We start from the raw sequence: 56,709 nt of genomic DNA, 5'->3' as shown, positions 1-56,709 counted from the left end.
ATCGCCTCGGTCACCGTGCTCTACATATGGCTCGGCCGCGTCAAACTCGGGGGTGGAGAACACTGATGCTGCTCACAGCCACCAAGAATACGCTTTTCTATCTGCTGGTCGCCGTCATCGTCGTCATCGCGGTCTTCCCGTTCTACTATGCGATCCTGACGAGCTTCAAAGCCGGCACCGCCCTCTTCGAAGTCACCTACTGGCCGACCTCGATCTCGCTGGAGAATTATACCGGCGTGCTGACGACAGGCAGTTTCATCCGCAGCCTCGGCAATTCGCTGCTCATTGCCTGCCTCGTGGTCGCCGCCTCTCTGCTGCTTGCCGTGACCGCATCCTACGCGCTTGCCCGTGTGCATTTCCGGGGTCGGGCACTCCTAATGCTGACCATCCTGTCGGTGTCGATGTTTCCGCAGATCGCCGTACTGGCGGGGCTTTTCGAACTCATACGCTGGATCGGCATCTTCAATACGCCGTTCGCGCTGATCTTCTCCTATATGATCTTCACCCTGCCCTTCACGGTCTGGGTGCTGACGACTTTCATGCGCGATCTGCCGATCGAGATCGAGGAGGCGGCTATCGTCGATGGCGCCTCCCCCTGGGTCATCATCACGCAGGTGTTCATGCCGCTGATGTGGCCGGCCCTCGTCACCACCGGTCTGCTCGCCTTCATCACGGCCTGGAATGAATTTCTGTTCGCCCTGACGTTCACCTCGTCGGACGCGCAACGAACGGTGCCGGTGGCGATCGCTCTGCTTTCCGGCGGCAGCCAGTTCGAAATCCCCTGGGGCAATATCATGGCGGCATCGGTCATCGTTACCGTGCCCGTCGTCATCCTTGTTCTTATTTTTCAACGCCGGATCATTTCCGGGCTGACGGCCGGCGGCGTCAAAGGCTGAGGAAAGCGCGACATGGCACAGATTAGACTCGATAATATCCGCAAGAGCTTCGGCGCATTCGAAGTCATCAAGGGCGTCAGCATGGACATCCGCAAGGGGGAGTTCATGGTCTTCGTCGGCCCGTCCGGTTGCGGCAAATCCACCTTGCTTCGACTGATCTCGGGGCTGGAGGACATCACGTCAGGCACGCTTTCCTTCGATGGTCAGCCGGTCAATCGTCTTTCCCCATCGAAGCGCGGCATCGCGATGGTCTTCCAGTCCTACGCGCTCTATCCGCATATGACGGTCTACGAAAACATGGCCTTCGGCATGAAACTTTCCGGCCGGACCAGGGAAGAATGCAAGGCGCGCGTCGAACAGGCGGCCGGCATGCTGCAGCTCTCGCCCTATCTGGAGCGCCTGCCGCGCCAGCTTTCGGGCGGCCAGCGCCAGCGCGTCGCCATCGGCCGCGCCATCGTTCGTGACCCGAAGGTCTTCCTGTTCGATGAGCCATTGTCGAACCTCGATGCTGCATTGCGCGTCGCCACAAGGCTGGAGATCGCCAAGCTTCATCGCGGGATGCATGACACGACGATGATCTATGTCACCCATGATCAGGTCGAGGCCATGACATTGGCCGACCGCATTTGCGTTCTTCGCGACGGCGTCGTCGAACAGGTCGGAACTCCGATCGAACTCTACGAGACCCCAAACTCGGTTTTCGTCGCCGGCTTCATCGGCTCGCCGAAGATGAACTTCCTCTCCGGACCGTTCGCGGCTCCCTACAATGCCCACACGATCGGCGTCAGAGCCGAACATATCGAGTTTCGAGATCAGGATCCTGCCTGGACAGGTACGGTCATCCACTCGGAAATCCTTGGCTCGGACAGCTTCGTCTATCTCGACATCGGCTCGGGCGAACCGCTTACCGTTCGAGAAACCGGCGTATCGAGCCACCAGCCCGGCCAGCAACTGGGCGTGTCGCCGCTCGGCGATCGCATTCACCGTTTCGACCAATCCGGACGCGCGCTCGAAAGGGTTCCTTTCAAGGGCGCAGCCTGAACAACCCATCAAACAAACAGGATCTGGCCGCCTCCCATCGGTTCCGGTCCGCTACTTGCTGTGAAGGAGCAGAAACTTGTCTATTCGCACCATCGTCTGGGGTGAGAACATCCACGAGACAACCAATGAGATCGTCCGGGGCATCTATCCCGAGGGCATGCACACGACGATCGCCAAGGCGCTGAACACCGATCCGGCGATTTCGGCGACGACCGCCACGCTGCAGGAGCCCGAGCATGGTTTGAGCGAGGCCCGGCTTGCCGAGACCGATGTCCTGACTTGGTGGGGCCATAAGGATCATGGCGCCGTCTCCGACGAAGTTGTCGAGCGTGTCGCCAAGCGGGTGTGGGAAGGCATGGGCCTGCTGGTGCTGCATTCCGGCCATTTCTCGAAGATCTTCAAGCGTCTGATGGGCACGCCCTGTGCGCTGAAATGGCGCGAGGCGGGTGAGCGCGAGCGCCTGTGGACGATCAATCAGCGCCATCCGATTGCTGCCGGAATTGGCGAGCATTTCGAGCTTGAAAACGAGGAAATGTACGGCGAGCAGTTCTCTGTGCCGGAGCCACTGGAAACGGTGTTCATCTCCTGGTTCCAGGGCGGCGAAGTCTTCCGTTCGGGCCTGACCTGGCGGCGTGGTGCCGGCAACATCTTCTATTTCCGCCCCGGCCACGAAACCTACCCGACCTATCACGATGCAAACGTGCAGAAGGTGCTGATCAATGGCGTGAAGTGGGCCTATAACCCCGAGGGTGCATTGAAGACTATCACCGATGCTCCGAATGTGCCGGTGGAAAAAGCACTGGAGCCGATCGTCGAACGCGGCCCAAGACTGCACCAGGCCGGCGAAGCCGGTTACCGCTGAGGAGCATAGAAATGCGTCTACTCGTTCTTGGTACGGGCATGATGGCCAAGAGCCAAGTTGCCGGCTTCCTCGCGATCGATGGTGTCGAAGTGGTCGGCGCCGTCGATACGGACCGGACTCGGCTTGATGAATTCGCCGATCATTTCAACATCGAAAAACGCTTCAGCACGCTCGACGAGGCGATCGCCTGGGGCGAATTCGATGCCGCAACAAACGTCACGCCCGACCGTATCCACCACGCAACCAGCCTGGCTCTCATCGCTGCCGGCAAGCATGTCTTCTGCGAAAAGCCGCTGGCGGAGAACTATGCGCACGCGCTGGAGATGACGGAAGCGGCTGAAACCGCCGGCGTCATCAATATGGTGAACCTCACCTATCGCAATGTCGCGCCGCTGCAGCGCGCACGCGAGATGGTGCTCTCGGGTGAGCTAGGGACGATCAAGCATGTGGAAGCCTCTTACCTGCAGAGCTGGCTGGTGTCGCGCGCCTGGGGCGACTGGCGCACGGAGTCGCGCTGGCTATGGCGCTTGTCCACCGGTCATGGCTCGAACGGCGTGCTCGGGGACGTTGGTATCCATATCCTCGATTTTGCCGCCTATGGCGCGGCGACCGACATCGATCACGTCTTTGCGCGGCTCAAAACCTTCAACAAGGCGCCGGGAGGCCAGATCGGCGAATATATGCTAGATGCCAACGACAGTTTCACCATGTCGGTCGATTTCGCCAATGGTGCGCTCGGCGTCATCCATGCGACACGCTGGGCGACCGGTCATCTGAACGAGCTGAAGCTGCGCATCTATGGCGAGAAAGGCAGCCTCGAGGTCATCCATCGACCGGACGGTTCGGATCTTCGCGGCTGCTTCGGCGACGACATTGAAAGCGCCACCTGGCGTGATATCGAAGTGCCGCCGGTGCTGACCAATTATCAGCGCTTTGCCGAAGCGGTTAGAACCGGCAAACAGGATGATCCTACCTTCCGCCATGCTGCAAACCTGCAGAAGGTCATCGACCTCGCGATCGTGTCGGAGAAAGAACGTAGGGAGTTCAATCTGCTGGCCGCTGACACCCCGGAGAGCACGGTCGGCCAAGAGCCGGAGAGCAAGGGCGACGACCAGGGACCGGCATTGGCACTCGTCGTCTGACGGCTTGGAAAAATATCGAAGGCCCGAATAATCGGGCCTTCTTTGAACCGACAGAGCGCGCTCCGCCTACTGCACAACCGGCAGCTAGGCAGCCTTACCGGGCGCACTGACGCCCCGATAGGCGATGAGATCCTCGATGGTGATCAGATGGAGGCCGTGTCGTTCGGCAAATTGCTCAAGCTCGGGCAGGCGCGCCATCGTACCATCATCATTGGCCACTTCGCAGATGACGCCCGATGGCGACAGGCCGGCAAGCCTTGCGAGATCGACAGCAGCCTCGGTGTGGCCGGGGCGAGAAAGCACGCCATTCGGATGCGCACGCAACGGGAAGATATGGCCGGGCCGCGCAAAATCCTCGGGGCGGGAATTCTCCCCGATGAGCGCGCGAACCGTCGCGGCGCGGTCAGCCGCCGAAATTCCGGTCGTCGTTTCAGGGATATAGTCAACCGAGACGGTGAACGCCGTCTTCAGGAGTTCGGTATTGTTGGGGACCATCTGCGGGATCTGCAGTTCGTCCAGCCGCTCGCCTTCCATGGCCACACAGATGAGGCCGCGGGCATAATTCATCATGAAGGCGATCGCCTGCGGAGTGATCGCTTCGGATGCAATGACGAGATCACCCTCGTTTTCCCGATCGCGATCGTCGACGACAACCACAATCTCGCCCCGCGCAATCGCGGCGATCGCATCTTCGATTTTGGAAATTGCCATTTCTCTGCCTTTCAAGGGTTAGCCGCGTGAGCGGCATTCATGGCCGATCAAAGCCACCATTTTCCCTTGGGCGAACAAGCATATGAAACGCCGCGTGCCGAGCGGCGTCCTTTGCGTTGCTCTCTTCCATCCGGACTATGACCGTCGGCTCCGGCATCTCACCGGATCTGCTGACCCTTCGCTTTCACGAAGGCGCTCGCGGGCTCCGAGTTGCCTCGATACCGCCGGTGGGGAATTGCACCCCGCCCTGAGAACATTGCTTATGTAAATGACGAATGGTTGGTTCTGCAAGAGGTTGAATAAAGATCATCTCGCGAGAATTGCCTCCCGGTGATGAAAGCACCGTTTCCTATTGTCGAACGGCGCTACGACATGATCAGGCCGCCATCGACGTTGATGGTCTGGCCGGTGATATAGGCCGCGTCGTCACTTGCAAGAAAGGTGACAAGACCAGCGATGTCTTCGCCCGATCCGGCGCGCTTCATCGGGATGCCTTCGACCCATTCTCTCATGAGTTCGCCAGGGCCGTAATTGCCAAGCAGCTTGCCCCATGCCTGGTCGTTATAGGCCCACATGTCGGTTTCGATGATGCCCGGGCAGAAAGCGTTGACGGTGATGCCGTCAGTTGCGACTTCCTTGGCAAGGCTCTGGGTGATGCCGACGACGCCCATCTTCGAGGCGGCATAATGCGGCGTATAGATGAAGCCGTCGCGTGCCTGTCCGGACGCCGTGTTGATGATGCGTCCGCCGCGGCCATGCTTGCGCATACGGGCGATCGCTTCCTGGGCGCAGAGGAACACGCCCTTGGTGTTGACCGCCATGACCTTGTCCCACTCGCCCTCGGTCATATCCTCGATACGAGCGATGGTGATGACGCCGGCATTCTGGATGGAAACATCGACTGCGCCGAAGGCCTCTTCGGCTGCGTCATAGAGCGCCTTGACGCTTGCCTTGTCAGTGACGTCGCCAACAAAGGAGATCGCCTTTCCGCCATCGGCCTTGATCTGCTCGGCAACAGCATGCACGCTTTCCTCATTGGCGGAGACCACGAGATTAGCGCCCTCGCGTGCAAAGCGCTTGGCAATCGCCGCGCCGATGCCGCGGCTTGCTCCAGTAATGACCACCGTCTTGTTTTCGAAGCGTTGCATTCTCTTTTCCTTTCAGGGATGAGGACGTCAGCGCGCCGATCTGCAAACCGACGACACTTGCCTCGTCACCCAGATTTCAAACGGCTGCGGAAATAATCCCGGCAAATTCCGAGGCCTTCAGCGAAGCGCCGCCGACCAGCGCTCCGTCCACGTTGCGAAGCCCGAATATAGCCGCGGCATTGGATGCCTTGACCGAGCCGCCATAGAGGATCCTGACCGAGCTACCGTCTCTCCCAAGGCGCCCTTCGAGCATCTGGCGGATCGCGGCATGGACCTCCTCAATCTGTTCATTGGTCGGCACCAGACCGGTTCCTATCGCCCATACCGGCTCATAGGCGATGACCAGATTTGCACTCGTCGCTCCCTCGGGAACGGATTCTCTCAGCTGCCCGCCAACCACTTCGATCGCCCGTCCTTCGTCGCGCTCATGTCGCGTTTCGCCGACACAGACGATCGCGATCAAGCCCGCCCGATGAGCAGCAACCGCCTTTGCGAGGACGATTTCATCATCTTCGCCATGAGACACGCGGCGCTCGGAATGTCCGAGGATCACATAACGCGCGCCTATATCGGCAAGCATTTCGGCAGAGACCTCGCCGGTATGGGCGCCTGACTGCTGCGCATGACAATCCTGCGCGCCGATGACCAGGTTCGAAGCCTTGACCCGCTCCACGGCGCGATCAATCAGCGTGAAGGGCGGGCAGACGACGATATCGCACGTCGCACTGCCCGTTAGTCCCTTCAGCGCCTCGATCTCAGCTTGGGAGGAGATGAGACCGTTCATTTTCCAATTGCCTGCGATCAGCTTGCGCATGACATCACCAGCAGCAGAAGCCGCCGTCGACGAGCAGATCGACGCCCGTCACGAAGCTTGCAGCATTCGACAGCAGGAAGACGGCCGGACCGACCATCTCGTCGACACCAGCCATGCGCTGCATCGGAGTCTGCTCTTCGAAGAGCTTGGTCTGATGCACCATCTCCGGGCGGGTGTTCATCGGCGTTGCGGTATAGCCCGGCGAAATCGTGTTGACGCGGATGCCGCGCCCAACCCACTCCATGGCAAACGACTTTGACATATGGATCACGCCAGCCTTGGAGGCATTGTAATGCGCCTGGCTGAGACCGCGGTTGACGATGACGCCCGACATGGAGGCGATATTGACGATGGAGCCGCGGCCGTTCTTCAGCATGGCGCGCGCTTCGGCCTGGCAGGACAGGAAGACGCCCTTCAGGTTGATGTCCATCAGCGTCTGGTACTGATCCTCTTCCATCTCCTCGGCGGGATTGGCATTGGCAATGCCTGCGGCATTGACGGCAAGCGAGAGAGCCCCGAGATCGGCTTCAGTGCGGGCGACGGCGTCGGCCAAAGACGTCTTGCTGGTGACGTCGGCAGCGATTTCGATCGAACGGCGGCCGGCAGCCCGGATATGGCTGGCAGTTGTGGCAAGACCGTCATCGCTGCGGCGATCCAGAAGCGCCACGTCGGCGCCGCACTGGGCAAGACCGATCGCGATCCTCTGCCCGATGCCGCTGCCGGCGCCCGTCACGAGGGCAACCTGGCCGCTGAGATCAAATAGTTTCGGTGCGTTGAGAGAGATGTCGGACACCGCTCTTCCTTTCTGTCTTTGCCTATATTGTCGCCAGTTCCATGACCGAGACGTCGTTCGCCTCGTCACGCTTCAGAATGCCTGCCTGCTTGCCCTGCGCCAGAACCAGAATGCGGTTCGACACGCCGAGAACCTCCTCAAGATCGGAGCTCACGACGATCACCGCGACACCCTGCTTGGCCAGGTTGACGATGATATCGTAGATGCCGGCGCGGGCGCCGACATCGATGCCCCGCGTGGGCTCGTCCAGCACGACGACCTTGGGATCGCGCATCAGCCATTTGGCGATGACGACCTTCTGCTGGTTGCCGCCTGAGAGATCGGAGGCGAATTGCTCCGCACGCCCCTTGACGCCGAATTTCGCCACTGCCTTTTCGGCGAAGACGCGCTTCATGCCGGCAGTGATCCAGCGCCCGCCGAGCTTGTCGAGATTGGCGTAGATGATGTTCTCGCTGATCCTGTGTGCAACGACGAGGCCCTGGTCCTTGCGATCTTCCGGAACCATCACGATGCCTTTGGCAATCGCATCCGCCGGGCTGCGCAGCTTCAGCGGCTGGCCCTCCAGCCTGATCGAGCCGGCGCTGATCGGATCGGCGCCAGAGATCGCCCGCACGAGTTCAGTGCGGCCGGCGCCGACGAGGCCCGCAATGCCGAGGATCTCGCCGGCATGAACATCGAAGCTCACATCGCGGAAGGAATCGTCCGGTGACGTCAGGCCGGACACTTCAAGTACGGGTCGGCTGGTCGGCTCGGGAAGGGTCGGAAACAGGCGATCGAGCGAGCGGCCGACCATGCTTTCGACGATCGTGCGCACCGGCGTCGAGCTGTCGGCAAATTCATGGACGCGCTCTCCATCGCGGAGCACGACGATCCGGTCGGTGATCTTCTTGATCTCCTCCATGCGGTGGGAGATGTAGATGATGCCGACGCCCTCCGCGCGGAGCTTGCGCACCTGCTCAAACAGGGCTTCCGTCTCCGCCCCGCCAAGGGCTGCGGTCGGCTCGTCGAGGATCAGGAGTTTTGCGTTCAGCGCCAGCGCCTTGGCGATCTCGATGAGCTGCTGGTTGGCAGTCGAGAGGCCAGCGACCTTTCGGGTCGCGGGAATGTGGAGATTCAGCCGTGCGAGTTGTTCCTGGGCGCGACGAACCATCTGGGCGCGATCGACCACGCCATTCTTCATCGGCCACCGGCCGATGAAGACATTTTCAGCGATGGAAAGATGCGGCAAAAGCTGTAGTTCCTGATGGATCAGCACCACGCCCTTGTCGATCGCCTCGCGTGGAGCGGCCGGGGCATACGGCTGCCCCAGCCATGTCATCGTGCCCTCGGATGGTGTGCGCGATCCGGCAATGATGCCCGACAGCGTCGACTTGCCTGCGCCGTTTTCACCGAGAAGCGCCACCACTTCGCCGGGGTAGACGTCCAGGTCAACATTCTTCAGGACCTGGAGCGGTCCGTAGCGCTTGGATATGCCCCTCAGGGATAAAACCGGCTCGGTCACAGCACACCTCCTCGAGATTTCGGCTGATTAGGGATGGTTGGCGATGAAGCCTGCCACGTTTTCCTTTGTCGTCAGCGTGGCATCCATAAGCTGGACCGGCGGCACCTTTTCCTTGGCAGCGAGCTTGACCGCGTTCTCCACCGCATCGCGGCCCATCTTCTGCGTCTGTTGTGTCGCGGTCACATCGAACACACCCTTGCTGAGGGCCTCGAGTGCAGCTGTGTCGCCATCAAAACCACCGACCACGATCTTCTGCGATGGATTGGCGACCTTGATCGCCTGGGCCGCACCGAGCGCCAGTCCATCTGCCTGGGCAAAGACGATCGAGACATCCGAATTCGACTGGAGCATGTTCTGCATGATCTGGAAGCCCTCGTCCTGGCTCCACATGTTGGAATATTGCTCGGCGACGACGCTCACGTCCGGATAGGCCTTCAGGGATTCCTGGCACCCTTTGGTGCGGTCCAGTTCAGGCGTGGTGCCCTTCTGGCCATGGATGATGACCATCTTGCCCTTGCCGCCGGCTTCCTTGAGGATGTAGTCGCAAACCGCCTTGGCGGAGGCGACGGAATCGGTCGCCAGGAACGTATCGCCCGGAGCGCCTTCAGCATTGCGGTCGACGTTGACGACTGGAATGCCAGCCTGTTTTGCGAGCTTGACCGGTACACTGGCTGCAGCAGCGCCTGCCGGGATGTAGATCAGGGCGTCGATATCCTGGGTCAGCAGGTCCTGGATCTGGTTGACCTGGGTCGGGCCATCGCCCTTGGCGTCGACGGTGACGACCTCGATGCCACGTTTCTTGGCTTCAGCTTCGACGGACTGCTTGATCTGGTTGAAGAAGTTTGCCTGCAGATTGGCGACGGCAAGGCCGAGCTTCTTGACTTCGGCCGCCTGGACGGATCCGAGGCTGAGGCCAAGCAGGGCGGCAGACGCGAGCAGAGTGCGCGCAAATTTCATGTCAGTTCCTCCGTTGTTAGTGAACCCTCGGGTATCCTCCCCCTCGGGCGATAGCTCCGCTCCAAACCTTTCGGAGAGGAATTTCTGGCGGCCCGCACCATCTGCGAGCCGAATGATCAGGCAGCCCGCCGCTTGCGGATCGTTTCCGCACCGACCGCGAGAACGATGACGACGCCGATGATGACCTGCTGCAGGAAGGGCGAGACGTTGAGCAGGTTGAGGCCGTTGCGCAGAACGCCGATGATCAGCACGCCGATAAGCGTTCCACCGATGCCGCCTGCGCCTCCCGACAGAGACGTTCCGCCGATGACGACGGCCGCGATCGTGTCCAGTTCGTAGCCAAAACCGCTGGACGGCTGAACCGAGTCCAGACGGGCAGCAAGAACGATACCGGCAAGACCTGCAAGGACAGCACTCGCCACGTAAACAAGAATGGTCACAAGCTGGACGTTGATGCCGGCAAGACGGGCAACTTCGGGATTGCCGCCGACTGCATAGAGCATGCGGCCTTCTGCGCGGAAGTGCAGGAAAATCCATGCAGCGGCGACGACAGTCAGCATCAGGAAGACGGTTGCGGTCAGGATACCGAAATGGCGGTCGATCGCCAGCATCATGAACCAGTCGGGGAAGCCGACGATCTGTTGGCCGTCGGTGATCATGTTGGCCACGCCGCGCGCAGCCGACATCATCGCAAGCGTCGCGATGAAGGCAGGCACCCTGAACCAGGTAACCATGATGCCGACGATCAGGCCGCTGATCATCGAGGCAATGAGCGCCAACACGATCCCGACGCCGAGCGGCAGGCCGGCGATATTCGCCGTCCAGCCCATCACCATCATCGCGAGAGCGAGAACCGAACCGACCGAAAGGTCGATACCGCCGATCAGGATCACGAAGGTCATGCCAACAGCCATGATCCCAAGCACGGTGATCTGGTCGAGAATGTTCAGACCATTGCGGACGGAGAGAAAGGCGTCAGTACTGAAGCTCAGGAAAAGGCAGAGCAGAAGCAGTCCGATCAGCGGGCCGGTTGCTCCCGTGAGCTTGCTGACGAACGTGCCGGACGGACGGCTCTGCTCATTCACGTCGATCGCCACCATCATTCCTCCCTGAAGATTAAGGCCGGCGGCCAGTATTTCATCAAGCTAGAATAAATATTCATGCCTGCTGGAAAATTCATTAACAACTTGCCTAAGTGCTGTCAACCAGCTTTTGGGGTGATGACTAGCGCAGAATGATTAACAGGGGGCTTGACTAAGTCGGCGCCTGTGCAAAAATATAAATGCATGAATATTTATTCACAAGAGGAAACGATGCAGCCTTCCGAACTTGAACGTGTTGCTCGCCAGATCCGTCTGCGCGACCTCCAGGCCGTATACGAGGCGGGCGCCGGCCATATCGGTGGCGAGATGTCGGTGATCGATCTCCTCACCGCGCTCTACTTCCGCGTGCTGCGCGTCTGGCCCGACCAGCCAAAGCATCCCGATCGCGACAGGTTCGTGCTTTCGAAGGGCCATACTGCCTGCGCGCTCTATGTCGCGCTCGCCAAGCGCGGCTTCATTCCGGAAGAGGAAATCTCGACCTTCCTGAAACCGCATTCCCGCCTGAACGGCCATCCGAACTGTAACAAGGTGCCGGGCGTCGAGACGAATACCGGCCCGCTTGGACACGGGCTGCCGGTTGCTGTCGGCATGGCGAAAGCGGCAAAACTCTCGGGCGCGAAATACCATACCTATGTCATCACCGGTGACGGCGAGATGCAGGAAGGGTCCAACTGGGAGGCCATCATGGCAGCATATCAGTTCCGCCTCGACAATCTGACGCTGATCATCGACCACAACAGATTCCAGCAGGGTGCATCCCTCGCGGACACCAACGATCTCGCCCCGCTTCGCCCGAAGCTCGAGGCCTTCGGCTGGGAGGTCAGCGAAATCAATGGCAATGACATGCACGCGATCGTGCCCGCTCTCGAGCATCGCAGCGACCGCCCCCATTGCATCGTCGCGCATACGAATAAGGGCCATGGCATTTCGTTCATGCAGGACCGGGTCGACTGGCACCACAAGGTTCCGAGCAAGGAACAGTATGAAACCGCATTGGCAGAACTGTCGGAGGCACTCTAATGAACGCGCCCGTAATTCCAACGAAGCTCTATGACTGCCGCGATGCCTTTGCCGCGACGCTTGAGCGCCTGGCGGCCGAAAACGAAACGATCGTCGCCGTCTGCAACGACTCCGTCGGCTCGTCGAAACTTGGTGGTTTCAAGTCGAAATTTCCTGATCGCCTCGTCAATGTCGGCATTGCCGAGCAGAACATGGTCGGCGTTGGTGCCGGCCTCGCCAATGGCGGACGCCTGCCCTATGTCTGCGCCGCCTCGCCGTTTCTGACCGGCCGGTCGCTCGAGCAGATCAAGGCCGACATTTCCTACTCCAATGCCAACGTCAAGCTCGTCGGCATTTCCTCGGGCATGGCTTACGGCGAACTCGGCCCGACCCATCATTCGATCGAGGATTTCGCCTGGACGCGCGTTCTGCCGAACCTGCCCGTCATTGCCCCCTGCGACCGGATCGAGACTGCCGCCGCCGTCGAATGGGCCGCAAGCTACAATGGTCCGTGCTTCCTGCGCCTGTCGCGCGTCGGCGTGCCCGACCTTCTGCCTGAAGGGCATAGGTTCGAGCTCGGCAAGGCGAACCTTCTCCGCGAAGGCTCCGACGTGACGCTGATTGCCAACGGCACGTTGACCCATCGCATGATCAAGGCCGCTGATATTCTGGTCGAGCGGGGTATTTCGGCGCGCGTTCTGAATATGGCAACCGTTCGCCCGATCGACGAGACGGCCATTATCGCCGCTGCCAGCGAGACCGGTGCGATCGTGACGGCGGAAGAGCATTCGATCTTCGGTGGACTGGGATCGGCCATCGCCGAAGTGGTCGTCGACAATGCCCCCGTGCCGATGAAACGTCTCGGCGTGCCCGGCGTTTACGCTCCGACGGGCTCTGCCGAATTCCTGCTCGACGAATTCGGCATGGCACCTGCAGCGATCGCCGATGCCGCCGCCGCGCTCATCAAGCGTAAATAATCTGATAGCAGGTCTTTTGAGCCGGGGCGGGCATCCGCCCCGGCCATTCGTTTGAGGAGAAGATGATGCGGGCAATTCTGGCGATCGACCAGGGCACCACCAATTCGAAGGCCGTTCTGGTTTCCGAGACGGGCGACGTCGTCGCGAGAGGATCGGCCGCCGTCGGCATCTCCTATCCGCAGCCGGGCTGGGTCGAGCAGGATCCCCGCCGCATCTTTGCCTCCGTCTGCGAAGCGATCGAGGCTTGCCTGAAAAACGCTTCCGGCGTCACCGTGGAGGCAATAGCGGTGTCCAACCAGCGCGAGTCCGTCACCGTCTGGGATGCCGAAACCGGCGAAGCGCTCGGACCAGTGCTCAGCTGGCAGTGCCGCCGCACCGCGCCGGACTGCGAGCGCCTCATCGCCGAAGGGCATCTGGACCGTGTGGAGGCGTTGACCGGCCTTCCCCTCGACCCGATGTTTCCCGGATCGAAATTCCGCTGGTTGCTCGATCGCGTTCCGGCAGGTCGCCGCGTGCGTCTCGGCACGATCGACAGCTGGCTCATTCATTGCCTGACGGGCGGCAGCCGCCACGTCTGCGATGCCTCTAATGCCGCCCGCAGCCAATTGTTCGACCTGCAAAGCCAGGTGTGGAGCGAGGAACTCGGCCAGATCTTTGGCGTCGATACCACACTGTTGCCCGAAGTGCTCGACAGCTCTGCCGAGTTCGGCACGACGCGTGGCCTTCCCGGCATCCCGGACGGCACGCCGATCCGCTCCGCCATCGGCGACAGCCATGCGGCGCTTTTCGGTCATGGCGCCTTCAAGCCGGGCGATGGCAAGGTCACATTCGGCACCGGGTCGTCCGTCATGACGACGCTGCCGCGCTTCATTGCGCCGCAAAACGGCATAACCACGACGATTGCATGGCGCATCGCCGGCGTGCCGACCTTCGCCTTCGAGGGTAACATCCTCGTTTCAGCCGCAAGCCTTCCCTGGATGGCAGACATTCTCGGCCTTGCCGATGTGGCGGCCCTCGTCGATCTCGCGGCGACCGCCGAGCCGGGCGGACCAGGCTTCGTGCCGGCTTTCGTTGGTCTGGGCGCACCCTACTGGAGCTCCGACGCCCGCGCCCTCTTCTCCCAGATCAACTTTTCCACGACGCGCGCGCAGATGGCCCGGTCGGTAACGGATTCAATCGCCTTCCAGGTCCATGACGTGATCGCCGCCATGCGCGCGCAGAGCGGCGGCCAACTCGGCGCCCTCTACGTCGATGGCGGCCCGAGCCAGAACCGCTTCCTCATGCAATGTGTGTCGAACCTGATCGAGCATGCCGTGATCCAGTGCGAGGCTCCCGAAGCCTCCGCCCTCGGAGCCGCCTATCTTGCCGGGCTTTCGCTTGGTCTGTGGAAAGATCTCGAAGCGATCGAGGCGTTACCGAGAAGCACGCACGTCCTCCGGCCCGAAGAGATCGATCGGACCGGTCTCCTGAATACGTGGAATGATGCGCTGGCCCGCTCGACGTCGCGACCGACACCGGCTAAATGTGAATAAAAATTCAAGCCGGTATCGCTCATGTCGCGTCTCAATGAACTCCGCCTGATCTCAAGAGTGGCCCAGATGTATCACATCGAAGGGCGACGGCAGGCGGAGATCGCCGAGCATCTGCGCCTTTCCCAGGCGACGGTATCGCGAATGTTGAAACGGGCCGAGGCGGAAGATATCGTCCGCACGAGCGTGATCCCCCCTGTCGGAACCTATAGCGAACTTGAAGGCGGGCTCCGCGACAAATTCAAGTTGCCGGAAGCAATCGTCGTCGAATGTACCGAGGACCGGGACGGCGCCATCATGGCCCGTATCGGCGAAGCGGCTGCCCACCTGCTCGAGGTCACGCTTTCACCCGGCGAGATCATCGGCGTGTCAAGCTGGAGTCAGACGATCTTCAAGATGGTCGAAAACATCCATCCCCAGAAAAGCGCCCAGGCGAAATATGTCGTCCAGACCCTCGGCGGCATGGGCGACCCCTCCGTGCAGACACATGCCACACAGCTCACCACCCGCCTGGCGCGGTTGACGGGGGCCGAACCGAAATTGCTTCCCGTACAAGGCGTAACGACATCGAGGGAAGCCAAGTTGCTGATGCAGGCAGATCCCTTCGTTCGTGAGACTATGGATCTGTTCGGGAGCATCACGCTCGCCATCGTCGGCATCGGCGCGGTGGAGCCGTCCGAACTGCTTGCCCGCTCCGGCAACATCTTTTCGTCGCGCGAACTCGCCGATCTCGCAGAGGCCGGCGCCGTCGGAGACATTTCTCTGCGTTTCTTCGACAAGGACGGCAAACCGGTGAAGACGCCTCTCGACGACCGCGTCATCGGCCTGCCCCTTGAAAACCTTACCCGGGTGGACCGCGTGATAGCGCTCGCCGGCGGCGCAAAGAAAACAGCCGCAATCGCCGGCGCCTTGCGTGTCGGTGTCATCGGCACGCTGATAACCGATAAGTTTACCGCTCAACGATTGATCGACGCATAGATACCGGACCCGCTCCGGACCAGGATGATTGAGAATCATCAGGCGGATCGACCGGATATCAACCGGGGCATGATGATCACTGCGCTTCATTATTCCTACGGCGAAAACGAGCGGCCGGCGGATGGCCGGCCACTTTTGTCCCGCTCTCAACGCGCATTGTATTTTGCATCAAGCTCATCGATCGCAAAGACATTGCCGGCCGAACGGCCGTTCTGGTCGAATGTCTGAGCGAGAAATGCGTCGGCGATCGACTTCGCGAGCTCAGGTCCAATGACGCGCGCGCCCATCGTGATGATCTGCGCGTTGTTGGAAAGAGCGGCACGCTCGGCCGAATAGGTGTCGTGCGTCAGGGCCGCGCGGATGCCAGGCACTTTGTTGGCCGAGATGCAGACGCCGATGCCGGTGCCGCAGACCAGGATTGCCTTGTCATAGGTGCCATCGACCACGCCCGAGGCGACACGATCCGATAGGTTGGCATAGAACGGGTCGAGCCCATCGTCGATGCGCGACACCTCATGAACGTCGAAACGGTCCTTGAGGTGTTCGGCGAGCACCTTGGCGAGACCTTCGCCGGCGCTATCTCCCGCAATTGCAAGCTTCATCGTTTTTCTCCTTGGAGTTTGGCGGCGCATTTCGCGAGAATGTCGAGATAACCCTCGACGTTCCAGGCAGAACGGCCGATGAAGAGCCCGTCGATATGCGGGCTCGAAATCAGTTCCTCGCAATTTTGCGGATTGACAGACCCGCCGTAGAGGCAGGGGACTTTCCGCCCGAGCGCCGCTTCGGCGACCGCGATGATCTCGGCCTGGCGCGCATCGGCATAGTCCGCCGTCGCCGGAATGCCTTTTTCGCCGATCGCCCAGACGGGCTCATAGGCAAGCAGGATTTCGGCTGATTTCTGCTCGTCGGAGAGCTTCGACAGCGCCCCGCGCACCTGCGCCGCCAGGATCTCTGCAGCTTTTCCACTTTCCCGGTCAGCAAGGGTCTCACCGATGCAGATGAGCGGAATCAGGCCATGTCGAACGGCAGCTTCCGTCTTCAGCCCGACTGTCTCATCCGTCTCTCCGAAAAACTCGCGGCGTTCGGAATGTCCGAGTTCGACGATGTCGAGATCGCAATCCTTCAGCATCAGTGGAGAAATCTCCCCCGTCCACGCTCCCTGGTCGACCCAATGCATGTTTTGCGCGCCGACCTTGACGGAGGTCTTCGCAAGCATGCGCTTGACCTCCCGCACGGACGTAAAGGGCGGGATCACGAAACGCTGGATGAGCGGATCGTGCGCGGCATCAGCCGCCCCGAGGCCGCGCGCGAAATGCTCGGCCTCCGCAAGCGTCTTGTTCATCTTCCAGCTGGTGCCAATCCAGAATTTCGGTTTATCGGTCATGCCTGATCCTGTGCCGGAGCGATCGTGAGCTTGATGCCCGCCCGGTCGAATTCTTCGAGGACAGCGGCCGCTGGCGCGCTGTCGGTGATGACAGTGTCGAAATCGGCCAGATCCGCCATGACGTGCAGCGCCGTGTGGCCGATGCGCTGGTGGTTCACCAGAAGGCAGCTTTTTGTCGAGGAAGAGATCATCGCCCGCTTGGCGCGAACGACATTGTCGTCCATGTGATAGGCAAGCCTGCCGCTGACCGCCGGCGTCGAGATGAAAGCGATGTCGGCCCTCAGGCGCGACAGCGCCTCTTCGGTCACGACGCCGAAATAGGCGTTGAATTTTGCAGAATAAATGCCCCCGAGTGCAATCAGGGTTATGCCGTTTTCGCCCTTCAACCGCTCCATGATTGCCGCGTTGTTGGTAATCACCGTCAGCGGTCGCTTACGCAACAACATCTCGCCGAGAACCGCGGCCATCGAACCGTCATTGACCATGATCGTCATGCCAGGTTCGATGATTGCCAGCGCTTCTTGCGCCATGGCAACCTTGGCCTCGCCATCCTGACGCTCGCGAATGCGAAAATCACTCTCGAACTGTGTGCCGGCATCGATCGTCGCGCCACCGCGCACCTTACGCAGGACACCGGCCTGTTCCAGGTCGTCGAGATCGCGGTGGATCGTCATCTTGGAGACGGAAAAGCGCTCGGCGAGATCGTCCACGTCGACGGTCTTGTCCTCGACGAGCAGATTGACGATCAGTTGCTGGCGTTCTTCCCGTTTCATCGGTCTCCAATCCTAATAAGCAACAATATAACATCAAAAATGTGAAAATCAACAAAATGAAATGTGATTATGCGGTCGACTGGCTAACAACAGATCGTCAGGCCAGAAGAGCTTGCGCGGTCCGTTCGTCGGTGATGAGCCCGTGAAGGCGGCGGCTTCGCAGGATGGCCCGTATGGCGGCCACCTTCGCCTGTCCGCCTGCCAGTGCCACGAGGCGCTCCTTCTTCGTTGTCGGAAAGGACGCAGAAAGCGTGCGCGCAGTCAGAGCGGTATCGAGGATCTGGCCATCCGCATTGAAAAAATGACCAAGAATTTCGCCAATGCCGCCCGCGGCCGCGATGTCTTCGATCTCGCCTGGCTCGACTAGGCCGGAGAGCACCAGCTGGGCCTCGGCGTCCACCGTCCCCAGGCCGACGAGCTTCAGGTCGGCGCCATTGGCGAGATCGAACACTTCCTTGACACCGCGTTGTGCCCTGAGAACCTCCCGGTCCTCTGCAGTGTTGGCGAAAAAGGGGACCGGCATGACATAAGCGTGCGTGCCGGTCTTTTCCGCGATGCGGTGCATGACATCATAGGGATTGGCGCCGTAGTTTCGCGTGAGGCCCCCAAGCAGGGAAACGAAACGCATATGCTTGGCGTTCGTCCGCGGCATATATTGAACGGCGGCCGAAAGCGTGCGGCCATGGCCAAGACCAATGACCGAGTGATCGCCATGTTCGATCTCGCGCTTCAGATAGCCAGCCCCCGCATGACCAAGCGCGCGCAGCGGCAGACCCTCTTCGCCAAGATCGGGCGCGACCTCGCAATATTGCAATCCGAAGCGCTCGGCGAGCCGCGTCTCCAGTTCGACGCATTCGACGATATCACCGTCGATCGTGACCTTGACGACACCATCGGCCACGGCACGTGCGATCAGCCGATGCGCCTTGACCGAGGGGATGCCCAGGCGCCGGGCGACGTCGGACTGCGTCAGTCCGCCCGCGTAATGAAGCCAGGCGGCCCGCACGGCAAGCGTATCATCGGCATCCGTCATCAACGCATCCTTCCCATTTCTCCGACGGCGATCTCGCCCGATAACAACCAGCCTTTGTAGATGGCCGGATCATATCTTCAAGTCTGCGGCGCCGGTGTCGATATGCGGCGCCCAGAAGGCGACGCTTTCGGCGATCTGCGCGATGACCTCGCGATCGTTCGGTTCGCGTTCCTTGAAGGAAAATTCGAGGCAGATCTCGTTGTCACTGGCGCCACCTGCCGCAAAAGCGTCCAATAGTGGCGCAGGTTGAATCCGCCCCTTGGCATTGAATTCCGCCGTGAACGGCCGGTGGCCGCCCTTATCCATGAGGCTCTGCTTGATGTGGATGATCGGCGACAGCTTCGGCACGGCCCGCGCCCAGGCATAGGGATCGTAGTCGTCGGGATTGGCGGAGGTGACGTCGCCATGGTCGATATCGGCCATCATCCACATCGGCACCGCCATGTCGGCAGCAGTCAATCGTGCCTGCAGCGAAAGGCAGGATTCGATCGTCTCGCCGAACTCCCGGCCGATGCTCATCGGCTCCCAGAAGATGTAGGAAAGCCCGGCAGCCCTGGCGTGCTCCGCGACTTCGCACCAGCAGTCGATAGCGATCTTTATCAGCTCCTCGCGCCGGCTTGCGTCATCGAAGTCCTTGTAGGTGAAGATCGCAAACTGCGTGCCGACGGAATGTCCGCCGAGATCAGCGGTGATGTCGACGAAGGTCTTGAACCAATCCACATAATAGCGGCGCACCTCGGTATCCGGGTGCCCGAAATGGTTCAACCGTCCATAAGGTCCGGTCATGCCCGAGGTGACGCGAACACCGGTACGCTCCAACGCTGCCTTCATCTGGCGGGTCAGGCGGCGGATGACCGCGGCCTGCCAGCTCGGATTGATGAATTCATGCGTCAGTTGGAGATCGCGGATGCGCAGATCTCGCGCCACCGTTTCGATTAGGTTGTCCGGGTCGGCAAAACGGTTCACCAGCGGATTGGTATTCAGCGAAAGCGAAAGCGGCATCAAGGCCTCCTCAGGCGGCGGCAAGATGGGATGAAGCAAACCAGTCGGCAAAGGCTGTCCGCTCTGCCTCGCTCAAATGCAGGTAATGCTTGGTTCGACGATAGAGGATGTCCTCGGCTGTCTCCGCCCATTCGCTGGCAGCGAGATAACGGGCTTCCGCCTCATAAAGCTGCCCGCCGAAGTGGCGGCCGAGACCTTGCAGATCCGTTGCCCCGGCAACCAGGTTCCTCGTGCGTGTGCCATAGAGGCGGCCGTAGTGATGGACGAGCTTGCGCGGCATCCAGGGATAGGTGTCACGCAGGCTGTTGGCGAAAGTCTCATAGTCGGCATTGGGCATTTCGCCGCCCGGCAGCGGCGCCTTTTCCGTCCAGTCGCCGCCCATGTTGGGAAAGACATGTCTGAGGCGCTGCATGCCACGTTCGGCAAGCTCTCTGAATGTCGTGATCTTGCCGCCGAAGACATTGAGAAGCGGCGCTCCCCCCGTCTCGTCGAGATCGAACACGTAGTCGCGGGTCACCGCCGACGGATTGCCCTTGCCATCGTCAAACAGCGGACGCACGCCGGAGAAGCTGTGCAGCACATCCTGCCGGCGCAGCTTCTCCTTGAAATAGCGGTTCACCGCCTTCAGCAGATAGTCGATTTCCGCCTCGTCGGCCGCCACGTCCTCGGCCCGGCCCTCATAGGCGATGTCGGTCGTTCCGATCAGCGCCTTGTCGCCCTCGTAGGGATTGATGAAGATGACACGCTTGTCATGGTTCTGGACCAGATAGGCGTTGGAGCCGGACCAGAACTTCGGCACGATGATGTGGCTGCCCTTGACGAGACGCACATTGCGGCTGGAATTGGAGCCGGCGACGCGGTTGATGATGTCGGTGACCCACGGGCCGGCGCAATTGACGAGACATTTGGCACGGAAGGTCCGCGTTTCCCCGCTCGTGCTGCTTTTCGTGCTGATCGTCCATTGGCCGTTTTCCCGGCGCGCCGACACTGCCGGCGACCGTGTGAGCACCAGGGCGCCCTTCTCAGCCGCGCTCACCGCATTCAGGGTGACGAGGCGGGCATCGTCCACCCAGCAATCCGAATATTCGAAGCCGCGGGTATATTGATCGAGAATGGGCGTGCCTTCGGGATCGCGCAGCAGATTGAGAGTGCGGGTGCCTGGCAATTTCTTGCGGCCGCCGAGATGATCGTAGAGGAAGAGGCCGAGCCGGACGAGCCAGGCGGGCCGATCCTCGGGACTGTGCGGCAGCACGAAACGCATCGGCCAGATGATGTGCGGTGCGGCATTGAGCAGCACCTCGCGTTCGATCAACGCCTCCCGTACGAGGCGGAACTCGTAATATTCCAGATAGCGGAGCCCCCCATGCACGAGCTTGCCCGAGCGGGACGATGTCCCCTGTGCCAAATCGTCCTTCTCGCACAAGGCGACTTTCAAGCCACGCCCCGCCGCATCGCGGGCAATTCCCACACCGTTGATGCCGCCGCCGATGACGAAAAGATCCAGGATTTCAGGTTCGGTCATGTCATGCTCCCTCGGATGCCTGTTGCATCAACGATCTATTTGATGGACGGCATCGCCGCGGCTCTGGCCAGTGTTTCCCAGGCGGCGGGCATGGCCTTTCGAATATCGCCATAGGCGGAAAACAAGAGATCGAAGCGCCGGGCTTCCTCCGCAACCGGCTCTTCGGCTTCGCCGAGAAGCGGCGTCACCCAGTCGGCGATGCAGTCATCCATTGTCTTGTAGCCACCGATCGCGACAGCTGCCATCATCGCTGCACCGGCCGCCCCTGTCTCCTCGCGACGAGACAGGCGGATCGGCGCGTTGATGGACGCGCTGAGCGAACGGCGAAGCGCACTTGAGCGCACGGCACCGCCAGTAATGCGCAATTCCTCGGGCATGTCGCCCATGGCGGCGTAGCAATCGCGCGTCGCCAACGCCAAACCTTCGACCACCGCACGAACAAGATCCGGAAATCCGTGGCGAACCGACAAGCCGGAAAATCCCGCGCGGGCCTGCGCATTGACGAAGGGGCCGCGCTCTCCGGCCTCGGAAATATAGGGATGATAGACGACCGAACCTGGCCGGCTTTCGGAAAACCAGCGGTCGATCCGTCCGACGAGTTCGGCATGGGTGGCGGGCTTTCCGGCCTCCGCCATCAGATAGGTGGCCATGTCCAGCAGCCAATCGATATTGATCGTCGATCCCATATTGGTCTGCACCTGCGTGACGGTGCCTGGGATCGGCAAGGCAATGACATAGCCGGTGCCTTCCTGATTGAGATGAACATCGGCCACCGGCTTTGCCCGCAGATGCACGCCAGTGGACCCGATCGTCGAGCAGGCCGCATTGCGTCCGCCGCTGCGAACGCCGGCACCGAGCGCGGTCATCACCATGTCGACATAGCCGAGACTGACCGGTGTGCCGGCGAGAAGCCCGCAGGCACGTGCAGCGTCCTCCGTCAGCGGATGGACAATTTCCGTCCCGTCAAGGATATCGGGCAAGAGCGCGCGGCGATGCGTCAGTCCGAGCGCCTCGATGGCAACAGGCGAATAACGCCGTATCCTGAAATCACCGAAGGTAAAGCTTGCCTCTGAGGGGTCGGTCGCCCGCACGCCGGTAAAATTGAGATAGAGCCAATCCTTGCAATGCAGCGCGGTCTCTGCCTGATCCAGGAGTTCCGGCATTACCCGGTCCATGTGAGCAAGCTGCGCACCCTGCTGGCACGTGTTCAGCCCGGTGCCTGTCTGTTCAAAACGAGCCCGGTTCGACACTTCGCCCGCAAGCGAAATCACTGTCGGTGCAGCGCGAGCATCGAGCCATAGCCAAGCATCGGCGACCGGTCGGTTTCCCGAACCGACCAGCCATGTTCCGTCACCCTGCCCCGTCACCGCGATGGCGGCCGCGCGCGAAGCAAGATCCTCGACCTTCTCGCCAAGGCCCCGGACGGCTGCCACGCAATCCTGCCAGGTCTGGGCAAGCGGCTGCGTGGCCGAACCGTCGCTACCGCTCGCATATTTGTTGCGAACAGATGCGGTCGCGATCTGGCGGCCGGAAAGGCCGAAGGCGACGGCCTTGATGACCGACGTACCGGCATCGATACCGATGATGAGCTCGCGGCTGGTGGTCATCTGAAGTTATTCGCCTGCCAGGTCGAACATCGCGAGGGGCAAAGCGCGCATCGATGTCATGTCTCATATCCTCCTGGTCGCCACAGGCTGCAATAGCGTACACGACCACACTTCGAATCTCGGAGCAAAGCCGGCAGTGCACCTTTGGCGGCTTGCAGACTTGACGCTCTTCGAAACCTCCCAAGGCCTCATCAAAAATATAACACAAAGATATCATTGTTCCAGTAAGATTTTTCTGACTGTGAAATTTTTTTCATGTAAAATACTATTCATGATAGGGCCGAGGTACGGCCACACTCTCGAACCATTCCGCCGGTAATCGAATTTGCGGAGTGCTGGATTAGGCTTATTTTATATTTTGTAATCAAATAGATAAATCCACGTTACGCAAAGGCGCCGGCTGCCTTGGCGACGGCGAAGTGGGCGGAAGAGCTTCTTTAGTCGCTGCGCGCAGAAGCTGCGCATCTCACGCCATAGGATCCGGAGAGCCAAAAGACCTGTTGACAGGCGCAAAATTTGATAACATGATTTTTGACATAAATACCACTTACCTATCATGCGGCCATCGCCGCTGGTGGAAAATCACGGTCCTGGCGGTTGGAGGAGACAAGCGCCGGTTCTGCATGGAGGAGGTTCGGATGCACATTGTTTCCGCTGATCATCGCGCCTTTCAGCTCGGCAGGGTTCTGTGCGCCGATGCGGATTTCGACACGCGCCGTCTTCGATGAAGTAGCCGCGAGGCTTCACCCGTTTCCTCCTCTTTCGACATAGATCCGACCAGCCGCAAAGATCGCCAGCAATGAATACTCAGCCCGCTCACGCAACATCCGCGCCAGGCAAAGGCAACTTCAAGCTCATCGTCAGTGCCGTTGTGGCAATCGCAGTCGTCGGCGCAATTGCGCTCGATACAACCGTCATCAAGATCGGCTCGGAGAGCGATGTGCGGCAGCAGGCCTTTTCTCCGGAATCCTTCGGCGCCGAGCAGTTTCCGAAGATCCAGGCGGATGTCGAGAAGAGAGCCGTTGCTGCGCCCGACCTCGCAGCGGCGATCGCTGCAGACAAGAAGGCGGCCGGTGAGAAATACGGGGTTGCCACGAGTACCGGCCCGGTCATCCCGGTGACGCTGAGCGGCACTTTCGGCGCGCGCAAATCCAATACAAACGAGATGAAGATCGACGGCCTCCCCCCCGAGACGGTGGTCCGTGTCCAGACCGGCCCTGCGGTCAATGGCACGGACCTCCGCGATGCCACGGGGGCGATCGAGTTCGGCCAATTCACCAACCAGATCCAGTATCAGGATGCCGGTTCGGCGATCAATAACGAGATGAAGAAGGCCGTATTTGCCGGCCTCGATCCGGACCAGCTCGATGGCAAGAGGGCGACCGTCGTCGGCGTGTTCAAACTGATCAACCCCAAGAACTGGCTCGTCACTCCGGTCAAGGTCACAGTCAAATGAGCGAGCCGATGCCCATATCCGAGACCCTTGGCGAGGTCGTCTTGGCTGCCCGCAACATAGCCAAATCTTATGGCAATGTGCATGCTCTCAAAGGCGTCAATTTCGATATTCGTCGTGGACAGGTGACGACCCTCTTCGGCGAGAACGGCGCAGGCAAGTCGACCCTGATGAAGATCCTTTCAGGCGTCGTCCAGCCGACGTCAGGCGAGATCATTCTCGACGGCACGCCGATCAGCTTCAACTCTTCCACTCATGCACGCGAATGCGGCATCTCGATTATTCACCAGGAACTCAGCCTCGCGCCCAACCTCAGCGTTCGCGACAACATCTTCATGGGCCGCGAGATCATCAAGGGCGGCGTGGTCGACTTCGCGGAGGAAGAGCGCCAGACGCGCATTTTGATGGAAGAACTGGAAGAGGAGATCGATCCGCTGACCAAGGTGGAAGATCTGCGTCTCGGCCAGCAGCAGATCGTCGAAATCGCCCGGGCGCTGTCGGTCAATTCGCGTATCCTGATCATGGATGAGCCGACCTCAGCACTCAGCGCCACCGAAGTCGAGATGCTTTTCAAAGTCATCCACGACCTGACCGATCGCGGTGTATCGATCGTCTATATCTCGCATCATCTTGAGGAAGCGCTGCAGATCACCAACCATGCGGTCGTGCTGCGCGATGGCACCATGACTGCCTATGCGCAACGCAGGGACATCGATCTCGAATGGATCGTGCGAAACATGGTGGGCGACAACTTCGATCTCGGCAACCCGCCTGAAGGTTATGCGTTCGGTAAGCCTGCGCTTTCGATCGACAATCTCACCGTTCCCGGCCCCTCTGGATCAGCTTTCAACTCCGTCGATCGCCTGTCGCTGGACGTGCGGGCCGGAGAGGTGGTCTGCATCTACGGCCTGATGGGCGCCGGTCGCACCGAGCTTCTGGAATGCGTGGCCGGGCGGTTGCGCGCCAGTGGCGGCACCATTCGTCTTGAAGGCCAGGACGTCGGGCAGTTGAGCATCGCCGGACGTATCGCAAGCGGCCTCGTGCTGGTGCCAGAGGATCGCCAGCGCGACGGCCTCGTCCAGACGATGACGGTCGGCTCCAACCTGTCGCTCGCCAGCATCGGTGCCTTTACCAAGGGGTTGTTCACATCCGTCCGTCGCGAGCGTGAGCTCGTCGATGCCTCCATTCGCAAAGTCCACGTCAAGACCGATGGAGGAGAGGCGGCCATCGGCTCGCTGTCGGGCGGCAATCAGCAGAAGGTGGTTATCGGCAAGATGCTGGCGACCGACCCGAAGGTCATTCTTCTCGACGAGCCGAGCCGCGGCATCGACATCGGCGCCAAGGCGGAAGTCTTCAAGCTGCTTGCCGAACGCGCCCGCCAGGGTCTCGCCGTCATCTACTCGACGTCCGAGGTCAACGAGTGCCTGAGCATCGCGCACCGCATCATCGTCATGCATCGCGGCCGGATCTCAGCGGAATTCGGTGCTGACGTCACCAAGGAAAAGATCATGGCCGCGTCAGGCGAAGCCGTGGTCGCGCACTAGCCCGGAATTATGGAGCACTGATTATGTCAGTCACGAACATTGCCGAACAGAAATCAGTATCGCATGGGCATAAGCGCAATACCAACCTCGTGCGCCTGATCCTGGAAGGCCGCGCCTTCTTCGCGCTGATCGTCATCATCGCGGTCTTCTCCTTCCTGTCGCCCTATTACTTCACCCTCGGTAACTTCCTGACCATGGCCTCGCATGTCGCGATCTTCGGCATTCTGGCGATCGGCATGCTTCTGGTTATCTTGAATGGCGGCATCGACCTGTCGGTCGGCTCGACGCTCGGGCTTGCGGGTTGCATTGCCGGCTTCCTCATGCAGGGCGTCACGCTTAGCGCTTTCGGCGTCATTCTCTATCCGCCCGTTTGGGCAGTTGTGGTCATTACCTGCGCTCTTGGCGCTGTCGTCGGCGCAGTCAATGGCGTGCTGGTTGCCTATCTGAAGGTTCCGGCCTTCGTCGCCTCGCTCGGCGTGCTCTATGTCGCCCGCGGCATTGCGCTGCTTATGACCAACGGCCTGACCTACAACAATCTCGGCGGTCGTCCGGAACTCGGCAATACCGGTTTCGACTGGCTCGGCTTCAACCGCCTCGCCGGCATTCCGATCGGCGTCATCGTGCTCGCCGTACTTGCGATCATCTGCGGCATCGTCTTGAGCCGCACGGCTTTCGGCCGCTGGCTTTACGCCTCTGGCGGCAACGAGCGCGCGGCCGATCTCTCGGGCGTGCCGGTCAAGCGCGTCAAGGTCATCGTTTACGTGCTTTCGGGCGTCTGCGCGGCAATTGCCGGCCTGGTCCTGTCATCGCAGCTGACCTCTGCCGGTCCGACGGCGGGCACGACCTACGAATTGACGGCGATTGCGGCTGTCGTCATCGGTGGCGCGGCGCTGACCGGCGGGCGCGGCACAGTGCGCGGCACGATGCTCGGCGCGTTCGTGATCGGCTTCCTGTCGGACGGTCTCGTCATCATCGGTGTGTCGGCCTACTGGCAGACCGTCTTTACCGGCGCGGTCATCGTCCTCGCGGTCCTCATGAACAGTATCCAATACGGACGCCGGACAAAATCGTCCTGACGTCAGCAGCAGAACTTATCCACGACGGTACCTGGATTTCCAAAAGGCCGATCGCGGAAAGCACCGCCGGTTTCCGGCAGCACCTGAACTCACAAAGGGAGAGAGACTATGTTTAAGAAAGGCATGCGCATTCTTCTGGCAGCCGCAGCTGTTGCCCCGATCCTCGTCAGCTCCGCCTGGGCGGCGGGCCAGATGACGATCATCGTCAATGATCCATCCAATCCCTATTGGCTGACAGAAGGCAATGTCGCCAAGGCGACAGCCGAGAAGCTCGGCTACACCGCCTCGGTCAGCGCGCATAAGGGCGACACCAACACCGAAAGCAACCTGATCGACACGGCTATCACCAACAAGTCGGTCGCCATCATCCTCGATCCGGCAAACGCCGACGGTTCGATCGGCGCGGTCAAGAAGGCAGTGGCCGCCGGTATCCCGGTCATTCTCGTCAATGCCGAGATCAACCAGGAAGGCCTCGCCAAGGCGCAGCTCGTTTCGAACAACGCCCAGGGGGCGGCGATCGGCGCGCAGCAGTGGGTCGAAGCGGTCGGCGACAAGGGCAAGTATGCCGAACTCTTGGGCGCACCATCTGACAACAACGCCGCCACGCGCTCCAACGGCTACGAGACCGTCCTGACACAGTATCCCGACCTTCAGAAGGTCGCCCAGGAAGTCGCTAACTGGGACCGCACCCAGGGTCACAACAAGATGCAGTCCATGCTGCAGGCCAATCCCGACATCATCGGCGTGATCTCCGGCAATGACGAAATGGCACTCGGCGCGATCTCAGCGCTGAAAGAAGCCGGCAAGCTCGCCAACGTCAAGGTCGGCGGCTTCGATGGCTCACCGGATGCGGTCGCCGCGATCAAGGCAGGCGAGCTGCAATACACCGTCCTACAGCCCGTTGCCGTCTTCTCCGAAGAGGCCGTCAAGCAAGCTGATAACGTCATCAAGACGGGCAGCACCGGCGCCAAGAGCGAAAAGCAGCTGTTCGATTGCCTGCTGATCACCAAGGACAATATCGACAAGTATACCGGCCCGTTCGTTCTGGCCCAATAATGCGATGGAGGGCGCCCGACCGGGCGCCCTCCTTGACCTTTCAACCACGTCAAGCCGCTTTCGCCTTCTTTGCCTTGGCACGGCAATCACTATACGAAGCTGGGGTATGGAATTCAGCGACAAGGGTGACCCGTGACACAGAAGACCAATCAGGGCGATGAGCTGTTGGACCAACTGACCAGCGACAGCCGCCAGACGCGCCAGGTCGCCCGCCGGCGGATGATCGCGGAGGCCGTCATGAGTGAGGGTTCGATGCGCATCGAAGATCTGACCGACCGCTTCGGCATCAGCCTGATGACGGCGCATCGCGATGTGGATGAACTCGTCAGCCGCGGGATCTTCAGGAAAACGCGCGGGATCGTCACTGCGGCGGCCACCAATCTGATCGAGTCCAGCGATGTCTACCGCTCAAGCCGACAGTCGGCGGAAAAGAAAGTGATTGCAGAGGCGGCGATGCAATTCGTGGAGCCCGGACAGGCGATCTTCTTCGACGACTCGACGACCGTATTGCAGATGGCATCGCACCTTTCCGCAAAAGTGCCGATCACCGCCATCACCAATTCGCTGACGCTGATGAATGCGCTGACCGGCATGCACGATGTCACCCTGCTGGCGCTCGGCGGCCAGTATTACAACTGGTGCAATGCTTTCATGGGGCGCATGACGATCAGCGAGATCAGGGGTCTGCGGGCGGATATCGCCTTCATCTCGATGTCCGCCATCAGCGACGGGATCGTGCTGCATCAATCGCCCGAAACCGTCGATACGAAGCGTGCCATGTTCGACTGTTCCGTCAAACGCATCCTGCTTGCCGACCATACAAAATTCGAGCGGCGCGCGCTTCACAGCTTCGCGGCGCTCGATGAATTCGACGTCGTCATCGTCGACGACAAGACGCTGCCCGTTCACATCGATCGGATGCGGTCCAGGGATATCAATGTCGTCGTTGCCAGGACCAGTGGCGGGCGCATGTGACCGGGCTGCCCGGTCGCAATAGAAAGGTGAATACGCATGCCGAGCCTTCTCGGGATCGATAGCGGCCTGACTGTCACGAAGGCCGTCATTTTCGATATAGACGGCACACCCATCGCCGTCGCGCGGCGGCGCGTGACCCAGCTCATCCCGAGGCCGCGGTTCGTGGAACGGGACATGCACGAATTGTGGACCGCAACGGCCGAAGCGATCCGCGAGGCCATTGCTCTCAGCGGCCGCCCGGCAAACGATATCCAGGCCGTCGCGGCAACGGCGCATGGCGACGGAATCTATGTGCTGGATCAGTCGCAGACGCCGCTTGGCAACGGCATCGTATCGCTGGACAGCCGCGCAGGTGATATCGTCGATCAGTGGATGAAAAATAAGGTCGCCGAAGAGGCGATCGAGCTGACAGGTCAAGTCCCGCATGTCTCGGCGCCGTCGGCGCTACTGGCCTGGATGCGCGACCATGAGCCGGAACGGTTCAAGCGTATCGGCCACATCATGAGCTGCAAGGACTGGCTGCGCTTTTGCCTGACCGGCACTGTCGGCACAGATCGGACCGAAGCCAGCACCTCATTCACCAATGTAAGGACACAAGACTATAGCGAGGACGCCCTGCGTCTGTTCGGCTTGCAGGCGCTTGTTGGCACTCTGCCGCCTGCCGCACGCTCGGACGAGATCGTTGGACGGATCACAGCCGATGCGGCGCGTCTGACCGGCCTTGTCGATGGCACGCCTGTGGCTGCCGGCTTGCATGATGTCACCGCATCCGCCCTTGGCGCGGGTGGTTATGCCGATGGCGTCGTTGCCGTCATTGCTGGAACCTATTCGATCAATGAGACGCTGTCTTCTGAACCGCGCGTCGATCGACGCTGGTTCTGCCGCAACGGAATTGCACCGGGCGTCTGGAACAGCATGTCGATTTCGCCTGCATCGAGCGCGAATTACGAATGGTTCATCGAAAAACTATGCGCCGGCGATCGGGCACGTTGCGACGCCGACGGCACATCCATCCACGCTCTGCTCGCATCCGAAATCGACGCGGCTTTCGAGCGCCCCTCTCCCGTACTTTTCCATCCCTATCTCTACGGGTCGCCTTATGGCGCTTCGGCAAGCGCGGCTTTCTTCGGACTCGGCGGCTGGCATGACCGCGGTGACATGCTGCGCGCCGTGCTGGAGGGGATCGCATTCAACCACCGCATCCATGTCGATGCGCTGCGCGACGGCTTTGCCTTCACGGAGGCGCGGCTTGCCGGCGGCGTATCGCGCAACCCCGCCGTCGTACAGATGTTTGCCGACATTCTTGCAATGCCCGTGACGGTGACTGGCACCGACGAGGCCGCCGCCTGGGGAGCCGCACTTTGCGCCGGCGCAGGCGCCGGTATCTACGCAGATCCGCAAAGCGCGTCGACGACAAAAAAACAGGGCGAAAACTGCATGCCAAATCCCATCCGCAGCGCCGACTATGACAAGCGCTACCGGCTGTTCCTGGAGATCGCCGAAACAATGAAGCCGCTCTGGCCAAAGATCGCTGGCCTTGCGCAGGAAAGCGCGGCAGACGCCGCAGTTTAGGACGACAGTGCCATGACCCTCACCCCTCTCGAGCGCAGCCCGGATACAAGCGAGAACGACATTGACGTCGTCATCCTCGGAGCAGGCATCAATGGCGCCGGCCTGTTTCGCGACCTGGCGCTGCAGGGCGTCAGCTGCATGATCGTCGATAAGTCGGACTTCGGTTCCGGAACGAGTGCAGCACCCTCCCGCCTCATACATGGTGGATTGAAATACCTGGAAACCGGGGAATTCGGCCTGGTCGCCCAATCCACTCTGGAGCGCAATCTGCTCTTGAAGAACGCGCCGCATTGCGTCGAGGCGCTGCCGACATTCATTCCGGTCTTCTCCTGGACACGCGGCATCTGGGCGGCACTGAGGACATTGGCCGGTTCCAAGACCGCGCCGCGCAGCCGCGGAGCCGTGCTCATCAAGATCGGTCTTTCCCTTTATGACTTTTTCGGTTCGCGCGATCGTGTGATGCCGCGCCACCGTCTGATCCTGAAAAGGAAGGCCAGGCAGGAAATGCCGCATGTCACGCCGGACATCGTTGCCGGCGGGATTTATTACGACGCAAAGATCAGCCGGCCGGAGCGCCTCGTCTACGAACTCGTCAAGGACGGGCTTGAGGCGAACCCACATTGTGCCGCGGCAAATTTTGCCACCCTGACGGCCAGATCCGAAGGCCGCCTGTCTTTCCGAAAAGAGGATGGAACTGAATTCTCGGTCCGGCCGAGACTCGTCGTGAACGCGGCCGGGCCATGGATCGATCATGTCAACGAAGCACTCGGCGCGCCCTCGCGCCTGATCGGCGGCACGAAGGGCTCCCATATCCTGATCGATCATCCAGAACTGGTGCGCAGCCTGAACGGCCATATGATCTATTTCGAGGCCGATGATGGCCGCATCTGCCTGGTCTACGGCTATCTCGGACTGGCGCTCGTCGGCTCGACGGATATTCCAAGCCGGGATCCCGACACTGTGCGCTGCGAGGATCCAGAAATCGATTATTTCCTGCAGAGCTTGCAATCGCTGCTTCCGACATTGCGCTTCGATCGCGACCAGATCGTCTACACCTATAGCGGCATCCGGCCGCTTCCGGCCTCCGACGGAACTGCCCCTGGCCTGATCAGCCGCGACCATTCAGCCCCGGTCATCGAACCGGACGACCAGAGGCCATTTGCCATCATGTCGCTCGTCGGCGGCAAATGGACGACGTTTCGCGGTTTTGCCGAGGAGGTTGCCGACACCGTTCTTTCCCGGCTGGAGCGTTCGCGCAAGCAGTCGACCCGTTACCTTCCGATTGGCGGCGGAAAGGCATTTCCGGCCGACGCGCAGGCGAGGCGGGTCTTCGTCGACAGGATCGCGAAGGCTGCAGGCATCACCGCCGCACGCGCGGAACAACTTCTGAACCGCTACGGGACGACGGCCGAGGCGATGGTGATCTCCCCCTCCGATCATTCCGACGAGCGGCGCGTATCGGCTGCCGAACACTATAGTTTCCGGGAGATCGACTGGATCGCACGCAATGAGCTTGTGGTTCACCTCTCCGATATCGTGCTCCGGCGCACGACGATCGCAATCGAGGGCCAGCTGAGCTACGAAGGGTTGACGGATATTGCCGGCATCGCCGCAAAAGCACTCGGCTGGGATGCTCCGCGTGTTGAGCGTGAGATCGATGATGTCGTCTCCCTGCTCAAGGCGTTTCACGGCCAGACGCTGTCAGCCGGGACACCGGATATCGAACCGGGAAAAAGCGTCCGGCCCGTCAGTCGATGAGATCTAGGAAAACACCGGATCGAGCGCGCCGGATGCATAGCGCTTTCCCATCGCCGAAACCGGAAGAGGCGTAATCCGATCCGCCATGCCGGCGGTGCCGAACTGTTCGAAGCGCTCCTTGCAAAGCTTGGTAAGTGCGGCCATTGCCGGTTTCAGATATTTGCGGGGATCGAATTCGCTCGGATCTTCCTGAAGGACCCGGCGGATCTGCCCGGTCATGGCCATACGGCCATCGGTGTCGATGTTGACCTTGCGCACGCCGTTCTTGATGCCGCGCTGGATCTCTTCGACCGGTACGCCCCAGGTGGGTTTCATCTGACCGCCGTATTTGTTGATGATCTCCTGCAGCTCGGCCGGCACCGACGACGACCCGTGCATGACGAGGTGCGTGTTCGGCAGCTTGCGGTGGATCTCTTCGATGACATTCATCGCCAGCACCGAACCATCAGGCTTGCGCGTGAATTTGTAGGCGCCGTGCGAGGTCCCCATGGCGATTGCCAGTGCATCGACCCGTGTTTCACGCACGAACTTCACCGCCTCGTCCGGGTTGGTCAGCAGCTGGTCGTGAGACAGTTTGCCTTCCGCACCGTGTCCATCCTCGGCCTCTCCCATCCCGGTCTCCAGAGAGCCAAGCACGCCGAGCTCGCCTTCAACGGAAATGCCGCCGAGATGGGCCATCTCGGTCACCCGCTTTGTCACCCCGACATTATAGTCCCAGTCGGCGGGTGTCTTCGCATCCGCCTTCAGCGAGCCATCCATCATCACAGAGGTAAAGCCCGCCTGAATGGCTGTCATGCAGCTGGCCGGGTCGTTACCGTGGTCGAGATGCACACAAACCGGGATATGCGGGTAGATTTCGACGACCGCGTCCATCATGTGCTTGAGCATGATGTCATGCGCATAGGCGCGCGCGCCGCGTGATGCCTGCATGATGACGGGGGCGCGGGCCGCATCTGCGGCCTCCATGATGGCGAGCGCCTGTTCCATGTTGTTGATGTTGAAGGCGGGAACGCCGTAGCCCTCCTCCGCCGCGTGATCCAGCAACTGCCTGAGCGTAATGCGCGCCATTGAACACCCTCTCACGTGAAGCACGTCGAAATCGTTGGCTTCAGTCTAGAAGGATCGCACACTCACAAAAGTGGAACAAGTATAAATCACAATATCACAAATTTTCTGATGATTTTCTCCTTGTCTGAGCATTCAGTGTCGAAAAGAGGCCATGCCGGTCTCAGGAGATCAGCACTGTTGTTGCCGGGTTCCATCCTGCAGGCAGCGGTTCTGGCCGGCGGATCGTTATGTCTTCCAACTCGAGCCCTGTCACATTTTGCGCAAAAACGCCCGGCAGTCCCCCTGGATAGTCGAAAAGCCCGACGATTTGCCCGTCCTGTCCTCGCACCCAGGCGTTGCCGCGCCCCTGCGCGCCCTTCGGCGGCGCCAGATCGGCATTTGTCGGTCGCAAGTCGTACCGCTTTGCGGTGCCAAGCGGCCCTTCGTCCATTTTGATATCGATCCCGCGCAGAACGATCCCATCGATACCGCCCGGCTCCTCCGCAAAGAGATTGACGGCACCGTGACTTCGCCCCGAAACGTTTTCGACCAACACCATCCGGACTGCTCCTGCCGGGCGCTCCGGGCGGCGTGTGAGCTTGGTTATCGTGAACGGTTCTCCGGAGCCCCAGAACCCATCAGGCGTCTCGCTGCAATCGAGCTCTATATCGCGGAAGACGACGTCTTCAATCTTGCCGCCATCGCGCGAAAAGATGCCAAGACCACGGTTCGAATTCTCGATCCGGCAGCGCAGGAATCGGACCTGAGATACATCGCCGAAGCTCTCCGTGCCGATTTTGAGAGCACAACTCTTGCTCTCAATCACACTATCGCAGATCTCGATCCGCTCGCAGCGTCCAATTCCTTTGTCGCTCAAGCTCGTCTTCAGGCACACACCGTCATCGGCGGTACGAATGACGGCTTCAGAAATCGTGACGTCGCTGCAACTGTCGATAACGATCCCGTCCGTATTGGGGAGCTGGCGGTTATTGGAGACGCGAAGCCCACGAGCGACGATATCCCGGCAGCGCACGAGATGGATCGTCCACATAGGCGAATCCGTAATGTGGACGTCTTCCAAACGAATGTTGGTGCAATCCTCAAAAACGATCACGCGTGGGCGTTCGGCTACCGGAGTGAAGGTGCCCACCCCCTCGTCGAAGCCAGTGTGGAAGGCATCGCCGCGTCCATCGATCGAGCCTTTGCCGACGATGGCAATATTCATTGCGTCCTGCGCGACGATATAGGCGCGGTTTGAGGACTCAGCGTACACGCTGACGGCATTTTCGGAATAAAGCTCATAATCGGCCACGAATGCGAGGACAGCGCCTTCCTCGATATGCAAGGTAACATCACTCCTCAATCGAAGCGCGCCTGTGGAGTGACGGCCCGGCCGAAGGAAGACCGTTCCGCCTCCCGCTGCCGCGACCGTATCGAGCGCCATCTGAATACCGCCGTCCACCGCTTCGACGAATATCTCCATCACATACCTCCGCCTATTCTGGCCTCCGCCTATTCTGGGCTTTTCATAGCATGCGGCATTTATTCGTCAACAGGACGAACTAAATCGCGTTGAACCGAATGTGTTGTGTTGACAGTCCGGAAAACTCGTATTTAATTCGTCATGGTTACGAACAAAGGCCTGAGGGAGTTCAGTTGCAGGCCGTTCATTTCGGATGTCAGAATGACAAGCCAGAGAGGGAGAACTATGAAAACGCTAAAGACAATTCTAATGACCGCCAGCGCCCTGGCGATGACAATGTCCTTCGCCGCGGCCTCTGAGCTCAAGCTCGTATGGTATGTCGAAAACGATCAAGAGGAAGCGGATACGCGCGCGCTCCTCGATCAGTACACGAAGCTGCATCCCGAAACGACCTTCGACCTTGAAATTACACCCTATGACGGGATGATTCAGAAATTCCAGCAATATGCTGCATCGGGGATCATGCCGGATCTGTCGCTGACATCCTCCATGGAGCCGGTCATCAGGCCCTTCCTGGCAGACCTCAGCAAGGAGATCGGACCGGAATGGATCAACGACTTCGTCAAGGGTTGGGCCGATGGAGCCAAACTTGGCGACGAGGTGATTGCCGCACCCCTGCGCGTCACTTCGACTGGCATCTTCTTGAACGCTGACGCCTTCAAAAAGGCAGGCGTTGCCATCCCGGACCAGGCGACCGGTTGGACATGGGAAGAGTTCATTCCGAAGATCAAGGAGGTCGCAGAGAAATCCGGCACTCGCTATCCGCTGGTCTGGGATGTTTCGGCGAGCCGTTGGATCGTTCACGAATATCAATATGGCAACCACATCTACACCGAGAAGGAACCCGTCAAGGTCGTGATGGACGAGGCGGCCTGGACGAGCACGCTCGATAAATTCATCGACATCACCAAGGCTGCCATGCCGCCCGGCCTGTGGAGCGGCGCGAGCTCGGACAATCCAAAGGAACTTTTCACGGCAGGTCAGGCGGCAGCCTATATGTCCGGCAGCTGGCAGATCGCCGGCCTGGCTACCAATGCGCAATTCGCCTGGCAGGCCGGACCGACGCCGCGTGGAACGGTTGCTTCATCGATCTATGGAGGTGACTACATCGTCGCCTTCAACACCAGCCAACACCTCCCGGAAGCCATCGAATTCATAAAGTGGGTCACCTCGCCCGAGATCCAGGCGCAATACGCCAAGACGTTCGGCATGATCCCCGCCAACCTCAAGGCACCCCCGGTCAAGTATGACAATCCGGCTGCGACGGCGGCGATCACCACGATGCAGAACGAACTGAACGCGAGCCCCGTCTACGCGGCGACAGATCAGGCCTGGCCGCAAATGCAGGCCGTCTGGGGTACGGTCAAGACCGCCGTCACTCAGGCTGTCGCCGGTCAGATTTCCTCGGCCGAGGCGATCGCGCAGATCAAGAAAGCCGCCGACGGTTCGCTTGAGGCGAGCAAGTGACGGCGGCGATCCCGCAACAAGGCAGTTCGGCACTGGGTTTCCACCCGGTGCCGAAAGGCCGGCGCAACAGCCTTTTCAATCTCGGTTGGCCGTATCTGCTGATGCTGCCGACGATCGCATTGCTCGTTACTTTTACTCTCTATCCGCTTGTCCAGGGCCTCATGATGGCATTCTTCAAGCGAGGCGTGGTGGTCGTCCCGCAGGTGCCGAGCACTCTTCCGCAATATGTGGGCTTTGATAATTTCCTTGGGCTTTTGAGCGATGCCGACTTTCAGACCTCGCTCGTCAAGACGGTCGTCTTCGTTGTTATCGCGGTACCGCTGAACATCGTCGCCTCCCTGGCACTGGCGCTGCTTCTGTCGCCTCAGACGAGGTTCTTTGCGGTTGTCCGGACGATCGTCTTTTTTCCCTCGATGATCAGCCTGCTGATCATCGGCGTCTCGTGGCGCTGGCTTTTCGGCCTGAACAACGGTCTCGTCAACTATCTGCTATCGCTTGCGGGAATTGCTCCCGTTCCATGGCTCGAACAAGATACCATGGCTCAGATTGCGATGATCATCGCCTGGGTATGGGCTCAAGCCGGTTTCAACATGATGATCTTCATCGCCGGCCTCACCGCAATCTCGGCGGATTACTATGAAGCCGCATCAATTGATGGCACCAGCAAATGGCGCCAGTTCACACATATAACGTTGCCGCTCCTCAGGCCGACAATGGCGGTGGTTCTGGTGCTGTCCTCGATCGAGGCCTTCAAGGTCTATGAGCTCGTCGTATCTCTGACGGGGGGCGGGCCAGGAAAGGCGACGGTCTATCTGATCCAGACGATCTACGATACGGCGTTTCAAAAGCCGATGCAGGCCGGCGTTGCCGCTGCCCAGTCGATGGTTCTCTTTGCAATTCTTCTGCTGCTGACGATCGTCCAGTTGCGCCTGTCGAGGAGCCAGACATGACACGGATCTATTCGCCCTGGCGGCTCGCCTTCGTGGCCCTGACGCTCTTCGTCTTCCTGATGCCGCCGGTGTGGCTGTTCTTGTCGTCGCTGAAATCGCAACAGGAAATATTCCAGTGGCCGCCAACCATTTTTCCAGCCCATGTAACGCTGCAGAATTTCATCGAAACGGTGTCGCGAGCCAAATTCCTCATCTTCTTTCGCAATTCGGCGATCGTCTCCGTGCTCTCGGCACTGCTGTCCGTCACCATCAGCGTCATGGCGGGTTATGCGCTTGCGAAATTCAGGTTCAAAGGCGATACCCTGTTTTTCCTGCTGATCATGTCATCGCTGATGGTGCCACTGCAGATCGTCATGATCCCGGTATTTCTTGTCCTGCGCGATCTTCATCTTCTCGATACGCTCGCCGGCATCATCATCGCCCCCGCTGCGACACCGACCGGGGTGTTCCTGATGCGGCAATACATTACGAACATTCCCGACAGTCTTCTGGAGGCCGCCAGGATCGACGGAACGCCCGAGTGGCGTATCCTCTTGCGCATCATCGTGCCGCTCTCGATCCCAGCAATTGGTACGCTTCTCGCGTTCAACCTCGTCTGGCGCTGGAACGACTACCTATGGCCGTTCCTGATCATCACCGATCAGGACAAATGGACCGTCCAGGTCGCGCTCGCCAATACGGTTGGACGATTCGGCATCAATTGGCCGCGACTGCTGTCGATGTCGGTACTCTCGGTCTTGCCAGTGCTCGTCATGTTCGCCGCCCTTCAGCGGATGCTGATGAGCGGGCTGATGGCCGGAGCGACCAAAGAGTAGCCAAAGCCGGTCCCGAGCAAATGAAAAAGCCGCCTCCGGGCGGCTTTTTTGCATTGTTTGCCCCCCACAAGGTCGTGACGATGTTCTGCGGAGCCGACGTCTCAGCTCATCGCAAACGCAGCTTGTCTTTGTGCGCAAGGGCAGCCATCGCCGGCATGCTGCTCCATCCCTGGAGCAGCGAGCCGCGCCCCCATGGCGGCGCAAAATATTCGACGGCGCCCATCCACCCTTCTTCCAGGCAGGTTTCCCACCAGCGCAGCAGCGGATACTCCGCATCCGCAAGGCCGTGTACCAGGCGCTGTTCGGCATAAAGACCCGACAGGTAGGGCCAGTCCGATCCATTGTGGTAGCGATATGCAAAGGCCGATTTTGAGCGGGTGTCTTTTGGCCTCTTGAAGGGTGGGAAGGCACACATGACGCCCCAGTCACCGTAGGGCTGATCGCTGTTGCTGCGGCTTTCCAGGGTCGACGCCACCTTGGCCAGAACCCTTGTTGCGCTTTCTGCCGAAACGGCTCGGTAACGAAGCAGCGTGAGACTGTCGAGCGTCAGATGATCCTCGACGAAGTCCTGTTTCGTCCCATAGTCGGCATAGGTTCCGCCTTCCTGAAGAAGGACGTCGTCAATCGATGCGCGAGCTCTTTTGGCGATGGCGGCTGCCCTGGCGGCAATATTTTCGTCAATTGCCTCGCCGTAAGCGGCGATCACGTCGAGAGCACCGACCCACAGGCCGATATCATATGACACGTAGCCGTGGCGGTAGACGTTGTCGGCCCAATCGCGATCGTGGGCAGGCTTGACCGGCAGGCCGTTTCCGGCCTCATCCAAGGCGCAGTAGCGATCAAGGATGGCAACGACCTTGTCCCAATGAGCAGACAGCGGAGAATTGTCACCCGTCGAACGGATATAGTCGCCGATCGTCAGAATGAAGAACAACGGACTGTCGAAGTGGTCGCTCCACCAATCTCCTGGACGCAGGTGCTCCTCTTTGATCTGTGGATGCGATCTGCGAACCTTCTCCCATTCCTCGGCCTGTGCCGGCCCGGTCAGGATGACACCGCTCGGCGCCTCCCCGTCAGGCTGTATGCCGCGCGCCAGTAGCTCGATCTGCGAGCGTACGGCATCGGGTGCACGCGCCAGCAGGGCCTGAAGCGTCCAGTACCCGTCGCGATAATAGGTTCGTGCCGGCGCGCTGTAGGCCTGGCCGGCAGCAAGGCCGCCAAAATCCCCATGCTCGTCCTGACGAATGCTTGAAAGTGCGGCATGAAGGCTCTGCGAAACCATGCTGCGCATCAGTGGAGAAGCCTCGGGCATCTCATCACAACGCGCTACATAGGCGTTGGCCTCCGCAATCACGTCCTCCTGAGCGAGGTCGAGAGCCCTGGTGGCTTCTTCGATCGATGCGCCTGCACTGAGAAATATGCCGGCCGGTCGCTGCTCGGCGATTGCGACACCCCATCCCGTTCGGGCAATCCGCCGTTCACCCAGCCGCTCGACCGGTTCGCGTTTCGTGGTGCTTCCCCACCAAGCGCAACGACGCGAGGGTATGAGTGTTCGCAGTTTCGCCCCCTTCAAAAATAGCACCGGTGCCGACTGGGCCACATAAAGGCCGCCGCCGCTGGTTTCGACGCGGTTCGGCGCATAGGTGAAAGGCCCACGCCAACCGCTGAAGGTCAGGTTCGCGATCTTTCCACAACCCCAGACAGAAATTTCGATCTTGCCGTCCGGCCAGCAATCACCCTGCAGGCGCGGTGCCATGAACGGCAGTAGGACCGGCTTTTCCGATACGAGTTGCCCATCGGCAAGCGGGCTAAGGACACGCGGTTTTGGACGTGGCTTCGTCATGGGCGAACTCCTGTTCTTATGCGGCAGCCTGGCTGGAAAGTTCGTGCAAACCAAGCATCAGGGCACCGCGCATTCCGGCCTCTGGACCGAGAGAAGTCGGTTCAATCTGCACCGCAAACGGCAGCAGGGACGACATATGCTGCGAGACGAGCTCGACGAATTCCGGACGCGAGCCGATGCCGCCTCCGAGTACCATCAATGCTGGATCGAAGACCGCCTGAATGGACGCGAGGCCGACCGATGCGGACTTTGCGAGCGTTGCGATGGCAGCGGCCGCCTCCCCGTCCCCTGAACCCGCTCTGAGGAAGATCTCGCTCACCGGCACGGTTCCATCTCGGTAGAGAGCACGAACGGCCGGCGAATCGACTTGGTCCTCGAAGAGGCCTGCCCTTGCTTTCGGTGCGGCATCGTGCGGATTTGTGCCGAGCGGTAGAAGACCAAGCTCCCCGGCGCGGCCGTGGTGACCGCGAAAAAGCCTGCCGTCGATAACAAGCCCCATACCAACCCCCGTTCCGAAGGCTATGAAGGCCACAGAAGTGCAATCTCGCGCCCTTCCGAGGGTCGCCTCGGCAAAAGCTGCCAGATTGACGTCATTCTCGACAACCACGCCACAGGGCAACCCGGCCTCAAGCAGCCGAGCAAGCGGCTTGTCCGCCGGGATTGCGAGATTCGGCGACAAGGAGGCAAGGCCAGTGGAGGGCGAAACGGCGCTCGGCACGCCAACGACCGCCTTGAGCAAGGGACCACGATCGCGGTGCCTCTCCGCAAGGGTCAGGATCATGCGCACAATTTGCTTGAGAACAGGAGCGCCTTCGCCGTGCGCCGTCGGCTCTTCCATCGTCGCCAGCAGGTCGCCGTCAAGGTCAGATAGGCCCGCGAGCACTTTCGTGCCACCGAGATCAACACCGGCGACGAGACCCGGAGCTTTCGTGCGGCGATTGCCAACCGCCGGCCGCAGATCTGGCGCGATAGTTGAGATATTTGACAAACGCAGCTCTCTTTATATATTTGTTCGGCAGGTTGACGAATTTATTATTGGTGAGCCTTTGGTCTGTCAACAACCAGTTTGAAATTGGCGGGCATTCGTGGAAAAAGCAGATGCAGACGAAAAGCGGAATCGTATATCGACCGGAATATTTGGCTCATGGCATTGACTGAGAACGCACCTCCTGTGCTGCGACAGATTTCGGTTCGCGCCGTCATGGACGTATTGCTGCATACCGGCCCCACATCCCGGGCGGACCTGTCGAAGATCACCGGGCTCTCCAAGCAGACAATGTCCGAGGTCATTAGAACTCTGGAAGAAGCCGGCTGGGTTCGCGAAAAAGGCGTTACGACCGGCCGCATCGGCCGCAGCGCCATTACCTACGAGGTGAACGGCACCGCCGGCTATGCCGTCGGCGTCGATATGGGCGCAACGACAACGCGGGTCGTGCTCGGCAACATCGTGGGCCACATCGTTGGAGAGATAGAATATCCTTCCGACCGTCGTGGTGGCTATCATCAGCTGGAACAGGTTGAGTCAGCCCTCGCTCGAATTCTCGCCGAGAGCGGAGTGGCGCGCGAGCATGTCCTCGTGGCCGCTATCGCAACCCCTGGCGTCGTTGAACCCACGACCGGCGCATTGTCGATGGCCCCGAACCTTGTCGATCTCGACAGCATCAATATTGCCAGGACGCTCGCAGATCGGCTTGCATGTCCAGTGGTCTTGGAGAATGACGTCAACGCAGCCGCTATAGGCGAGTCTTGGCAGGGCCACGCCGTCGCGGTTGATACGGTGGCATTCATTTCGCTTGGTACCGGCATCGGCCTTGGCGTGCTTCAGGACGGCAAACTGATGCGTGGCGCGAGCGGCGCAGCAGGCGAGATTTCCTACCTGCCGTTCGGAGCCGATCCCTATGCCGAGGACAGCCTGGAACGCGGGGCGTTGGAATGCGCCATTGCAGCGCAAGGAATCAGCGACTTCTACCAGCGTTCGGGCGGCGCAAAGGACACGTCCGTTCGAGATATTTTAAGGCTTGCCGAAGAGGAAGATCCGATTGCAGCCAAGGTTATCCGGAAAGTCGGAGACATTGCGGCGCTATTGATCGTGTCCGTGAACGCCATCGTCGATCCTACCATCATTATCATTGGGGGCAGCATCGGCCGCCATCCGCTGATGGTCCAGCGCATTCGCGAAGGCATCGCCAAGGCCAGCCGGCGCAGGATAACCGTCGAAGCAAGCGCCCTCGGCAGCCGCGCCACATTGATTGGAGCGCTCGCCATCGGCCTCAACCACCTGCACAACCTTCTCTTTTCTCCGCAGGCCCTTCCCGAGCAACGGCGCCTCCCCCCGCCGGTCTGAGGACGATCTGCAGCGGGAGCGGCGCGCCCGCCCATCTCATTTGAAAGCGAATCCGGACAGGCGCGCTCTGGACGGAACCATCTGCAAACGCAAAATTCATGTTCGTCATCTTGACGAACTAATTCGATCCCCGCAAAGTGCCGGCTGAATTATGCCTCGATCAGCGACCTTCGCTTGACATAGCTTACTGGGAGAACAGTGGACATGGCCGGTTTGAGATTGAACGATGTCAGAAAAAGCTTTGGCCACCTCGGTATTCTGCATGGCATCGATCTTGATGTGAACGAGGGTGAATTCGTTGTTTTGGTCGGCCCATCCGGCTGCGGAAAATCGACCCTTCTGCGATTGATCGCCGGACTTGAGAACGTCACGGGCGGGCGCGTCCTGATCGGCGACAAGGACGTTACGCAGGCCGCCCCTGGCGAACGGGAAATTGCGATGGTGTTTCAGTCCTATGCACTTTACCCACACATGACCGTTGCGAAAAACCTGTCATTCGGCCTCGAAAACCTCAAAATGACGCGAGCCGAAATTGATGCCCGTGTCATGGAAGCGGCCCGGATGCTGGCGATTGAACCACTTCTTGAGCGGCGTCCAAAACAGCTGTCGGGAGGACAGAGGCAACGTGTGGCGATCGGACGAGCCATCGTTCGAAACCCCAAGCTGTTCCTCTTCGACGAGCCGCTGTCCAATCTTGACGCAGCACTTCGCGTACAGACGAGAGGCGAGATCAGCCGGCTCCACAAGCGCCTGGGCGCAACGATGATTTATGTCACGCACGATCAGATCGAGGCGATGACGATGGCGGACCGCATCGTCGTGCTCAATGCCGGCCGTGTCGAACAGATCGGCACGCCCCTGGAGCTTTTCGAGACGCCGGCGAACCGGTTCGTCGCAGGGTTCATCGGATCCCCCCAGATGAATTTTTTCGAAGGCGAACTGCTTTCCTGTGGCCCCGGGGGGATAGCCCTGCAGGTGCCCGGATTCGGTGCGCTCAACGTGCCGCTGGAGGCCCCCGATGCCCAGATCGGCCAGGCGGTCACGCTTGGCGTCCGTCCCAGTCATTTCGGATTGGCGCGGGATCAAACCCGCGACGGTCTTCGCGTTCGCTATCATGTTGACTATGCCGAAAGCATCGGAACGGAAACCTATGTCTATGGCACGGTCGAATCCTGCGAAACCTCTGCGGTTATCCATCTTCCCGATCATGTGGCGATCGCAGACGGATCCATTCTCGAGCTTGTCGTCGAGCAGCATCGTGTCCACGTATTCGACAAACTTTCGGGTGCGGCATTTCCGAGACTGAAAGCTGACGCTGTGTGACAGTCCTCGCCCCCGGAGTAGGCCATTGACGATCGCAATATCGGCGTCGTCGGAAGCTCCACGGCGCTTGACCGGGTTCCTGCCCGCATTGTGGGCCTTCCCTAGAAGGTCGGGGGCGTACAGGCGCTGACGACCTCGCAGACAACGGGGCCGACACATCGGAAGCGATGCGGACGACGGCTCTCGAAATAATAGGCGTCACCCGGCCCCAGGATCCGCCGTTCATTGTCGACGGTGACTTCGAGCCGCCCCGAAAGGACGATACCGCCCTCTTCGCCTTCATGGACGAGGGGCACCTTCCCCGTGTCGGTACCCGGCTGATAGCATTCCTTCAGTAGTTGCAGGTTCCTGCCGAACATGCTCTCGCCGACCTGCCTGTATGAGATGCCGCCCTTGCCGATCTCCACCAGTTCCTCGGCAGCGTAAAAGGCCTTTTTGGGCCTCTCCGGCTCCAGTGCGAAGAATTCCGCAAGCCCGATCGGAATGCCATCCAGGATGCGCTTCAGCGCGCCGACCGAGGGATTCGAAGCGTTCGATTCGATGAGCGAGATCGTCGAATTTCGCACCCCTGTCTTCTTTGCCAGTTCACGCTGCGAAAGCTTGTGGGCGGTTCGGACATAGCGAAGACGATTACCGATATCAAACGACATGCATGCACCGTTTGCGTTGTTCAAAATACCGAAAACTTTACAAACACAAGTTCGTAAAATCAATAGCTTATGCACCCTATGAAAAAGACTTGTTCGATCAAGGAAATTGGCGGACGTTTGCTGCAGCCAATGGAGGACAAGATGGATCAGATCAGCAAGACGAACGCTCCGGTGCTCGACAATTTCTGGATGCCGTTCACGGCAAACCGCCAGTTCAAGGCGGCACCCCGTATGCTCGCGTCCGCCGAGGGCATGTACTACACCGATGTCGACGGCAACCGCGTTCTCGATGGAACGGCGGGCCTTTGGTGCTGCAACGCCGGCCACGGCCGCAAGAAAATCTCTCAGGCCGTCGAGCGTCAGCTATCGACGATGGATTTTGCCCCGACCTTCCAGATGGGACATCCGATCGCCTTCGACTTCGCCGCCAGACTGGCGAAAATTGCACCCGGCGGCGCCGATGCGAAGCTCGACCGGATCTTCTTCACCGGTTCCGGCTCAGAATCGGTCGACACTGCGCTGAAGATCGCAATCGCCTATCAGCGGGCAATCGGCCAGGGCACACGCACCCGCATCATCGGCCGGGAGAAGGGCTATCATGGCGTCGGTTTCGGCGGGATCTCGGTTGGAGGCCTCGTCAACAATCGCCGGATGTTCCCGCAGATTCCCGCAGACCACATGCGCCACACGCTCGACGTGGAACGCAATGCCTTCACCAAAGGCCTGCCGGACCACGGCGTCGAACTTGCAGACGATCTCGAACGTCTCGTTCAGTTGCACGGGGCCGAGACGATCGCCGCCGTTATCGTCGAGCCGATGTCCGGTTCTGCGGGCGTCATCCTCCCTCCGAAAGGATATCTCGCAAAATTGCGCGCCACGGCCGACAAATACGGCATTCTTCTGATCTTCGATGAGGTCATTACCGGCTTCGGTCGGCTTGGAACACCATTTGCAACGGACTATTTTGGCGTGGTTCCGGATCTGGTCACGACGGCGAAGGGCCTGACGAACGGCACGATCCCGATGGGCGCGGTGTTTGCCAGCCGGAAGGTCCATGACGGTCTAATGGTGGGTCCGGAAAACGCGATCGAGCTCTTCCATGGTTATACCTATTCCGGCCACCCGGTCGCTTGCGCTGCGGGCATCGCCACGCTCGACATCTACGAGGAAGAAGGGCTGCTCACGCGTGCCGCGGATCTGTCCGACCACTGGCAGGAAGCCCTGCATGCGCTGAAGGACCATCCCCATGTCACCGACATCCGCAACCTCGGCCTTGTCGGTGCAGTCGAACTCGCACCTCGATCAGGAGCGCCGGGCACGCGTGCCTATGACGTCTTCGTCGACTGCTTCAGCAAGGGACTGCTGATCCGCGTCACCGGCGACATCATCGCCCTATCCCCGCCGCTGATCGTCGAGAAGAGCGAGATCGAAACGATTGTCTCCAAGATCGGCGATGCGCTGAAGCGCGTGGCATAAATTCGCCTCGGGCTTCCAGAGGAGCCCGGACGCCCGTTTTGTGAGGCGGTTGACATTGCTGCCCTTCCCCGAGAATTGTGATATTCTAAAAAATAAGATCGTCCTTGGGGAGGCAGTTGATGGTCGTGCGACGGGACATGACGAACGATGAATGGAAGTGGCTGGTGCGGCTCTGCCAGCACGAAGCAGAAAGTGTTCCCCGAACAATCGAGGCGAGGTTGGTCGAGCTCGGACTATCCGGGCCGAATGGCCTTTCGAACGAAGCGAGAGAGCTGGTTCAACGTGAATTGTTGAGTGAGCGGCGAAATCGGCTGCAGGGCCTTCATTGACTTGCTCGGGCGCGCCGAGCATGAGCGTTCCCTTAGGCTCGGCTTCAATGTGGGCAGGATCGTGGACTCCCACCTCGATGGCGGCCGCGTGGCAGGCTATTGTCGATTGCGGCATAGAGAGCCTTGCTTTCGCCGACGATGTGAGTACAGGCCTTCTTCGGTCGGTCCCCACCCTTACGCGCTTCTCGACCTTCATTGATCAGGCTCGATGACGTTTGTGATTGCGCTGGCCGGTTGGATGACCGGACCAGGCTCTTCCGGAGCTGCCAGCCTTTCCTAGCCACGCTGCCTCAAGCTGCCGGATCCTCACCAAGGCTGGGCGCAGGTTGGCGAAAGATGCCCGTCATTGTTCAGCCTATTGTGATCCATGCGATCGTTTCCATCGCGGCTTGCCACAACAATGCTTCAAATCGCAATTCACATCAGCCGGATCTGACTGCGTCAGGAATGGAGCGAAAGTGCGCATTCTGCTTGTTGAAGACGACAGCATTCTCGGCTCATCCCTGAAGAAGGCATTGGAGAAGCACGCCTATGGCGTCGACTGGATGCGCGAGGGCCAGTCAGGCCTCGAAGCGGCGGAGCATTCGGATTTTGCAGCCGTTATACTCGACATAAACCTGCCGCTGCTTGGCGGCATAGAGGTCCTGAAAGGCATGCGACGGAAGGGCAACTCCGTTCCCGTCCTACTGCTGACGGCGCTCGACGCGATCAGGAGCAAGGTCGAAGGTCTCGACGAGGGCGCGGACGATTATCTGGTCAAGCCTTTCGACCTCGATGAATTGCTTGCCCGCGTGCGCGCGCTCATCCGACGCCGCGACGGCCGGACAGAAAGCCTGCTGCGATGCGGCGATGTCGAGGTGGATCCATCGGCAATGGTGGCGCGCAAAGGCAATATACAGGTGCATACGACGGCAAAGGAATTCCATCTGCTCAAGCTGCTGATGGAGCGCAGCGGTCGCTACGTGACAAAGAACGACATAGAATACGCACTTTACGATGCCTATAGCAGCGTCGAAAGCAATGCCATCGAAGTGACGATCTACAATCTGCGCAAGAAGCTCGGCACCGAATTCATCAAATCGATCCGCGGCATCGGCTACATGATCGACCGATGAGCCCATCAACCCTCACGCGCAAGCTCTTCCTAAGGATCGCCCCTGTCGTCGTGGTGACGATCATGGTCATCGCCGCTTTCGCCTTCAACAGCGCCACACGCGAGATCGACAACATCTACGACGCGCAACTCATCAACGATGCGAACGTGTTGTGGGGACTGTTGCATAACCGGCTGCGGCATTCGCCGGAGCACACGCCGCAACAGGTCGACGACATCGACTTCAGCATGGACAATCAACTCGCCTTCAACGAGGACGCAGACGACTACGCCGATGCGCATATGTTCCGTGCCTGGGTGAACGGCAAAATCATGTTCTATAGCAGCACGGCCTTTCTCTCCGATGTGCCGTATCAGAAGGCGGGCTTCACAGACCTTGCCTATCGCGGAGAGGACTGGCGCGTCTATTCGCTGCCGATCCCGGCTTCCGGCATTGTCATGGAAGTCGGCGAAAAGATTTCCCTGCGCCAGACGCTGGTCTCCAACATCCTTCTGAACCTGTTCTTTCCGCTGCTCGTGCTGGTCCCCGTGATCGGCCTTTTGATCTGGCTCGGAATTCATAACGGTCTGCGGACCATCCACGGACTTGTGCGCCAGATCCGCACCCGTTCGCCGGACGATCTTTCTGCCATTGCTGTTGGGGATCTACCGAAGGACCTCCTGCCTCTTGGCCGTTCGATCAACCAGCTTCTCGAAAAACTCGGTCGATCCCTGACCCTGGAGCGGCGCTTCTCCGATCTGGCCGCCCATCAGCTGCGCACGCCGCAAGCAAGCGTCAAGCTGCTCCTGCAGATGCTGGCGAGCACCGATGACCAGCAGGAGCAGAAGGCGATCATCTCTGATCTGGTGACCAGCAACAACAGGGCCACTCATCTCATCGAGCAATTGCTGCGCCTTGCCAGGGTCAGCCACCATCCGCTCAACCCTATGCCGGTTCCGCTCTATCACATGATCGCGACGACCCTGGCGGACTTCGGCAATATTATCAATAACCGCAACCTCGACGTCTCGCTGGAAGGCCCCGAATCGGCGGAGATCAGGACGGATGAATCGCTGCTGCAGATGATGATCAGCAACCTTTTGGACAACGCCATCAAATATACGCCGGTCGGCGGCAGGATCGAGGTCATCCTCGCCTCCGAGGGCGAGTTCTGGCTGATATCGATCAGCGATAGCGGACCGGGCATACCACCTGAGGAGCGGGAGGCCGTTTTCAACCGCTTCTATCGCCTCGACACGCTGAATGCCGAAGGGGCAGGCCTCGGGCTTGCAATCGTTGCCGATACGGCGGACCGGCTTGCCGCTTCCGTACAGCTTTCCACACCGTCCCGAGGTAGCGGCCTGCGGGTCGAGCTGCGACTACCCAAGAACTGACGTGGCACGGACAGCCGCGATCCCAGCCAGCGGCAACGGCTCCGTCATTTTTCATTTTCGCATCATTTTCCTCTCAGGTCTGCCTCATCGGCCGTCGGTAAACACGACCGCAAGGCAGATCGAAGGACTATTTGATGCAGGTATTTTCTGATTTTGACGGCACGATTTCCATTCAGGACGTGACGGACGTCGTACTGTCCTGTTTTGCCGAGCCCGAATGGGAAGACATCGAGCGGCAATGGAAAGACGGTCTGATCGGATCGGCAGAGTGCATGCGCCGCCAGGTCGCCCTCATCCGGGCAAGCCGCCGCGAACTCGATGCGATCCTCGACACCGTGGCCATCGATCCCGGCTTCCCTGCATTCCGCAACTACTGCCGCCTCAACGACATGGCCCTGACGATCGTCAGCGACGGCGTCGATTATTTCATCCGCCATGTGCTCAGGCGCAACGGCATCACCGATCTGCCCGTCGTCGCCAATCTGCTTCACAGTAGCGTCGTCGGCGGCCTTGAGACTTACACCCTCGCCCCCGCCCCGAACGCGGCCGGCTGTTCATCCGGCTCGGGCGTGTGCAAATGCCGGGTCGTCGCCGGCATGGAGCCGCAGGTCTACATTGGCGACGGACGGAGCGATTTCTGCGTCGCTGGCAGAGCTGACCTTGTCTTCGCCAAGGACAGGCTCGCCGACTACTGCGGCGACAAGAACATCCCCTTCATCGGCTTCGATGATTTCACCGACCTGCTTTCCAAGATGAAAGCCGTCATTCCAGGAATCGCGCGTCAGCACCGCGCGGTGCTGCAATCCAAAATCGCCTGAACCAGAAGAGCAAGAGGCCCACCTTATGAACATTGTGAACGTCGAAACCTTCAACGAAAAGAGGCTGCTGTCCGAGCGATCGGAAGCCGAGTTGCGCTTGCTGGAGGAGACCTATTGCTCGCATGGCGATACGGTCCACTATATGGCGGAACCGAAATTCTTCGAAGAATGCGAAGGCTCCTACGTCTACGACGCCAAGGGAACGCCGTTTCTCGATCTGCAGATGTGGTATTCCGCCGTTAATTTCGGCTATCGCAACGAAAGACTGAATGCCGCCGTTCATCGCCAACTCGACCGGCTGCCGCAGGTCGCTTCGCAATATCTGCATCGAGAGAAGGTCGAACTGGCCGCCATGATCGCGCAGGACGCCGAACGCAAATTCGGCCGCAAGGGACGCGTTCATTTCAATGTCGGCGGATCGCAGGCGATCGAGGATTCGCTGAAGCTGGTGCGCAACTATACCGGCGGCAAAAGCCTGATGTTTGCCTTCGAAGGCGGCTATCACGGCCGCACGCTCGGCGCCTCGGCGATCACCTCCAGCTATCGCTATCGCCGCCGCTTCGGCCATTTCGGCGAACGGGCGCAGTTCGTCGAGTTTCCCTACCATTTCCGCGGCCCGAAAGGCATGACGAAGGAGGAATATGGCGAGCAATGCGTGCGCAAGTTCGCCCGTCTCTTCGAAAGCGAATATAACGGCGTCTGGGATCCGAAAGTCGGCAGCGCCGAATACGCGGCCTTCTATATCGAACCGATCCAGGGCACCGGCGGTTATGTCATCCCGCCGATGAATTTCTTCGCCGAACTCAAGAAGGTTCTCGACCAGCACGGCATCCTGCTCGTCGTCGACGAGATCCAGATGGGGGTCTACCGGACTGGTAAACTCTGGTCGATCGAACATTTCGGTGTCTCACCCGACGTTCTCGTCTTCGGCAAGGCGATCACCAACGGGCTCAATCCGCTGTCGGGCGTCTGGGCCCGGGAAGAAATGATCAATCCGACGATCTTCCCGCCCGGTTCCACGCATTCCACCTTCGCCAGCAACCCGATGGGCACGGCCGTAGCGCTCGAAACCATGAAGATGCTGGAAGAGGAGGATTTCGGCGCAACGATCATGGCCAAGGGGGCGTATTTCCTCGATGGCTTGAAACAGCTCCAGAAACGCCATGCGATCGTCGGCGACGTCGACGGGCTTGGATTGGCGCTCAGATGCGAGATCTGCAAGGAAGACAGCTTCACGCCGGACAAGGCGACGATGGACTGGCTGTGCGACGAGGGAATGAAAGGCGATCTCAGGGTTGGCAGCAAAACCTATGGCCTCGTTCTCGACGTCGGCGGCTACCACAAAAACGTCATCACGCTGGCTCCGAACCTGCTGATTACCCGCGAGGAGATCGACCTGGCGCTGACGTTGCTCGACCAGCTCTTCACGCGCGCGGTCCGGAGGTAGAATGGTGCAGCTCCTCCTCCTTCATCTCGACGATGCTTTGGAGTTGCAGCCGGACTTCGTGCGCGCCTGCACGCTTGCGGGCGCGTGCCACCATGTCGACAAGTTGAGCGGCAAGGCGATCAGACTGTGGGGCAGGCAGAAGATGCTTGCCGAACTCGGTCGGGACATAGCCAGATCGCTGCCGCTGCGCGGCAGAGGGCCGCAGCTTGCCTTCATGGGCTCGGGCGATTTCCACCATGTGACCGCCCTGCTGCTCGATGCCGCTCTCGAACGGCGACCGGTTTCGACCACGCTCGTTCATTTCGATAATCACCCCGACTGGGTGAACTTCGAGGGCGGCATGCATTGCGGCTCATGGGTCAACATCGCACTTTCAAACCCCAATATCGAAAGGGTCGTTACCGTTGGGGTCTGCAGCCGCGATCTGCGCAATCCCGAGCGCAAGGGAGCCAATCTCAGCTGGCTGAGGCAAGGCAAGCTGGAGCTTTACCCTTACGAGCATCCGCCGAGCCGCGTGAAGGCCGATTTTGGCAGCGGCGCGAGCTACCGCCAGGACAATGGCGCTCTGCACTGGAATTCCATCTCCGAGATCGGCGAGGACAATTTCATCGACCGGATCCTCAGCCGCATAGGTACCGAAGCAGTCTATGTCACAATCGACAAGGACGTGCTCGCTGCCGATGACGCCGTAACCAACTGGGATCAGGGGCGCATGCGGTTGCCCTATCTGATGGCGCTGATCAGCGAGATCGGCAGCCGCCATCGCATCATCGGCGCCGATGTCATCGGCGATTATTCGGTGCCGAGCTATGCTGGCGGCTTCACCACCCGCCTGCTCAAGCAGGCCGAAATCTTCATCGATCAACCGCGTCTGCGGCAAGCGGCCGATGCGGTGCGAAATATCAACAGCGCTGCAAATCACGCATTGCTGGAAATCCTGGCGGAATCGATGGGATGACCAGCAGCCTTACACTGCCGATGCTCGGCCTGATCCTCTTCTGCGTGCTGGCGGAAACGGTGCGCGAGGTCTGCTTCAAGCAGGCTGCCAGCGACAGCCCCGCACTGGCGACGCTCACCAAGCCGCTGACCTGGCTCGGCATCGTCTTCTGGGCCATCGAACTGCTGGCCTGGACGGCGGTGCTTGCCAGCGTGCCGCTCACCATCGCCTTTCCGCTGATGGCGCTGAGCTATGTGGCGACTGTCGTCGCCGGCGCCGTCATCTTCAGGGAAAATATCAACCTTCGTCACGCGACGGGCGTGTTTCTCGTTACCGCCGGCGTGGCCTGTGTCGGAGCAACCGGACTATGAAAATCTTTGCTCATACCAGGTGGGATGCTGCCCCCGTGCTTGCCGCCGTGGCGCATCTCGTTTTCGACGTCTACTTGATCGCCGGCTTCCAGAGCCGGCCGCTCTGGGCCTCATTGATTCTGGGCTGCCTCTATGCCGTGTCGATATCCTGGAACATCAACAGCATCTCGCATAATTTCATCCATACCCCCTATTTCAAGCCGCGCTGGATGAACTACGCCTTCAGCCTGATGGAGTCGGTGGCGATCGGCTTTTCCCAGACCTATTACCACTGGGTGCATATGCGCCATCATTCCGGCAACAGTGACCGGCCGGACGAGAAGGGCGAGACGATCGATCTTCTGTCGATCTATCGCCACGGCCGGAACGGCGAGCCGGAAAACGTCTGGTCCTATACGCTGAAGAGCTTCTTCCGCGACAGTCTCGGCGATATCCACAAGGCCATCGCCAAGCGGCGTCCCTTCGATGCCGCATGGGGACGTTTCGAGCTTTTGGCCTTTCTCGGCCTGGCGGCGATTGCGCTGACCTACGACTGGAAGGCCGTACTGTTCTTCATACCCTTCTATTATGCCGGCAACTGCCTCTCGTCGCTCAACGGCTATTATGAGCATCTTCACGGTGATCCGGACGAACCGATTGCCTGGGGTGTGAGCAGCCACAAGCCCTTCTACAACTGGCTGTGGTTCGGCAATGGCTATCATGCCGAACATCATTACCGGCCACGCATCCACTGGACGAAGCTCTCGGCTCTGCACGAGCAGATCAAGGACGAGCAGGAAAGGGCCGGCACCCACGTGATCAGCACCTGCCATGCATTCGGCTTCATGGCCCCGGAAAACCGCGAGCCGGAGCTTCGCCATGAGGTCTGAGGAATTGAGTTTCTTCCTGGAAGGCACGAATGGCAAAGGTGTGCTGCTGATCCACGGCCTGACCGGAGCGCCGGCCGAAATGAAGCTTGTCGCCCGCCAGCTCAATCGTCGTGGCTACAGCGTCCATGCGCCGCTGCTGGCCGGTCATGGTGAGGATATCGAGACATTGCGCCGGACGCATTGGAAAGACTGGCTGACAAGTGTGATACAGGCCTCCGAATTCCTGGCTGAGAGAACGCAGGAGACATTTGCGGCCGGCATCTGCGTCGGCGGCAAACTGTCACTGCTTGCCGCCGAACAGCGGCCGGACCTGATCAAGGCGGTCGCTATCTATTCGCCCTGCTTCCGCTATGACGGCTGGGATGTTCCCAGACACTATACGCTGCTATCACCGCATATCGGATGGTTGTCGCGCATTCCTTTCCTCGACCGTCTCAATTTCAGGGAGAATGGCTCGCTCGGCATCAAGGACGAGCGGATGCGGCGCATGGTCGAAGGCATGGCAGGCGAAGGCATGCTCGAGAAGTTCCCCGGACGCGGCATCGTCGAAATGTACCGGCTGGGCAAGGCGCTTCGCGGAACCCTGCCGCAGATCCAGACACCGACGCTGATCCTGCATGCGGAAGAAGACGATCTCAGCAATCCGAGGCACGCCCGCTACATTTGCGAGCATATTGGTGGGCCGCACGAACTCAGGTGGATCAAGGACAGCTACCACATGATCCATCTCGATCGCCAGCATCGGCAGGTCGCAGCGTTTACGGCGGACTTTTTCGAGGCAAGCCATGCTGCAATTCGCGCATAAACGTCCCTTTCCCGGGAGCGCCGAGCCGGTCACACAGGTCTATGACACGATCCGCGCCATCGGCCGCGAGGCGTGGAACGCCTGCTTCCGCGGTCATGTCGAGGATTATGATTGCCTTCTGGCAATAGAAGGCGCCGGCATCGGCGACTTCGAGTGGCGTTACCTGACCGTCGTGGAAGACGGAAAAATAAGCGCCGCGATGCCGGCGTTCCTGTGCCCTTACCCGCTGGATACCACGCTGGAAGAAGGCATGCCGCGCCGGCTCATACGTCGCGTGCGGCAGCATGCATCGGGTTTTCTCGTTATGCGGCTTGCCTGCCTTGGCTCGCCCTGCACCGAAACCGGCGCGATCGGCTTTCACGCCGACGTGCCGGAGGAGCGCCGCCAGGCGCTTTTTGGCGAATTGCTCACCGCCTTCGAGGCCCTTGCGGCCGACGAGGGCTGCGCGCTGATGGGGATCAAGGATATTCCGGCACCGGTTGCCGCCGAATTCGGCGCGCTATTTTCAAAACGCCGTTATGCTGCCATCGGCGGCCTGCCGTCCGCCTGGCTCGATATCGATTTCAGGACCATAGACGACTACATGGGCCGGCTGTCGGCCGGCACCCGAAAGGACATGCGGCGAAAACTGAAATCCTTTGATGCCGTCAGGGTCGAAATCAGGACCGATATCGGCGATCTGCTGCCCCGTGTCATGACGCTCTATCATGACACGCGCAATCGCAGCGAATGGCAGTTCGAGGAGCTGACCCTGGCCTATTTTGAGGGGATTCTCACCCATATGGCGGGCCGCTCGTTCTGCGCCCTTTATTTCGTCGGCGACGAGCTGCTCGCAGCCAACCTGATCGTTCATGACGAGCGGCTTGCGATCGACAAGTTCTTCTGCATGGATGGCGAGAAAGGGCGGCTCTACAACCTCTATTTCCTCAGCTGGTTCACCAATCTGCGCTATTGCCTCGATCATGGCCTTCGCCGCTACCAGAGCGGGCAGGCCTATTATGAAAACAAGGTGCGGCTCGGCAGCCGGCTCACGGCAAACACCATGTTCTTCCGCCACCGCAATCGACTGCTGCAGGCGCTGTTACGGCTGGTCTCCCCGCTCTTTTCGCAGGAGGAGGCCAAGTGATGACGTCGATGCGACTGATATGGCTCGCCGTGCCTGTGCTCAACACGCTGTTCCAGATTTTCACCAAGCTTGGCGTGACGCAACTCGGCAATGCCGAGGGAACGACCTGGCTGGAGGATGCGCTGACCTCGCACTGGATCCTGGCAGCCGTTGTCGTCGAGATCGTCTGCTTCTTCATCTGGATGACGGTGCTCGCCGAACTCGACCTCAGCAAGGCCTTTCCGCTTTCCGGCATCAGCTACGTGCTGATCATTGCCGCCGGTTGGTTCGCTTTCGGTGAACCGATCGTCGGCCTTCAGATCGTCGGCAGCGGTCTGATCCTCGCCGGTGTCTGGCTGATCGCCGGCGCATCGGAAAAAACGGGCTCCGTCAGTGACAATGATGTTGGACCGATCCTGCCGCATGCAAACGCCGACAAGGATGGGTGATGCGGCCAACGCAGAATGTCATTCTCCGCCATGGTAAGGCGGCTGCGTCGGTGTTCAGCAATTGGGTCCTGGAGCGTGCACTCTCACGCATCGTCACCCGTGGTTGCCTCAACGACACCACATCCAATGAGCCGTAGCTTTCCTTCAGCGACGGATCCGACGGAAAGCGCTTCCTGGCGCGCCGGCAAGAGGCTGCCGCACATTACGACGAACGCCTCTGCCGCATGTGGGAATTCTACCTTGCAAACGCCGAAGCCGCGTTCCGCGACGAAGATCTGGTGGTTTTCCAGATCCAGTTAAGCAAGCGCAACGATGTCATTCCCGTGAAGCGGGACTATATCGGCCAGCATGAGAAAGCGACAGCGCAGAGCTCAAAAGCCGATCTGGAAGGAGCGGTTGAGCGTGATACCGATGACGTTCTGATCAGCTGAGCCAAGTCTAGAGGTGATCGGACTGTCGGCAGCATCGCCCACCAGGCGGCTATATTTGTCGTAGATCTGCACGCTCCAGGCCGGTGAGAGCGTGTAGGTGGCGGCCACTGTGAAACCGATGGATTTGAGACCGCCATTCGCGTCGAACGCCTCGACGCGACCACTATTGGCGGCTTCCTCGGCGGAAACCGCGAAATTGCTGCGCATATAGGTGCCGTTTGCCAGAGACAGGCGCGGACCGGCAGACAGCAGCCAGCGATCGCCGACCGGCTGGAACCAATCGAGATAAAGATCTGCAAGCAGACCGTCGCCGCCCCACAGCGCCTGACGTGTTTCCGCCCGCACACGCAGTCGATCCTCTATCGGCCAGTATTGCGCAAAGACCCCGGCGTCCAGATTCCACTGGACCGAATGTAAACCCTGCAGTTCAGAATCGTCGAATGCCGACCGTCCGCCTCTCAGGCCGATGACGGGGCCGATTTCCACGCCGCCGATATCGAACAGCCCGTAGTCGATATTATCGTCCGGCGCGCTGTATTCAGGCGCTTCGCCGAGGCGCCGGAAATCGAAAGACGGCATCCCGCTGAAGGAAAGGTGCTTCGATCCTTCGTAAGAGGGACCGTACTCGATGGAACCTCCAAGTGTTATGATCCACTGGCTTTTTGAGGAGTTCGCATCCTGGCTCGAGGCAGGGTGAAAACCCATAAATATCAGCGGCAACGATACCGCCGCCACGCGAAATGATGCCCTGCCCGACGAGACCATATACGCCCTACTCCGCGCTTCAAGCGTCAGCGACAATCCCTTTTCGGAAGGGCGCTGCTGCTGCCTTTTAACGCAATTTCTGTTTCTTGCCAAAGTCAAGAGTTCACCGGTGCACGGGGAATGTCGGGAAGTTGCGGCGAGATCCGTGGCCGGACCGACATGGATTTCCATCTTCGTCCGGACCTCGCCACAATTGGATGGCAGGTGAACATCAAAAGAGAGTTGCAACATATATGCCTGCCAATATTTACCGAATAGCGCTCGTCTGTTTGATCGTGATCCCGGCACTCA

At 60.0% G+C, this 56,709-nt stretch carries 53 protein-coding genes, 1 pseudogene and 1 riboswitch (2 of these 55 only partly in view); of the genes and pseudogenes, 34 read left to right on the top strand and 20 right to left on the bottom strand.

The annotated features are described in order from the left end of the window. From ACK9YZ_RS24465 to ACK9YZ_RS24445, 5 genes are all read left to right on the top strand, one after another. Window positions 1-66: the 3' end of a carbohydrate ABC transporter permease gene (locus ACK9YZ_RS24465; protein WP_416067920.1), read on the top strand. The gene continues 921 nt to the left of window position 1, outside the view; the window shows 66 of its 987 coding nt (coding positions 922-987); the start codon falls outside the window, past its left edge; it ends in the stop codon at window positions 64-66. Then, window positions 66-896: a carbohydrate ABC transporter permease gene (locus ACK9YZ_RS24460; RefSeq protein ID WP_183733851.1), complete on the top strand. Its 831-nt coding sequence runs from the start codon at window positions 66-68 to the stop codon at window positions 894-896. The genes ACK9YZ_RS24465 and ACK9YZ_RS24460 overlap by 1 nt, the downstream gene beginning before the upstream one ends. 12 nt (window positions 897-908) lie before the next feature. Beyond that, the gene (locus ACK9YZ_RS24455) at window positions 909-1,937 is read left to right on the top strand and encodes an ABC transporter ATP-binding protein (protein ID WP_216759283.1); all 1,029 of its coding nucleotides are present in this window, start codon (window positions 909-911) and stop codon (window positions 1,935-1,937) included. A gap of 76 nt (window positions 1,938-2,013) precedes the next feature. After that, window positions 2,014-2,799 carry a ThuA domain-containing protein gene (locus tag ACK9YZ_RS24450; protein ID WP_416067919.1) on the top strand — a complete coding sequence of 262 codons (786 nt, stop codon included), beginning with the start codon at window positions 2,014-2,016 and terminating at the stop codon, window positions 2,797-2,799. Window positions 2,800-2,810: 11 nt separating this feature from the next. Beyond that, on the top strand, window positions 2,811-3,941 hold the full coding sequence (locus ACK9YZ_RS24445) for a Gfo/Idh/MocA family protein (protein WP_416067918.1): 1,131 nt from the start codon (window positions 2,811-2,813) through the stop codon (window positions 3,939-3,941). An 84-nt stretch (window positions 3,942-4,025) separates the two neighbouring features. On the opposite strand, the gene ribB is transcribed toward ACK9YZ_RS24445, so the two are convergent. The 7 genes from ribB to ACK9YZ_RS24410 all read right to left on the bottom strand — a co-directional run bounded on the left by ribB (window position 4,026) and on the right by ACK9YZ_RS24410 (window position 10,965). After that, a complete protein-coding gene (gene ribB / locus ACK9YZ_RS24440) occupies window positions 4,026-4,652 on the bottom strand; it encodes a 3,4-dihydroxy-2-butanone-4-phosphate synthase (protein WP_183798673.1) in 627 nt (208 codons plus the stop codon). A gap of 114 nt (window positions 4,653-4,766) precedes the next feature. Beyond that, window positions 4,767-4,911: riboswitch (FMN riboswitch) on the bottom strand. 106 nt (window positions 4,912-5,017) lie between these two features. After that, on the bottom strand, window positions 5,018-5,800 hold the full coding sequence (locus ACK9YZ_RS24435) for a glucose 1-dehydrogenase (protein WP_416067917.1): 783 nt from the start codon (window positions 5,798-5,800) through the stop codon (window positions 5,018-5,020). Between the two features lie 76 nt (window positions 5,801-5,876). Next, complete coding sequence (gene tpiA, locus ACK9YZ_RS24430) at window positions 5,877-6,614, bottom strand: triose-phosphate isomerase (RefSeq protein WP_216759286.1); 738 nt, start codon at window positions 6,612-6,614, stop codon at window positions 5,877-5,879. 4 nt (window positions 6,615-6,618) lie between these two features. Then, window positions 6,619-7,407 carry an SDR family oxidoreductase gene (locus ACK9YZ_RS24425; protein ID WP_216759287.1) on the bottom strand — a complete coding sequence of 263 codons (789 nt, stop codon included), beginning with the start codon at window positions 7,405-7,407 and terminating at the stop codon, window positions 6,619-6,621. A gap of 22 nt (window positions 7,408-7,429) precedes the next feature. After that, complete coding sequence (locus tag ACK9YZ_RS24420; protein WP_416067916.1) at window positions 7,430-8,908, bottom strand: sugar ABC transporter ATP-binding protein; 1,479 nt, start codon at window positions 8,906-8,908, stop codon at window positions 7,430-7,432. Between the two features lie 27 nt (window positions 8,909-8,935). Next, on the bottom strand, window positions 8,936-9,865 hold the full coding sequence (locus ACK9YZ_RS24415) for a sugar ABC transporter substrate-binding protein (RefSeq protein WP_216759289.1): 930 nt from the start codon (window positions 9,863-9,865) through the stop codon (window positions 8,936-8,938). Window positions 9,866-9,981: 116 nt separating this feature from the next. After that, window positions 9,982-10,965: an ABC transporter permease gene (locus ACK9YZ_RS24410; RefSeq protein WP_416068497.1), complete on the bottom strand. Its 984-nt coding sequence runs from the start codon at window positions 10,963-10,965 to the stop codon at window positions 9,982-9,984. Window positions 10,966-11,178: 213 nt separating this feature from the next. Here ACK9YZ_RS24410 and ACK9YZ_RS24405 point away from each other — a divergent pair, with 213 nt between their 5' ends. The 4 genes from ACK9YZ_RS24405 (at window position 11,179) to ACK9YZ_RS24390 (ending at window position 15,451) form a co-directional block, all read left to right on the top strand. Next, window positions 11,179-11,988 carry a transketolase gene (locus tag ACK9YZ_RS24405; protein ID WP_183798656.1) on the top strand — a complete coding sequence of 270 codons (810 nt, stop codon included), beginning with the start codon at window positions 11,179-11,181 and terminating at the stop codon, window positions 11,986-11,988. Beyond that, entirely contained in the window at window positions 11,988-12,944 is a 957-nt protein-coding gene (locus tag ACK9YZ_RS24400; RefSeq protein ID WP_416067915.1) for a transketolase family protein, read from the top strand. The genes ACK9YZ_RS24405 and ACK9YZ_RS24400 overlap by 1 nt, the downstream gene beginning before the upstream one ends. Before the next feature lie 65 nt (window positions 12,945-13,009). Further along, complete coding sequence (locus ACK9YZ_RS24395) at window positions 13,010-14,476, top strand: FGGY family carbohydrate kinase (protein ID WP_416068496.1); 1,467 nt, start codon at window positions 13,010-13,012, stop codon at window positions 14,474-14,476. Window positions 14,477-14,497: 21 nt separating this feature from the next. After that, complete coding sequence (locus tag ACK9YZ_RS24390; protein ID WP_416067914.1) at window positions 14,498-15,451, top strand: sugar-binding transcriptional regulator; 954 nt, start codon at window positions 14,498-14,500, stop codon at window positions 15,449-15,451. A gap of 146 nt (window positions 15,452-15,597) precedes the next feature. Here ACK9YZ_RS24390 and ACK9YZ_RS24385 read toward each other — a convergent pair whose 3' ends face one another. The 7 genes from ACK9YZ_RS24385 to ACK9YZ_RS24355 all read right to left on the bottom strand — a co-directional run bounded on the left by ACK9YZ_RS24385 (window position 15,598) and on the right by ACK9YZ_RS24355 (window position 22,772). Then, window positions 15,598-16,053, bottom strand: a complete 456-nt coding sequence (locus tag ACK9YZ_RS24385) for an RpiB/LacA/LacB family sugar-phosphate isomerase (RefSeq protein WP_216759295.1) — start codon at window positions 16,051-16,053, stop codon at window positions 15,598-15,600. Continuing rightward, on the bottom strand, window positions 16,050-16,835 hold the full coding sequence (locus ACK9YZ_RS24380) for a triose-phosphate isomerase (RefSeq protein WP_416067913.1): 786 nt from the start codon (window positions 16,833-16,835) through the stop codon (window positions 16,050-16,052). Before ACK9YZ_RS24380 ends, ACK9YZ_RS24385 begins: the two co-directional genes overlap by 4 nt. Next, window positions 16,832-17,608, bottom strand: coding sequence for a DeoR/GlpR family DNA-binding transcription regulator (locus tag ACK9YZ_RS24375; protein WP_416067912.1), 777 nt, complete (start codon window positions 17,606-17,608; stop codon window positions 16,832-16,834). The genes ACK9YZ_RS24380 and ACK9YZ_RS24375 overlap by 4 nt, the downstream gene beginning before the upstream one ends. Window positions 17,609-17,705: 97 nt before the next feature. Then, complete coding sequence (locus ACK9YZ_RS24370; RefSeq protein ID WP_416067911.1) at window positions 17,706-18,641, bottom strand: sugar-binding transcriptional regulator; 936 nt, start codon at window positions 18,639-18,641, stop codon at window positions 17,706-17,708. 69 nt (window positions 18,642-18,710) lie between these two features. Further along, window positions 18,711-19,643, bottom strand: a complete 933-nt coding sequence (locus ACK9YZ_RS24365; protein ID WP_416067910.1) for a sugar phosphate isomerase/epimerase family protein — start codon at window positions 19,641-19,643, stop codon at window positions 18,711-18,713. A gap of 10 nt (window positions 19,644-19,653) precedes the next feature. Continuing rightward, window positions 19,654-21,165, bottom strand: a complete 1,512-nt coding sequence (locus tag ACK9YZ_RS24360; RefSeq protein WP_416067909.1) for a glycerol-3-phosphate dehydrogenase — start codon at window positions 21,163-21,165, stop codon at window positions 19,654-19,656. Window positions 21,166-21,200: 35 nt separating this feature from the next. Next, window positions 21,201-22,772 (bottom strand): FGGY-family carbohydrate kinase, encoded by a 1,572-nt coding sequence (locus tag ACK9YZ_RS24355; RefSeq protein ID WP_416067908.1) that lies wholly within the window; start codon window positions 22,770-22,772, stop codon window positions 21,201-21,203. A 799-nt stretch (window positions 22,773-23,571) separates the two neighbouring features. Between ACK9YZ_RS24355 and ACK9YZ_RS24350 the strand changes: the two genes are divergently transcribed. From ACK9YZ_RS24350 to ACK9YZ_RS24320, 7 genes are all read left to right on the top strand, one after another. Beyond that, the gene (locus tag ACK9YZ_RS24350) at window positions 23,572-24,228 is read left to right on the top strand and encodes a DUF2291 domain-containing protein (RefSeq protein WP_416067907.1); all 657 of its coding nucleotides are present in this window, start codon (window positions 23,572-23,574) and stop codon (window positions 24,226-24,228) included. A gap of 8 nt (window positions 24,229-24,236) precedes the next feature. Continuing rightward, window positions 24,237-25,769, top strand: coding sequence for a sugar ABC transporter ATP-binding protein (locus ACK9YZ_RS24345; protein WP_416067906.1), 1,533 nt, complete (start codon window positions 24,237-24,239; stop codon window positions 25,767-25,769). A 23-nt stretch (window positions 25,770-25,792) separates the two neighbouring features. Beyond that, window positions 25,793-26,845 (top strand): ABC transporter permease, encoded by a 1,053-nt coding sequence (locus ACK9YZ_RS24340; protein ID WP_416067905.1) that lies wholly within the window; start codon window positions 25,793-25,795, stop codon window positions 26,843-26,845. A gap of 108 nt (window positions 26,846-26,953) precedes the next feature. Next, window positions 26,954-27,901 (top strand): D-ribose ABC transporter substrate-binding protein, encoded by a 948-nt coding sequence (locus ACK9YZ_RS24335; RefSeq protein ID WP_216759304.1) that lies wholly within the window; start codon window positions 26,954-26,956, stop codon window positions 27,899-27,901. A 132-nt stretch (window positions 27,902-28,033) separates the two neighbouring features. Then, a complete protein-coding gene (locus ACK9YZ_RS24330; protein WP_416067904.1) occupies window positions 28,034-28,876 on the top strand; it encodes a DeoR/GlpR family DNA-binding transcription regulator in 843 nt (280 codons plus the stop codon). 36 nt (window positions 28,877-28,912) lie between these two features. Further along, a complete protein-coding gene (locus ACK9YZ_RS24325; protein WP_416067903.1) occupies window positions 28,913-30,448 on the top strand; it encodes an FGGY-family carbohydrate kinase in 1,536 nt (511 codons plus the stop codon). A gap of 12 nt (window positions 30,449-30,460) precedes the next feature. Next, on the top strand, window positions 30,461-32,206 hold the full coding sequence (locus ACK9YZ_RS24320) for a glycerol-3-phosphate dehydrogenase/oxidase (protein WP_416067902.1): 1,746 nt from the start codon (window positions 30,461-30,463) through the stop codon (window positions 32,204-32,206). A 3-nt stretch (window positions 32,207-32,209) separates the two neighbouring features. Here the strand turns inward: ACK9YZ_RS24320 and fba are convergent, their stop codons facing one another. Continuing rightward, entirely contained in the window at window positions 32,210-33,274 is a 1,065-nt protein-coding gene (fba, locus tag ACK9YZ_RS24315; protein ID WP_416067901.1) for a class II fructose-bisphosphate aldolase, read from the bottom strand. Window positions 33,275-33,434: 160 nt separating this feature from the next. Next, the gene (locus ACK9YZ_RS24310) at window positions 33,435-34,736 is read right to left on the bottom strand and encodes a glycoside hydrolase family 28 protein (RefSeq protein WP_416067900.1); all 1,302 of its coding nucleotides are present in this window, start codon (window positions 34,734-34,736) and stop codon (window positions 33,435-33,437) included. Between the two features lie 249 nt (window positions 34,737-34,985). Between ACK9YZ_RS24310 and ACK9YZ_RS24305 the strand changes: the two genes are divergently transcribed. The 3 genes from ACK9YZ_RS24305 to ACK9YZ_RS24295 are packed head-to-tail and all read left to right on the top strand — an operon-like array spanning window position 34,986 to window position 37,968. After that, the gene (locus tag ACK9YZ_RS24305) at window positions 34,986-36,203 is read left to right on the top strand and encodes an ABC transporter substrate-binding protein (protein WP_416067899.1); all 1,218 of its coding nucleotides are present in this window, start codon (window positions 34,986-34,988) and stop codon (window positions 36,201-36,203) included. Then, window positions 36,200-37,153 (top strand): carbohydrate ABC transporter permease, encoded by a 954-nt coding sequence (locus ACK9YZ_RS24300; protein ID WP_216759311.1) that lies wholly within the window; start codon window positions 36,200-36,202, stop codon window positions 37,151-37,153. The genes ACK9YZ_RS24305 and ACK9YZ_RS24300 overlap by 4 nt, the downstream gene beginning before the upstream one ends. Beyond that, the gene (locus ACK9YZ_RS24295; RefSeq protein WP_216759312.1) at window positions 37,150-37,968 is read left to right on the top strand and encodes a carbohydrate ABC transporter permease; all 819 of its coding nucleotides are present in this window, start codon (window positions 37,150-37,152) and stop codon (window positions 37,966-37,968) included. Before ACK9YZ_RS24300 ends, ACK9YZ_RS24295 begins: the two co-directional genes overlap by 4 nt. Window positions 37,969-38,074: 106 nt before the next feature. Here ACK9YZ_RS24295 and ACK9YZ_RS24290 read toward each other — a convergent pair whose 3' ends face one another. Then, a complete protein-coding gene (locus tag ACK9YZ_RS24290; RefSeq protein ID WP_416067898.1) occupies window positions 38,075-39,811 on the bottom strand; it encodes a GH116 family glycosyl hydrolase in 1,737 nt (578 codons plus the stop codon). Window positions 39,812-39,827: 16 nt separating this feature from the next. After that, window positions 39,828-40,799 carry an ROK family protein gene (locus ACK9YZ_RS24285; protein ID WP_416067897.1) on the bottom strand — a complete coding sequence of 324 codons (972 nt, stop codon included), beginning with the start codon at window positions 40,797-40,799 and terminating at the stop codon, window positions 39,828-39,830. Window positions 40,800-40,955: 156 nt separating this feature from the next. Here ACK9YZ_RS24285 and ACK9YZ_RS24280 point away from each other — a divergent pair, with 156 nt between their 5' ends. Both ACK9YZ_RS24280 and ACK9YZ_RS24275 read left to right on the top strand, forming a co-directional pair. Then, window positions 40,956-42,155, top strand: coding sequence for an ROK family transcriptional regulator (locus ACK9YZ_RS24280; RefSeq protein WP_216759315.1), 1,200 nt, complete (start codon window positions 40,956-40,958; stop codon window positions 42,153-42,155). A gap of 204 nt (window positions 42,156-42,359) precedes the next feature. Then, entirely contained in the window at window positions 42,360-43,478 is a 1,119-nt protein-coding gene (locus tag ACK9YZ_RS24275) for an ABC transporter ATP-binding protein (RefSeq protein WP_416067896.1), read from the top strand. A 101-nt stretch (window positions 43,479-43,579) separates the two neighbouring features. Here the strand turns inward: ACK9YZ_RS24275 and ACK9YZ_RS24270 are convergent, their stop codons facing one another. Beyond that, a complete protein-coding gene (locus ACK9YZ_RS24270; RefSeq protein WP_416067895.1) occupies window positions 43,580-44,128 on the bottom strand; it encodes a cupin domain-containing protein in 549 nt (182 codons plus the stop codon). Window positions 44,129-44,269: 141 nt separating this feature from the next. On the opposite strand from ACK9YZ_RS24270, the gene ACK9YZ_RS24265 reads away from it, so the two are divergent. The 12 genes and pseudogenes from ACK9YZ_RS24265 to ACK9YZ_RS24210 all read left to right on the top strand — a co-directional run. Beyond that, window positions 44,270-45,604, top strand: coding sequence for an aspartate aminotransferase family protein (locus tag ACK9YZ_RS24265; RefSeq protein WP_416067894.1), 1,335 nt, complete (start codon window positions 44,270-44,272; stop codon window positions 45,602-45,604). Window positions 45,605-46,391: 787 nt separating this feature from the next. Beyond that, window positions 46,392-47,048: a response regulator transcription factor gene (locus ACK9YZ_RS24260; RefSeq protein WP_416067893.1), complete on the top strand. Its 657-nt coding sequence runs from the start codon at window positions 46,392-46,394 to the stop codon at window positions 47,046-47,048. Then, window positions 47,045-48,421 carry an ATP-binding protein gene (locus tag ACK9YZ_RS24255; RefSeq protein ID WP_416067892.1) on the top strand — a complete coding sequence of 459 codons (1,377 nt, stop codon included), beginning with the start codon at window positions 47,045-47,047 and terminating at the stop codon, window positions 48,419-48,421. The genes ACK9YZ_RS24260 and ACK9YZ_RS24255 overlap by 4 nt, the downstream gene beginning before the upstream one ends. Window positions 48,422-48,555: 134 nt before the next feature. Next, entirely contained in the window at window positions 48,556-49,239 is a 684-nt protein-coding gene (locus tag ACK9YZ_RS24250; protein ID WP_416067891.1) for an MtnX-like HAD-IB family phosphatase, read from the top strand. 25 nt (window positions 49,240-49,264) lie between these two features. Next, complete coding sequence (locus ACK9YZ_RS24245; protein ID WP_416067890.1) at window positions 49,265-50,686, top strand: aspartate aminotransferase family protein; 1,422 nt, start codon at window positions 49,265-49,267, stop codon at window positions 50,684-50,686. A 4-nt stretch (window positions 50,687-50,690) separates the two neighbouring features. Then, window positions 50,691-51,644 (top strand): arginase, encoded by a 954-nt coding sequence (locus ACK9YZ_RS24240; protein WP_416068495.1) that lies wholly within the window; start codon window positions 50,691-50,693, stop codon window positions 51,642-51,644. Continuing rightward, entirely contained in the window at window positions 51,641-51,994 is a 354-nt protein-coding gene (locus tag ACK9YZ_RS24235) for a permease (protein WP_416067889.1), read from the top strand. The genes ACK9YZ_RS24240 and ACK9YZ_RS24235 overlap by 4 nt, the downstream gene beginning before the upstream one ends. Next, entirely contained in the window at window positions 51,991-52,863 is an 873-nt protein-coding gene (locus tag ACK9YZ_RS24230; protein WP_216759324.1) for a fatty acid desaturase family protein, read from the top strand. Before ACK9YZ_RS24235 ends, ACK9YZ_RS24230 begins: the two co-directional genes overlap by 4 nt. Beyond that, window positions 52,853-53,668: an alpha/beta hydrolase gene (locus ACK9YZ_RS24225; protein ID WP_416067888.1), complete on the top strand. Its 816-nt coding sequence runs from the start codon at window positions 52,853-52,855 to the stop codon at window positions 53,666-53,668. The genes ACK9YZ_RS24230 and ACK9YZ_RS24225 overlap by 11 nt, the downstream gene beginning before the upstream one ends. Beyond that, window positions 53,649-54,794, top strand: coding sequence for a GNAT family N-acetyltransferase (locus tag ACK9YZ_RS24220; protein ID WP_416067887.1), 1,146 nt, complete (start codon window positions 53,649-53,651; stop codon window positions 54,792-54,794). Before ACK9YZ_RS24225 ends, ACK9YZ_RS24220 begins: the two co-directional genes overlap by 20 nt. Then, window positions 54,794-55,222 (top strand): EamA family transporter, encoded by a 429-nt coding sequence (locus ACK9YZ_RS24215; protein ID WP_416067886.1) that lies wholly within the window; start codon window positions 54,794-54,796, stop codon window positions 55,220-55,222. Before ACK9YZ_RS24220 ends, ACK9YZ_RS24215 begins: the two co-directional genes overlap by 1 nt. A 164-nt stretch (window positions 55,223-55,386) precedes the next feature. Then, window positions 55,387-55,653: pseudogene (locus ACK9YZ_RS24210) on the top strand (SAM-dependent methyltransferase); the annotation flags it as partial. On the opposite strand, the gene ACK9YZ_RS24205 reads toward ACK9YZ_RS24210, so the two are convergent. Beyond that, the gene (locus ACK9YZ_RS24205) at window positions 55,594-56,418 is read right to left on the bottom strand and encodes a MipA/OmpV family protein (RefSeq protein WP_416068494.1); all 825 of its coding nucleotides are present in this window, start codon (window positions 56,416-56,418) and stop codon (window positions 55,594-55,596) included. The pseudogene ACK9YZ_RS24210 and the gene ACK9YZ_RS24205 overlap by 60 nt on opposite strands. A 233-nt stretch (window positions 56,419-56,651) precedes the next feature. On the opposite strand from ACK9YZ_RS24205, the gene ACK9YZ_RS24200 reads away from it, so the two are divergent. Next, on the top strand, window positions 56,652-56,709 hold the 5' portion of the coding sequence (locus ACK9YZ_RS24200) for an RT0821/Lpp0805 family surface protein (protein WP_416067885.1). It continues 314 nt past the right edge of the window; the window shows 58 of its 372 coding nt (coding positions 1-58); it begins with the start codon at window positions 56,652-56,654; the stop codon falls past the right edge of the window.

The organism is Rhizobium sp. ZK1, assembly GCF_047782645.1.
Taxonomy (GTDB): domain Bacteria; phylum Pseudomonadota; class Alphaproteobacteria; order Rhizobiales; family Rhizobiaceae; genus Rhizobium.
Note: the sequence above shows the minus strand (reverse complement) of the source record. Positions and strands in the feature narration are given on the sequence as shown.

Excerpts from the sequence above, each read along its gene's own strand:
- ACK9YZ_RS24460 (WP_183733851.1), top strand. The coding sequence starts at position 66 with ATGCTGCTCACAGCCACCAAGAATACGCTTTTCTATCTGCTGGTCGCC.
- ACK9YZ_RS24455 (WP_216759283.1), top strand. The coding sequence starts at position 909 with ATGGCACAGATTAGACTCGATAATATCCGCAAGAGCTTCGGCGCATTC.
- ACK9YZ_RS24445 (WP_416067918.1), top strand. The coding sequence starts at position 2,811 with ATGCGTCTACTCGTTCTTGGTACGGGCATGATGGCCAAGAGCCAAGTT.
- ribB (WP_183798673.1), bottom strand. The coding sequence starts at position 4,652 with ATGGCAATTTCCAAAATCGAAGATGCGATCGCCGCGATTGCGCGGGGC.
- ACK9YZ_RS24435 (WP_416067917.1), bottom strand. The coding sequence starts at position 5,800 with ATGCAACGCTTCGAAAACAAGACGGTGGTCATTACTGGAGCAAGCCGC.
- tpiA (WP_216759286.1), bottom strand. The coding sequence starts at position 6,614 with ATGCGCAAGCTGATCGCAGGCAATTGGAAAATGAACGGTCTCATCTCC.
- ACK9YZ_RS24415 (WP_216759289.1), bottom strand. The coding sequence starts at position 9,865 with ATGAAATTTGCGCGCACTCTGCTCGCGTCTGCCGCCCTGCTTGGCCTC.
- ACK9YZ_RS24410 (WP_416068497.1), bottom strand. The coding sequence starts at position 10,965 with ATGGTGGCGATCGACGTGAATGAGCAGAGCCGTCCGTCCGGCACGTTC.
- ACK9YZ_RS24405 (WP_183798656.1), top strand. The coding sequence starts at position 11,179 with ATGCAGCCTTCCGAACTTGAACGTGTTGCTCGCCAGATCCGTCTGCGC.
- ACK9YZ_RS24400 (WP_416067915.1), top strand. The coding sequence starts at position 11,988 with ATGAACGCGCCCGTAATTCCAACGAAGCTCTATGACTGCCGCGATGCC.
- ACK9YZ_RS24395 (WP_416068496.1), top strand. The coding sequence starts at position 13,010 with ATGCGGGCAATTCTGGCGATCGACCAGGGCACCACCAATTCGAAGGCC.
- ACK9YZ_RS24390 (WP_416067914.1), top strand. The coding sequence starts at position 14,498 with ATGTCGCGTCTCAATGAACTCCGCCTGATCTCAAGAGTGGCCCAGATG.
- ACK9YZ_RS24385 (WP_216759295.1), bottom strand. The coding sequence starts at position 16,053 with ATGAAGCTTGCAATTGCGGGAGATAGCGCCGGCGAAGGTCTCGCCAAG.
- ACK9YZ_RS24380 (WP_416067913.1), bottom strand. The coding sequence starts at position 16,835 with ATGACCGATAAACCGAAATTCTGGATTGGCACCAGCTGGAAGATGAAC.
- ACK9YZ_RS24375 (WP_416067912.1), bottom strand. The coding sequence starts at position 17,608 with ATGAAACGGGAAGAACGCCAGCAACTGATCGTCAATCTGCTCGTCGAG.
- ACK9YZ_RS24370 (WP_416067911.1), bottom strand. The coding sequence starts at position 18,641 with ATGACGGATGCCGATGATACGCTTGCCGTGCGGGCCGCCTGGCTTCAT.
- ACK9YZ_RS24365 (WP_416067910.1), bottom strand. The coding sequence starts at position 19,643 with ATGCCGCTTTCGCTTTCGCTGAATACCAATCCGCTGGTGAACCGTTTT.
- ACK9YZ_RS24360 (WP_416067909.1), bottom strand. The coding sequence starts at position 21,165 with ATGACCGAACCTGAAATCCTGGATCTTTTCGTCATCGGCGGCGGCATC.
- ACK9YZ_RS24355 (WP_416067908.1), bottom strand. The coding sequence starts at position 22,772 with ATGACCACCAGCCGCGAGCTCATCATCGGTATCGATGCCGGTACGTCG.
- ACK9YZ_RS24350 (WP_416067907.1), top strand. The coding sequence starts at position 23,572 with ATGAATACTCAGCCCGCTCACGCAACATCCGCGCCAGGCAAAGGCAAC.
- ACK9YZ_RS24345 (WP_416067906.1), top strand. The coding sequence starts at position 24,237 with ATGCCCATATCCGAGACCCTTGGCGAGGTCGTCTTGGCTGCCCGCAAC.
- ACK9YZ_RS24340 (WP_416067905.1), top strand. The coding sequence starts at position 25,793 with ATGTCAGTCACGAACATTGCCGAACAGAAATCAGTATCGCATGGGCAT.
- ACK9YZ_RS24335 (WP_216759304.1), top strand. The coding sequence starts at position 26,954 with ATGTTTAAGAAAGGCATGCGCATTCTTCTGGCAGCCGCAGCTGTTGCC.
- ACK9YZ_RS24325 (WP_416067903.1), top strand. The coding sequence starts at position 28,913 with ATGCCGAGCCTTCTCGGGATCGATAGCGGCCTGACTGTCACGAAGGCC.
- ACK9YZ_RS24320 (WP_416067902.1), top strand. The coding sequence starts at position 30,461 with ATGACCCTCACCCCTCTCGAGCGCAGCCCGGATACAAGCGAGAACGAC.
- fba (WP_416067901.1), bottom strand. The coding sequence starts at position 33,274 with ATGGCGCGCATTACGCTCAGGCAGTTGCTGGATCACGCGGCGGAGGAG.
- ACK9YZ_RS24310 (WP_416067900.1), bottom strand. The coding sequence starts at position 34,736 with ATGGAGATATTCGTCGAAGCGGTGGACGGCGGTATTCAGATGGCGCTC.
- ACK9YZ_RS24305 (WP_416067899.1), top strand. The coding sequence starts at position 34,986 with ATGACCGCCAGCGCCCTGGCGATGACAATGTCCTTCGCCGCGGCCTCT.
- ACK9YZ_RS24295 (WP_216759312.1), top strand. The coding sequence starts at position 37,150 with ATGACACGGATCTATTCGCCCTGGCGGCTCGCCTTCGTGGCCCTGACG.
- ACK9YZ_RS24290 (WP_416067898.1), bottom strand. The coding sequence starts at position 39,811 with ATGACGAAGCCACGTCCAAAACCGCGTGTCCTTAGCCCGCTTGCCGAT.
- ACK9YZ_RS24280 (WP_216759315.1), top strand. The coding sequence starts at position 40,956 with ATGGCATTGACTGAGAACGCACCTCCTGTGCTGCGACAGATTTCGGTT.
- ACK9YZ_RS24275 (WP_416067896.1), top strand. The coding sequence starts at position 42,360 with ATGGCCGGTTTGAGATTGAACGATGTCAGAAAAAGCTTTGGCCACCTC.
- ACK9YZ_RS24270 (WP_416067895.1), bottom strand. The coding sequence starts at position 44,128 with ATGTCGTTTGATATCGGTAATCGTCTTCGCTATGTCCGAACCGCCCAC.
- ACK9YZ_RS24265 (WP_416067894.1), top strand. The coding sequence starts at position 44,270 with ATGGATCAGATCAGCAAGACGAACGCTCCGGTGCTCGACAATTTCTGG.
- ACK9YZ_RS24255 (WP_416067892.1), top strand. The coding sequence starts at position 47,045 with ATGAGCCCATCAACCCTCACGCGCAAGCTCTTCCTAAGGATCGCCCCT.
- ACK9YZ_RS24250 (WP_416067891.1), top strand. The coding sequence starts at position 48,556 with ATGCAGGTATTTTCTGATTTTGACGGCACGATTTCCATTCAGGACGTG.
- ACK9YZ_RS24245 (WP_416067890.1), top strand. The coding sequence starts at position 49,265 with ATGAACATTGTGAACGTCGAAACCTTCAACGAAAAGAGGCTGCTGTCC.
- ACK9YZ_RS24235 (WP_416067889.1), top strand. The coding sequence starts at position 51,641 with ATGACCAGCAGCCTTACACTGCCGATGCTCGGCCTGATCCTCTTCTGC.
- ACK9YZ_RS24230 (WP_216759324.1), top strand. The coding sequence starts at position 51,991 with ATGAAAATCTTTGCTCATACCAGGTGGGATGCTGCCCCCGTGCTTGCC.
- ACK9YZ_RS24225 (WP_416067888.1), top strand. The coding sequence starts at position 52,853 with ATGAGGTCTGAGGAATTGAGTTTCTTCCTGGAAGGCACGAATGGCAAA.
- ACK9YZ_RS24220 (WP_416067887.1), top strand. The coding sequence starts at position 53,649 with ATGCTGCAATTCGCGCATAAACGTCCCTTTCCCGGGAGCGCCGAGCCG.
- ACK9YZ_RS24215 (WP_416067886.1), top strand. The coding sequence starts at position 54,794 with ATGACGTCGATGCGACTGATATGGCTCGCCGTGCCTGTGCTCAACACG.
- ACK9YZ_RS24205 (WP_416068494.1), bottom strand. The coding sequence starts at position 56,418 with ATGGTCTCGTCGGGCAGGGCATCATTTCGCGTGGCGGCGGTATCGTTG.